Source organism: Shewanella glacialimarina (assembly GCF_020511155.1).
In the GTDB taxonomy this organism is placed as follows: Bacteria; Pseudomonadota; Gammaproteobacteria; order Enterobacterales; family Shewanellaceae; genus Shewanella; species Shewanella glacialimarina.
Window position 1 is genome coordinate 2133844 of record NZ_CP041216.1, and the last position, 57671, is coordinate 2191514.

55 protein-coding genes (2 of these 55 only partly in view) are annotated in these 57671 nt (G+C 39.5%); 25 read left to right on the top strand and 30 right to left on the bottom strand.

Annotated features, from left to right (window positions below):
- From FJ709_RS09255 to FJ709_RS09265, 3 genes are all read right to left on the bottom strand, one after another.
- Nucleotides 1–330, bottom strand: partial view of a LysE family translocator gene (locus tag FJ709_RS09255; RefSeq protein ID WP_226415666.1) — the 5' portion only. 288 nt of this gene lie to the left of the window's left edge; only the first 330 of its 618 coding nucleotides appear in the window; the start codon lies at nucleotides 328–330; its stop codon lies off the left edge, out of view.
- A gap of 102 nt (nucleotides 331–432) precedes the next feature.
- Nucleotides 433–1473, bottom strand: a complete 1041-nt coding sequence (gene hppD, locus FJ709_RS09260) for a 4-hydroxyphenylpyruvate dioxygenase (protein ID WP_226415668.1) — start codon at nucleotides 1471–1473, stop codon at nucleotides 433–435.
- 80 nt (nucleotides 1474–1553) lie between these two features.
- Complete coding sequence (locus tag FJ709_RS09265; protein ID WP_226415670.1) at nucleotides 1554–2714, bottom strand: homogentisate 1,2-dioxygenase; 1161 nt, start codon at nucleotides 2712–2714, stop codon at nucleotides 1554–1556.
- A gap of 234 nt (nucleotides 2715–2948) precedes the next feature.
- Here FJ709_RS09265 and FJ709_RS09270 point away from each other — a divergent pair, with 234 nt between their 5' ends.
- Both FJ709_RS09270 and FJ709_RS09275 read left to right on the top strand, forming a co-directional pair.
- Complete coding sequence (locus FJ709_RS09270; RefSeq protein ID WP_226415672.1) at nucleotides 2949–3878, top strand: LysR family transcriptional regulator; 930 nt, start codon at nucleotides 2949–2951, stop codon at nucleotides 3876–3878.
- A gap of 109 nt (nucleotides 3879–3987) precedes the next feature.
- On the top strand, nucleotides 3988–4743 hold the full coding sequence (locus FJ709_RS09275; protein ID WP_226415673.1) for a TIGR00266 family protein: 756 nt from the start codon (nucleotides 3988–3990) through the stop codon (nucleotides 4741–4743).
- A gap of 157 nt (nucleotides 4744–4900) precedes the next feature.
- Here the strand turns inward: FJ709_RS09275 and FJ709_RS09280 are convergent, their stop codons facing one another.
- Entirely contained in the window at nucleotides 4901–5368 is a 468-nt protein-coding gene (locus FJ709_RS09280) for an EVE domain-containing protein (protein ID WP_226415674.1), read from the bottom strand.
- A gap of 150 nt (nucleotides 5369–5518) precedes the next feature.
- Between FJ709_RS09280 and FJ709_RS09285 the strand changes: the two genes are divergently transcribed.
- On the top strand, nucleotides 5519–6274 hold the full coding sequence (locus tag FJ709_RS09285) for a substrate-binding periplasmic protein (RefSeq protein ID WP_226415675.1): 756 nt from the start codon (nucleotides 5519–5521) through the stop codon (nucleotides 6272–6274).
- Nucleotides 6275–6276: 2 nt separating this feature from the next.
- Here the strand turns inward: FJ709_RS09285 and FJ709_RS09290 are convergent, their stop codons facing one another.
- Nucleotides 6277–6690: a YccF domain-containing protein gene (locus FJ709_RS09290; RefSeq protein WP_226415676.1), complete on the bottom strand. Its 414-nt coding sequence runs from the start codon at nucleotides 6688–6690 to the stop codon at nucleotides 6277–6279.
- A 203-nt stretch (nucleotides 6691–6893) separates the two neighbouring features.
- On the opposite strand from FJ709_RS09290, the gene FJ709_RS09295 reads away from it, so the two are divergent.
- The gene (locus FJ709_RS09295) at nucleotides 6894–7871 is read left to right on the top strand and encodes a 1-aminocyclopropane-1-carboxylate deaminase/D-cysteine desulfhydrase (RefSeq protein ID WP_226415677.1); all 978 of its coding nucleotides are present in this window, start codon (nucleotides 6894–6896) and stop codon (nucleotides 7869–7871) included.
- A gap of 290 nt (nucleotides 7872–8161) precedes the next feature.
- Here FJ709_RS09295 and FJ709_RS09300 read toward each other — a convergent pair whose 3' ends face one another.
- The 4 genes from FJ709_RS09300 to FJ709_RS09315 form a co-directional block, all read right to left on the bottom strand.
- The gene (locus FJ709_RS09300; RefSeq protein WP_226415678.1) at nucleotides 8162–8335 is read right to left on the bottom strand and encodes a hypothetical protein; all 174 of its coding nucleotides are present in this window, start codon (nucleotides 8333–8335) and stop codon (nucleotides 8162–8164) included.
- A gap of 524 nt (nucleotides 8336–8859) precedes the next feature.
- Entirely contained in the window at nucleotides 8860–9537 is a 678-nt protein-coding gene (locus FJ709_RS09305; protein ID WP_226415679.1) for a ChrR family anti-sigma-E factor, read from the bottom strand.
- On the bottom strand, nucleotides 9530–10180 hold the full coding sequence (locus FJ709_RS09310; RefSeq protein ID WP_226415680.1) for a sigma-70 family RNA polymerase sigma factor: 651 nt from the start codon (nucleotides 10178–10180) through the stop codon (nucleotides 9530–9532). The genes FJ709_RS09305 and FJ709_RS09310 overlap by 8 nt, the downstream gene beginning before the upstream one ends.
- A gap of 196 nt (nucleotides 10181–10376) precedes the next feature.
- Nucleotides 10377–10964 carry an LON peptidase substrate-binding domain-containing protein gene (locus FJ709_RS09315; RefSeq protein ID WP_226415681.1) on the bottom strand — a complete coding sequence of 196 codons (588 nt, stop codon included), beginning with the start codon at nucleotides 10962–10964 and terminating at the stop codon, nucleotides 10377–10379.
- 442 nt (nucleotides 10965–11406) lie between these two features.
- Here FJ709_RS09315 and FJ709_RS09320 point away from each other — a divergent pair, with 442 nt between their 5' ends.
- The gene (locus tag FJ709_RS09320) at nucleotides 11407–12348 is read left to right on the top strand and encodes a chemotaxis protein CheV (protein ID WP_226415682.1); all 942 of its coding nucleotides are present in this window, start codon (nucleotides 11407–11409) and stop codon (nucleotides 12346–12348) included.
- Between the two features lie 40 nt (nucleotides 12349–12388).
- Here the strand turns inward: FJ709_RS09320 and FJ709_RS09325 are convergent, their stop codons facing one another.
- The 3 genes from FJ709_RS09325 to FJ709_RS09335 all read right to left on the bottom strand — a co-directional run bounded on the left by FJ709_RS09325 (nucleotide 12389) and on the right by FJ709_RS09335 (nucleotide 13857).
- On the bottom strand, nucleotides 12389–12571 hold the full coding sequence (locus FJ709_RS09325; RefSeq protein ID WP_226415683.1) for a DUF6435 family protein: 183 nt from the start codon (nucleotides 12569–12571) through the stop codon (nucleotides 12389–12391).
- Between the two features lie 193 nt (nucleotides 12572–12764).
- On the bottom strand, nucleotides 12765–13421 hold the full coding sequence (locus FJ709_RS09330; protein WP_226415684.1) for a hypothetical protein: 657 nt from the start codon (nucleotides 13419–13421) through the stop codon (nucleotides 12765–12767).
- A gap of 76 nt (nucleotides 13422–13497) precedes the next feature.
- Nucleotides 13498–13857, bottom strand: coding sequence for a DUF2750 domain-containing protein (locus FJ709_RS09335; RefSeq protein ID WP_226415686.1), 360 nt, complete (start codon nucleotides 13855–13857; stop codon nucleotides 13498–13500).
- Between the two features lie 221 nt (nucleotides 13858–14078).
- Here FJ709_RS09335 and FJ709_RS09340 point away from each other — a divergent pair, with 221 nt between their 5' ends.
- The 6 genes from FJ709_RS09340 to FJ709_RS09365 all read left to right on the top strand — a co-directional run bounded on the left by FJ709_RS09340 (nucleotide 14079) and on the right by FJ709_RS09365 (nucleotide 19605).
- A complete protein-coding gene (locus FJ709_RS09340) occupies nucleotides 14079–15287 on the top strand; it encodes a lytic murein transglycosylase (RefSeq protein WP_226415687.1) in 1209 nt (402 codons plus the stop codon).
- Between the two features lie 90 nt (nucleotides 15288–15377).
- The gene (locus FJ709_RS09345) at nucleotides 15378–15860 is read left to right on the top strand and encodes an FKBP-type peptidyl-prolyl cis-trans isomerase (protein ID WP_226415689.1); all 483 of its coding nucleotides are present in this window, start codon (nucleotides 15378–15380) and stop codon (nucleotides 15858–15860) included.
- Nucleotides 15861–15920: 60 nt separating this feature from the next.
- Nucleotides 15921–16148, top strand: coding sequence for a DUF3389 domain-containing protein (locus FJ709_RS09350; RefSeq protein WP_226415690.1), 228 nt, complete (start codon nucleotides 15921–15923; stop codon nucleotides 16146–16148).
- A 39-nt stretch (nucleotides 16149–16187) separates the two neighbouring features.
- Nucleotides 16188–16859, top strand: coding sequence for an alpha/beta hydrolase (locus FJ709_RS09355; protein ID WP_226415691.1), 672 nt, complete (start codon nucleotides 16188–16190; stop codon nucleotides 16857–16859).
- A gap of 333 nt (nucleotides 16860–17192) precedes the next feature.
- Nucleotides 17193–18896, top strand: coding sequence for a bifunctional UDP-sugar hydrolase/5'-nucleotidase UshA (ushA, locus tag FJ709_RS09360; RefSeq protein WP_226415692.1), 1704 nt, complete (start codon nucleotides 17193–17195; stop codon nucleotides 18894–18896).
- A 259-nt stretch (nucleotides 18897–19155) separates the two neighbouring features.
- On the top strand, nucleotides 19156–19605 hold the full coding sequence (locus FJ709_RS09365; protein WP_226415693.1) for an Hsp20 family protein: 450 nt from the start codon (nucleotides 19156–19158) through the stop codon (nucleotides 19603–19605).
- Nucleotides 19606–19751: 146 nt separating this feature from the next.
- Here the strand turns inward: FJ709_RS09365 and soxR are convergent, their stop codons facing one another.
- Nucleotides 19752–20198: a redox-sensitive transcriptional activator SoxR gene (soxR, locus tag FJ709_RS09370; protein WP_226415694.1), complete on the bottom strand. Its 447-nt coding sequence runs from the start codon at nucleotides 20196–20198 to the stop codon at nucleotides 19752–19754.
- Between the two features lie 121 nt (nucleotides 20199–20319).
- Between soxR and FJ709_RS09375 the strand changes: the two genes are divergently transcribed.
- The 4 genes from FJ709_RS09375 to FJ709_RS09390 all read left to right on the top strand — a co-directional run bounded on the left by FJ709_RS09375 (nucleotide 20320) and on the right by FJ709_RS09390 (nucleotide 23523).
- Nucleotides 20320–20739 (top strand): VOC family protein, encoded by a 420-nt coding sequence (locus tag FJ709_RS09375; RefSeq protein ID WP_226415916.1) that lies wholly within the window; start codon nucleotides 20320–20322, stop codon nucleotides 20737–20739.
- 12 nt (nucleotides 20740–20751) lie between these two features.
- Nucleotides 20752–21252, top strand: a complete 501-nt coding sequence (locus FJ709_RS09380; protein ID WP_226415695.1) for a flavodoxin family protein — start codon at nucleotides 20752–20754, stop codon at nucleotides 21250–21252.
- Nucleotides 21253–21681: 429 nt separating this feature from the next.
- On the top strand, nucleotides 21682–22179 hold the full coding sequence (locus tag FJ709_RS09385) for a fasciclin domain-containing protein (protein ID WP_226415696.1): 498 nt from the start codon (nucleotides 21682–21684) through the stop codon (nucleotides 22177–22179).
- A 187-nt stretch (nucleotides 22180–22366) separates the two neighbouring features.
- Nucleotides 22367–23523 (top strand): IS3 family transposase gene (locus FJ709_RS09390; protein ID WP_226410792.1). Its coding sequence is split into 2 segments (ribosomal slippage): nucleotides 22367–22613 and nucleotides 22613–23523, totalling 1158 coding nucleotides; the frame shifts between segments, so codons are not numbered across the junction.
- A gap of 46 nt (nucleotides 23524–23569) precedes the next feature.
- Here the strand turns inward: FJ709_RS09390 and FJ709_RS09395 are convergent.
- The 4 genes from FJ709_RS09395 to sppA all read right to left on the bottom strand — a co-directional run bounded on the left by FJ709_RS09395 (nucleotide 23570) and on the right by sppA (nucleotide 28226).
- Nucleotides 23570–24412, bottom strand: a complete 843-nt coding sequence (locus FJ709_RS09395; protein ID WP_226415697.1) for a hypothetical protein — start codon at nucleotides 24410–24412, stop codon at nucleotides 23570–23572.
- 292 nt (nucleotides 24413–24704) lie between these two features.
- Entirely contained in the window at nucleotides 24705–24956 is a 252-nt protein-coding gene (locus FJ709_RS09400) for a TIGR03643 family protein (RefSeq protein ID WP_226415698.1), read from the bottom strand.
- Between the two features lie 290 nt (nucleotides 24957–25246).
- Nucleotides 25247–26260 (bottom strand): asparaginase, encoded by a 1014-nt coding sequence (gene ansA / locus FJ709_RS09405; RefSeq protein ID WP_226415699.1) that lies wholly within the window; start codon nucleotides 26258–26260, stop codon nucleotides 25247–25249.
- A gap of 124 nt (nucleotides 26261–26384) precedes the next feature.
- Complete coding sequence (gene sppA, locus FJ709_RS09410) at nucleotides 26385–28226, bottom strand: signal peptide peptidase SppA (protein ID WP_226415700.1); 1842 nt, start codon at nucleotides 28224–28226, stop codon at nucleotides 26385–26387.
- Between the two features lie 163 nt (nucleotides 28227–28389).
- Here sppA and FJ709_RS09415 point away from each other — a divergent pair, with 163 nt between their 5' ends.
- On the top strand, nucleotides 28390–30405 hold the full coding sequence (locus FJ709_RS09415; RefSeq protein WP_226415701.1) for an NADPH-dependent 2,4-dienoyl-CoA reductase: 2016 nt from the start codon (nucleotides 28390–28392) through the stop codon (nucleotides 30403–30405).
- Between the two features lie 320 nt (nucleotides 30406–30725).
- Here FJ709_RS09415 and FJ709_RS09420 read toward each other — a convergent pair whose 3' ends face one another.
- On the bottom strand, nucleotides 30726–31064 hold the full coding sequence (locus tag FJ709_RS09420) for a cytosolic protein (protein WP_226415918.1): 339 nt from the start codon (nucleotides 31062–31064) through the stop codon (nucleotides 30726–30728).
- An 808-nt stretch (nucleotides 31065–31872) separates the two neighbouring features.
- Between FJ709_RS09420 and FJ709_RS09425 the strand changes: the two genes are divergently transcribed.
- The 7 genes from FJ709_RS09425 (at nucleotide 31873) to FJ709_RS09455 (ending at nucleotide 45825) form a co-directional block, all read left to right on the top strand.
- On the top strand, nucleotides 31873–32112 hold the full coding sequence (locus tag FJ709_RS09425; protein WP_226415703.1) for a hypothetical protein: 240 nt from the start codon (nucleotides 31873–31875) through the stop codon (nucleotides 32110–32112).
- A 1069-nt stretch (nucleotides 32113–33181) separates the two neighbouring features.
- On the top strand, nucleotides 33182–35545 hold the full coding sequence (gene malQ, locus FJ709_RS09430) for a 4-alpha-glucanotransferase (RefSeq protein ID WP_226415705.1): 2364 nt from the start codon (nucleotides 33182–33184) through the stop codon (nucleotides 35543–35545).
- A 60-nt stretch (nucleotides 35546–35605) separates the two neighbouring features.
- Nucleotides 35606–37924, top strand: a complete 2319-nt coding sequence (gene glgB / locus FJ709_RS09435) for a 1,4-alpha-glucan branching protein GlgB (protein ID WP_404830027.1) — start codon at nucleotides 35606–35608, stop codon at nucleotides 37922–37924.
- 154 nt (nucleotides 37925–38078) lie between these two features.
- Nucleotides 38079–40187, top strand: coding sequence for a glycogen debranching protein GlgX (gene glgX / locus FJ709_RS09440; RefSeq protein ID WP_226415920.1), 2109 nt, complete (start codon nucleotides 38079–38081; stop codon nucleotides 40185–40187).
- Nucleotides 40174–42753 (top strand): glycogen/starch/alpha-glucan phosphorylase, encoded by a 2580-nt coding sequence (locus FJ709_RS09445; RefSeq protein WP_226415706.1) that lies wholly within the window; start codon nucleotides 40174–40176, stop codon nucleotides 42751–42753. Before glgX ends, FJ709_RS09445 begins: the two co-directional genes overlap by 14 nt.
- Before the next feature lie 102 nt (nucleotides 42754–42855).
- On the top strand, nucleotides 42856–44121 hold the full coding sequence (glgC, locus tag FJ709_RS09450) for a glucose-1-phosphate adenylyltransferase (protein ID WP_226415708.1): 1266 nt from the start codon (nucleotides 42856–42858) through the stop codon (nucleotides 44119–44121).
- A gap of 9 nt (nucleotides 44122–44130) precedes the next feature.
- Nucleotides 44131–45825, top strand: coding sequence for a glycogen synthase (locus FJ709_RS09455; RefSeq protein ID WP_226415709.1), 1695 nt, complete (start codon nucleotides 44131–44133; stop codon nucleotides 45823–45825).
- Nucleotides 45826–45946: 121 nt separating this feature from the next.
- On the opposite strand, the gene FJ709_RS09460 is transcribed toward FJ709_RS09455, so the two are convergent.
- The 9 genes from FJ709_RS09460 to FJ709_RS09500 form a co-directional block, all read right to left on the bottom strand.
- Nucleotides 45947–47368, bottom strand: coding sequence for a TonB-dependent receptor (locus FJ709_RS09460; protein WP_226415711.1), 1422 nt, complete (start codon nucleotides 47366–47368; stop codon nucleotides 45947–45949).
- A 208-nt stretch (nucleotides 47369–47576) separates the two neighbouring features.
- Nucleotides 47577–48791, bottom strand: a complete 1215-nt coding sequence (locus FJ709_RS09465; protein ID WP_226415713.1) for a pyridoxal phosphate-dependent aminotransferase — start codon at nucleotides 48789–48791, stop codon at nucleotides 47577–47579.
- A 237-nt stretch (nucleotides 48792–49028) separates the two neighbouring features.
- Nucleotides 49029–49589 carry an elongation factor P gene (efp, locus tag FJ709_RS09470; protein ID WP_226415715.1) on the bottom strand — a complete coding sequence of 187 codons (561 nt, stop codon included), beginning with the start codon at nucleotides 49587–49589 and terminating at the stop codon, nucleotides 49029–49031.
- 46 nt (nucleotides 49590–49635) lie between these two features.
- On the bottom strand, nucleotides 49636–50853 hold the full coding sequence (gene earP / locus FJ709_RS09475; RefSeq protein WP_226415717.1) for an elongation factor P maturation arginine rhamnosyltransferase EarP: 1218 nt from the start codon (nucleotides 50851–50853) through the stop codon (nucleotides 49636–49638).
- A gap of 8 nt (nucleotides 50854–50861) precedes the next feature.
- Entirely contained in the window at nucleotides 50862–51770 is a 909-nt protein-coding gene (locus FJ709_RS09480; RefSeq protein WP_226415719.1) for a hypothetical protein, read from the bottom strand.
- Between the two features lie 123 nt (nucleotides 51771–51893).
- Nucleotides 51894–52421 carry a flavodoxin FldA gene (gene fldA / locus FJ709_RS09485; RefSeq protein WP_226415720.1) on the bottom strand — a complete coding sequence of 176 codons (528 nt, stop codon included), beginning with the start codon at nucleotides 52419–52421 and terminating at the stop codon, nucleotides 51894–51896.
- Between the two features lie 51 nt (nucleotides 52422–52472).
- On the bottom strand, nucleotides 52473–52745 hold the full coding sequence (ybfE, locus tag FJ709_RS09490) for a LexA regulated protein (RefSeq protein WP_226415722.1): 273 nt from the start codon (nucleotides 52743–52745) through the stop codon (nucleotides 52473–52475).
- 8 nt (nucleotides 52746–52753) lie between these two features.
- Nucleotides 52754–52975, bottom strand: a complete 222-nt coding sequence (locus FJ709_RS09495; RefSeq protein ID WP_226415723.1) for a DUF2788 domain-containing protein — start codon at nucleotides 52973–52975, stop codon at nucleotides 52754–52756.
- 111 nt (nucleotides 52976–53086) lie between these two features.
- Nucleotides 53087–53851, bottom strand: a complete 765-nt coding sequence (locus FJ709_RS09500; RefSeq protein WP_226415725.1) for an alpha/beta fold hydrolase — start codon at nucleotides 53849–53851, stop codon at nucleotides 53087–53089.
- Between the two features lie 306 nt (nucleotides 53852–54157).
- Here FJ709_RS09500 and seqA point away from each other — a divergent pair, with 306 nt between their 5' ends.
- Together seqA and pgm are read left to right on the top strand one after the other, a co-directional pair.
- Nucleotides 54158–54874, top strand: a complete 717-nt coding sequence (gene seqA / locus FJ709_RS09505; RefSeq protein ID WP_226415727.1) for a replication initiation negative regulator SeqA — start codon at nucleotides 54158–54160, stop codon at nucleotides 54872–54874.
- A gap of 21 nt (nucleotides 54875–54895) precedes the next feature.
- On the top strand, nucleotides 54896–56545 hold the full coding sequence (pgm, locus tag FJ709_RS09510) for a phosphoglucomutase (alpha-D-glucose-1,6-bisphosphate-dependent) (protein ID WP_226415729.1): 1650 nt from the start codon (nucleotides 54896–54898) through the stop codon (nucleotides 56543–56545).
- Nucleotides 56546–56635: 90 nt separating this feature from the next.
- Here pgm and FJ709_RS09515 read toward each other — a convergent pair whose 3' ends face one another.
- The 3 genes from FJ709_RS09515 to hypE all read right to left on the bottom strand — a co-directional run.
- Nucleotides 56636–56815: a hypothetical protein gene (locus FJ709_RS09515; RefSeq protein WP_226416074.1), complete on the bottom strand. Its 180-nt coding sequence runs from the start codon at nucleotides 56813–56815 to the stop codon at nucleotides 56636–56638.
- A gap of 68 nt (nucleotides 56816–56883) precedes the next feature.
- The gene (locus tag FJ709_RS09520) at nucleotides 56884–57228 is read right to left on the bottom strand and encodes a hydrogenase maturation nickel metallochaperone HypA/HybF (RefSeq protein WP_226415730.1); all 345 of its coding nucleotides are present in this window, start codon (nucleotides 57226–57228) and stop codon (nucleotides 56884–56886) included.
- A protein-coding gene (hypE, locus tag FJ709_RS09525; RefSeq protein ID WP_226415732.1) for a hydrogenase expression/formation protein HypE crosses the window boundary here: on the bottom strand, nucleotides 57228–57671 show its final stretch. The gene runs 570 nt beyond the window's last position; 444 of the gene's 1014 nt are visible here — the last part of the coding sequence; its start codon lies beyond the right edge, outside the window; its stop codon occupies nucleotides 57228–57230. Before hypE ends, FJ709_RS09520 begins: the two co-directional genes overlap by 1 nt.

Consider the following 57671-nt stretch of genomic DNA (forward strand, 5'->3'; position numbering starts at 1 on the left):
CCGGTTAGTATTCATTTGTTGGCCTTCAATAACAGCCATTTTACCTTTCGAGCGCCACATATTAATACCAATGTAGACAAGATAAGCTCCACCCAACCATTTTAATATTTCAAATATCTGTGGGTAGTTAAGCATGATGCTAGCAACTCCTAGTACAGCGGCTATTGCCACAATCGCTACACCAACGAGTTCACCTATCATCATCCACAAGGTACGTCTTACGCCGATGCTCATACCCAGGGTCATTGCCAAGGTCATACACATGCCTGGAGTGATAGATACAAAGAAGAAAGTCGGGATAAAAACAGCAAGTACAGCGTAATCAGGCATATAAAATATTCTTAGTGACAAAGTTAATTCGATTATAATGCTTAGATAAACAAAAACCAGCACTAGGCTGGTTTTGTTTAGTTTGAATCAGCTAAATAAACGTTACAGTACGCCACGTTTAATTTGGTCACGCTCTATAGATTCAAATAATGCTTTGAAATTACCTTCACCAAAACCTAAGTTATTTTTACGTTGAATGATTTCGATAAAAATAGGACCGAATAAATTCTTAGTGAAAATTTGCAATAAATAACCGTCTTCATCACCGTCGATCAAGATCTGATGATGCTTGATTTTTTCTCTGTCTTCAGTAACCTGTGGCAATTTATCAAAAATGGTTTCATAGTACTCAGGAATGATATCTAAGGTTTTGATTGCAGTTCCTTCCATTGCATCTAATGAGGCCACAATATCACGGCTTCTAAAAGCTAGATGCTGCACGCCAGGACCATTGTATTCACCTAAATATTCATCAATTTGGTTTTTATCGTTGCCTTTACCTTCATTGATTGGAATACAGAAGCTGCCATCGGGTGAGCGTAATGCATAGGATACTAACGCGGTTTGTGACCCTTTAATGTCAAAGTAGCGCACTTCGGTAAAACCAAAAATGTCTTTGTAAAAGTTTGCCCACTTCTCCATAGTGCCTTTGTAGACATTATTAGTTAAGTGGTCAACCTCCATAAAGCCTTTTTCAGGTGTATTGATTGGCTCATCTAAATCAACGAAATCAGTCGCATAAATATTATTATCAGCGCCGAAGGTGTCGATAAAATAAATTAAGCTGTCACCAATACCGTAAATAGCTGGATATGGCATATCTTTTTCAGCTTCTGCCGCAGCTTTTGCGCCACGTTCTACCGCAAGTTTGAACGCTAATTCTGCATCTTCAACACGCCAACCCATTGAACAAATTGCCGGTCCGTGTGATTTAGCAAACTCTGCTGAGAATCCTGCACGGCTTTTATTTAATAGAAAATTAATGTCATTTTGCTTGTAGTAGGTAATGTCATGATTTTTTGCTTTTTTCAGCATAGAAAAACCAAAATCAATAAATACTTGATGCATAAACTCAGTGTCTGGGCTGGCAAATTCAGTAAATTCTATGCCTAAAAGTCCCAGTGGATTTTGTTCGCTTGCCATGTTGTTATTCCTCGTTATATTCAACTCAGCATCACGTTAAAAGTGATGCAGTTAGAAGGTATTTTCTATCGACTTATGGTTTAGTCTTCTAACCAAGAGCGGTTGTAGTCTTCACTCATGCAATTTTTTACATGTGAAGTAAGATTCAGTGGGGCGAAAGTATCTACCATCACCGCATATTCATAGGTTTCTTTTTTACCAATTGACGCTTCTGTTCGTCCTGGTTGTGGCCCGTGTGGCACACCTTTTTGATGTAAGGTCATGTAACCCGCTTCAATACCGGTGCGACTCATAAAATCACCGTCGACATAATATAAAACTTCATCGCTATCAATGTTGTTATGGTAATAAGGTGCAGGGATTGACTTAGGATGGAAATCATATGGGCGCGGCACAAAGTTACATACGACAAAATTCTGTGCAGTAAACACTAAATGGTCAGATGGAGGTAAATGAATTTTACCTACCTTAGGTGCATACTCAGCAATATTGAACGCCCAAGGGTAAACGCAGCCATCCCAGCCGACTAAATCAAATGGATGCCATTCGAGTGTCATTTGTTGATACTTGTCACCAAATTTACATATTAATTGAAATTCACCTTTTTCAACGATCGCATCTGCAAGTTCTGGGATACGTAAGTCCCGCTCACAATAGGGAGCAGACTCTAATAATTGGCCGTACTCATTGCGAAAGTGTTTAGGTACTTCAACCATTGAAAACGATTCAATGACAAACAAACGAACATTGCTGTAATCATTAAAAGTTAATTGATAAGTGGTGCCGCGGGGGATAACCAGGTAATCCCACTTTTTAACGTCAATAACACCATATTCACTTAACAGCTGTCCTTCACCTTCATGAACAAACACAATTTCATCCGCATAAGCATTACGATAGAACTCGTTTGTGCTGTGGGTTACCTTAGCGGTATAAAGGGCAACATCGCTGTTATAGAAAATTTTATTGCGGCTGCTGAAAAAATTACCGTCACAATCTGCTTTACGCGAATCCAATTTGTAGTTTTGAATTAATGAGTCTTGCCATTCTTGACCATGTTCAACCGCGTATGGCACCACATTAATCGCCTTAGTCGGCATATTATGGTGATATTTATTAGAATAAATATTTGAAAAACCATGGGTTGAAAAAAGCTCTTCACGGTAAAGTTCGCCATTTTCTTTTTCAAATGCTATATGACGCTTTGTGGGGATTTCACCTTGTTTTACATAAAATGGCATATCAGCTTCCTTAACCGGGTATTTACAGCACTTAGTTTGTTCATCTAGCTCATTTTATCAATGAGTAGTGTGACCTGTGCCGCATAGATAGATTCAATTTAGTTGCTTAGATGAACAAAAAAAAGAATAATAAACAGCTAGACTCTATCTATTTTTTAGATTGTATTGTTATCGGTACATTTCTGGCAGCTAATCGATACAAAAGCACAAATTTACCTCACAAAGGAGTGATAAATGCGCATAGATGTTGATGCATTTAAGGTTTTACAAGTATTAGTCGAAGAGGGAAGTTTCGCTAAAGCATCTGAGCGTTTACATAAAGCGCAATCTGCGGTGAGTTACCAAGTCAAAAAGTTAGAGCAACATTTGGGGGTAAGTTTATTTAATCGCGATCAATACCGTGCAGAGCTAACCCCTGAAGGCCGAGTTATTTTGGCTGAGGGGCAACGTTTATTGCAACATTTGGCCAATATTGAGCATCTTGCTAGCCGTTTTAGTGAAGGCTGGGAGCCCAAACTTGAACTGGTGATCGACGGCGCGCTGCCGATGGAACCAATCATGACGGCGCTCAAACGTATGGCTGAACATAAAGTACCGACTAAAATTCAACTAAATATGGAATTTTTAGGCGGTGTGCAGCATAGGTTTGAGCGAGAGGGCGCCGATTTAATGTTAGTAAAAGACTATTTGACAGGGCCAAACTATCATCCTAAAGCCTTACCCACTATTACCAGTCTACTTGTTGCTAGTTGCCATCACCCCTTAGTTAAGCTAAGTCAGATAAGTTTAACTGAGCTACAACAGCATGTGGAATTGACCATTGAAGATTCGTCCCCACAGCGTTTAGTGCGTGATGAAATGCAATTTGGTGGCGATAAGGTGTTTTATCTATCAGGGTTTATCATGAAAAAAAATGCTTTACTGAAAGGCCTTGGCTTTGGTTGGATGCCAGCATTTTTGATCCATGAAGAGTTAAATTCAGGCGAATTAAAATCGGTCGATTTTGTTGGCGGTAATACATTCAGCTTTACGCCTCAATTAGTGTCAACCTTAGAAAGACCATTAGGGCGAGCTGGGCAACTATTTACCGAGTTGATTTTAGATGAGTTTACTCGTTTTGAATTGCACACTTCCAAAGAGATTAATACCACAGGGCTTGGATAATATTGTCTATAAACGATTAATGTGCCAACAGAGATTTGATAGAGTCGGTCATTACTTTTATGCTAAATTCATTGAGAATGAGATTAACTAACAGTCCAAGGAGTGACAAATGACCAAGCGATGCCACGAAGTAGATTATGAAATTATCGGCTCAAGTATGCAATTAGTCGAGGTGGAGCTCGATCCACATGAAACCGTGATAGCAGAAGCGGGCGCGATGAATTACATGGAACAAGATATCACTTTTGAGGCTAAAATGGGCGACGGCTCTGAACCTGAGTCTGGATTTTTCGGTAAGTTACTTGGCGCTGGTAAGCGGGCGTTTTCCGGTGAAAGTATTTTCATGACTCACTTTACTAATGATGGGCACAGTAAGCGGAAAGTGGCTTTTGCAGCTCCTTATCCAGGTAGTGTTTTAGCGGTCGATTTATCTCAGCATAATGGTGAGCTTATCTGTCAAAAAGACAGTTTTTTAGCTGCAGCACTGGGCACAAACGTTACCATGAAATTTAATCGTCGTTTAGGAGCAGGTTTTTTAGGCGGGGAAGGATTCATATTACAAAGTTTGAAAGGAGACGGTATGGTATTCATTCATGCAGGTGGCACCTTAATTAGAAAAGAGCTGCATGGAGAGTCATTGAGGGTTGATACTGGATGTATAGTCGCGTTCTCTCCTGGAATTGATTACGACATTCAACGAGCTGGTTCGCTTAAGTCTATGGTATTTGGCGGTGAAGGGTTGTTTTTAGCTACCCTACAGGGCCACGGAACCGTTTGGCTACAATCGTTACCATTCTCTCGTATGGCTGATCGTATTATTGCCCATGCACCTACTAAAGGTGGTACATCAAAAGGTGAAGATTAATAATCTATTATTTAATCAATTTTATACTGTTTAAAAATATCAATTATCCAAGATTATACGTAAATTCAAGTAAGAATGCTTACTCATTATAAGGTAAGCATTTTGATTTTTATAAAGGTAAAAATTTTATTAGTAATAATCTGAGTCTATTTACTCTTCAAGTCCTACTACAAAGTGATAATATGTATTCAAATTCAGATTCTTTGACTGGTTGAACACTTAATCTTGCACCTTTTGCCACTAACACCATATCCGCTAGTTTCATGTCAGCTTTAAGTTGTTTCAGGCTTATCTGATTAATAAACTTCTCAATAAATGATATTTCAACCTCAACCCAGCGAGGTTTCAAAGGATCAGATTTAGGATCGAAATACGGTGATGAGCTATTAAAAGCACTTAGATCAGGCTGTGAAGAGTGGCTTACTTGAACGAGTCCTACAATTGCGGGCTCTTTGCAGCTTGAATGATAAAAGAGCACTAAATCATTGACGCTAACTTGATCTCGTAGGAAATTCCTGGCTTGATAATTTCTAATTCCTTGCCAAGCTGATTTTTGTCCACTGCACCTTCGTAAGTCATCTATACTGAAGTCATCAGGTTCAGACTTCATTAACCAATATTTCATTTATCACACCAAGTAGTCATTTTGTACTATTATCAGAACAAGAATATATATAAATAAGACTTTGATGGTAGCTTTTTGATACCACTATCCACAAGGTTTTCCATATGATTTTTATCTAAAGAGTAACGTTATGGAGATGGAGTGATGTTAATGTTATCTAATAGCATAAAAAACCAGCATTTATGCTTATTTTTCTCGCTCTTTATGTCTAGTGCTGTTGTATCAGAAACTCTTGAACTATCAACGCTAGATTGGCCACCGTTTAGTGGTGCTGAGTTGACTGAAAAAGGTATTGCTACTCGTATAGTTAAACATGCTATTGCTTATGACAACCATCAATTAAAAGTCACAGTTGTTCCTTGGGTTCGTGCTATTAGAATGGCAAAAACTGGGGCTAAAATAGGCTATTTCCCTGAATACATTAATGTAACAAATGATTTTATTTTTTCTCAGTCTTTAGGTGCAAGTCCGATAGGTTTATTGGAGCTTAAAAGTAACCCGATTGTTTGGGATACAGTCACTGATTTAAATAAATATGTATTAGGCGTGGTAAAAGGGTATGTAAACACAGACGAGATAGACACTATGATTGCTAGTGGTGAGCAAAAATATGAAGAGGCCATGAATGAAAAGCAGAATATATTAAAATTAGCAGCTGGTCGTATTGACACAATTGTAATCGATTTTAATGTTTATCAATATTTAAAAAGTGATCCTAAAATTGAAAAAATATCACATCTACTGCAAATCAATAATAAAGTCCTTGATTCTAAGAGCTTGCATGTTGCGTTAGCAAATAATGAAGAGGGCGAAAGGTGGCTTAAAATAATTAACGATGGCTTATCAAAATTTGAGCCTCAAATAATGATGGATGCTTATTTACAAGAATCTCTTAAGCATCCCTAATATTAATATTGTTCGTTTGGTACCACAGTTTGGCCGATAGGGGTTAGACTTAATAATGCCAGTTTAAGGTGTTGAATGCCAAATGGAATACCAATAATAGTCACAAAACATGCTAGCGCATGAGCTAAATGACCTATCGCTAACCAAATCCCAAAAAACACAAACCAAACAACATTACCGATTAATCCTATGGTACCTGTTCCTAAATCTTCAACACCCGTTAAGTGTTTTCGATTAACACTTTGTTGTCCGAATGGCCAAAATGCCATTTCACCAATGACGAAACAAGCCCGTCCAAAGGGAATACCAATAATACTAATAAAACATAGTAGCCCTGCAAGCCACCAGGCTAGACCCATTATAAATCCACCTAAAATAAACCATGCAATATTAAAAATTAGTCTAAAAATAGCCATATCCTTTTCCTTTTATAACTGAAATATGTGATTAATATTGATAACTAAGCAGGGAATGTGCCAAGGTTTAAAGTATTGATCTAAATAGTTAAATTGATTTTTATTTTGATGAAGTAAAGTAAAAATTGAGATTTAGACTAAAAATGAGCGATTTTAACCAACTTTAGTTACAATGACCCTAATTAGTTTTAATGGTGTTATAAATGCTAAGTCATAGCCCAACAGATACAATAAATTTTGCAGGAAGACAAGTTTTCGTCAAGCGTGATGATAAATTACACCCTAATTTTAGTGGTAATAAAGCCAGAAAATTTTATCACTTCCTTATCAATGACTTTCCTAAAGTGACACGAATAGTGGGATCGGGTTCGGCTCAAGCAAATTCATTATATTCGCTATCGGTATTGGCAAAAATGAAAGGCTGGCAGCTAGATTATTATGTAAGCCATATTAGTGCTTATATACAGTCACAATTACAAACCTACCCAGTTATTGTGTCTAATTTTACTCAAGCCCATCATAACGGTGCCAATATTATTCAAGTTGATTGGGGTCAAGCTAAACTCAGTGGCTGTAAACATTTGGATGATGTCATAAACATACTTAAGCCTGAATACCTAAATCGATACTCTGAGCAACAAATACTGTTTATTCCTGAGGGGGGCAGATGTGAATATGCTAAAACTGGCATCTACCAGCTTGGTTGTGAAATTATAGATTGGGCTAAAGGACAAAATATATCCGCTCTTTCAGTATATCTTCCATCTGGTACAGGTACGACAGCAGTTTTTCTGCAACAGTATTTTATAAAAAAATGCCAAAAGGAAATAATTGATATTAAGGTGTTAACTTGCAGCACTGTTGGCGGTGATACATATTTAGCAAATCAATTTTGTGAATTAAACCCAGATAAAACCCAGCATCCCACTATTATTAATGATGGCAATAAGTATCACTTTGGTAAGTTGTATTTGCCCTTATTTGAGTTGTGGAACGATGTGCTAGAAACAAGTGGAATAGAGTTTGATTTATTATACGACCCTATTGGCTTGAGCGTGTTGAAGCGCTACATAGAAGCGAATCAATGCCCAGATAGGCAAGTTTTATATATTCATCAAGGCGGTTTGTTAGGGAATGCAACTATGCTACCCAGATATAAACGTAAGCTTGCTAATACATAACTGATTGCTATATGCAGTATGCAGAGGGTATTAATATTGAATATATATTTTATGGCATAACAGACTATCTACCACTGTATTGCAACATAATAATATCGTTTTACAGATATATAAAAGTTATTTTCTTTAACAGAAATTATTGATAAGAGTTTTTGAGTGTGTGGTAAAGCGGATTTATCAGTTTGCCCTGTTGTTAATAAACGCCCGGTAAATGAGAGGAGAATACCGTTAGCCAGGTTTATTAAATAACAGAGCAAATGATTTACGCCTAAGCGTAGGGGATGTACTTATTACTTATTCGAACTAATCAGCCATTTCATAAAGTTTACGGCTTCAATACGTTTTGAAAAAGTTGTTTTGTTTTTACCTTGTGAATCAGTAAAAGCAATTGAGTTTTTGTTTGATGAAATAGAATTAACAGGAAAGTTAACTGTAATTTCGTGTCCGTTAAATTGGTATGACATTATCATACTCCTTATAATTTTTGTTCACCCTTAGGTGATGTAAGTTTTAACAATATAATTCCCTTAATATTTTTCGTGTTTCGAAAGATTTAAGTTACTAGATTAAGTTACCTTATCAATCTTACACTAATCAAGTCTTTATGTGAGAAATATGTAAAAAATCTTAATTATTAATTAAAGGTTGTTTTACAATTAACTCAATTATTTAATGTGTAGATAATACATCAAATGCTTGACAGTGATAGTTGACCATAGGTTTATGACAAGCCCATTACAATGAGAATAAATATATTAATGGATACTAATTCTGTATCAACATAGATAAAATCAAAGGCGCTTGTGGTGGTTTACAAAGGAAGTTGAGCAGACTTACGATAGGTAAACAGATAAACAAAGTAATTAAACTTTAATGATAATATATGTAAAATATCTGTTTGGCAATAGATATTACTTATTTATTACCAAACAGCACAGTCACAAAAATTATCTGTAATAAGCATCACAGTTAAGCTCAACATCCAACCTTAATAAATCAACTCACCAATAGGGTTTAACAGTTTGCTAAATCCTTTAGTAAAATACAATGGTGCGTCAACTATGGTGTAGCATAAACAACCTGACATTGTTTTAGGAGAATGTTCATGGTTTTCATCAAGTAGCATGAAGTCTCCTGGCTTATAACTGTTGAACTTATCACTAAATTCACCTGCTAATAATAACGTTAGCTCAGAACCTTTATGGGTATGTTCAGGAATTTCACCGTCTGCAGCTATGTGTAATAAGCTGGCCCTTGCTTTTTCTTCACCTGTGTTTAAGCGTAGACGGCTGACTTTACCAATACCCTGCCACTGAGCGTTAATCTGATGTCTAAATGCTCTTGGTAAAGTATAAGACTCACCTTTAACTGATACTTCAAACGTACCCTTGTCTACTGGGTGATGTGGTGTTGAATCAAGTTCATCCAGTGTGCTATCCAACATTTTATCTAACAACAAATCCATGTCTATATCCGTTGTCGAATCGTTGCTGAAACTATCAATGTTAAACGCTTCAACGGATTGCTCTCTGGTTAATAGTGATAAAGATTTGTTGCAAATATCACAAAGTTCGGCATGGGCTGAAACCGCCAATGACATTGATAGCGGTAGTTCTCCCTTAATATGAAGTAGTAATAATTGTTCGTTAGGATGATAATTAATCATAATGTTTCTCCATAAAGCCTTTTAACTTCTCTAAACCTAAGCGTAATCTTGATTTAACTGTACCTATAGGTATCTCGAGTTTGTCTGCCAATTCTTGCTGAGTCATTTCTTGCATGTATATGCCTTGTACAACTTCACGTTGTAAAGGAGGTAATTCGTTAACGTGAAGTAACAGGGTGCCTGTTAGCTTGAAATCATCCTCGTTACTTTCAGCATCATCTGACTCGAAAAGTGGCCAAATGTCATCACCAAATGAATCTTCTCGGTTATGCTGCACTTTTCTGAGCATATCGAAGCATTGGTTGCGCATGATTGTAAAAATCCAGGTGCTAACTGCAGCTTTGTCGGGATTGTATAAATGCGCTTTAGTCCAGACTCTAGTCATAGTTTCTTGAACCAAATCCATTGCTAATCCCTGCTGATGTAATCGTTGATTACCAAAAGCATTAATTTTTGAGCCAAAGTGGCTGAATAATTTAGCAAATGATGCTTTACACCGCACGTTAGCCACTTTTAACATCAACGCTGCTAACTGTTCTGCATCGTGCTCTTTACTATTAGACAAATTTATTACACCGTTTCGTTTTGCAATACTTGCCTTATCATAACGATTTTGTGCACTTTGTGATTGAAAATTTTCCATTATCTTCACTCGCGTCTTTTTTGTGGGCCGATTATTCACTTTTATACGCTTGATAAATAAATTGGATCACTTTTAAACCAAATTAATAAAAAAATAGTTTTCTATGTGTAACATGCAATTACAACACATTTACAGTAACTCGAATTAATTTTTAACAGATTAAATAGTCTATTGTTCAATCCGAACAGTAATAAGGTTAACTGATTATATCTGCGAGAAATGTTTGTGCCATATGATGGTCGTGACTATTGATACAGCGGTACTTTTCTGCAGCACTTATGGGAATTATTTCTAACCATCGCTGACAGACCCATGATATGTCTTGAAAATTTTCTTGCTGATAGTGGGCTAAGTGAGCAGGGTATTCTCTGAGTATATCTTTAAGAGTGTCACTGAGTATCTTGTCACGCTGCTGAAGCTTATCTGGCTTATTTTTCGAATTTAATGCATTAATTTGTGACTCAGGCCAATCTTCAATGAGTGAAACCTCAGCGCGTTTCAATCCATCTTGTTCGACGCTAACATCTTTAATAATAAATTTTTGCTCACCGCGGATACTTATACCCAAAAGACCATCATTGAGTGTTTCAAAGTCAATGATTTTGCACAACGTGCCTATAGGAAGTATCTCCTTTTTATCATCACTGAGCATGCATAATCCAAATCCCACTCCTGTTTTGAGCGACTCGGTGACTAAACGTTTGTATCGAGCTTCAAAAATGCGCAACTGACTATACCCTTGAGGTAATATACAGATCGGCAAAGGAAAAATTGGAATTATCATAACCAGCCTTTATATGAACAATGTAAACTGACAATTTATACGAACTTAATAGGTAATTGATCACATTCGTTTTGCCGTTTTATTCAAATTTGATAGATGTTAACAGTGTGAATAGCCTCGTTGTGTGTCTGCAGCAGGTTTTCTTGATGAGCATCAGTCGTTTTCCAATTATCATGTTGGCATCTTTTAGCTTTAATGTTTTGTACGCTTGATGTTACACCTTTAAAACAGAGAGCTTTCTCCATCTGTTGATAATATTTTTGTTAAATTTTAATTAAACAGAATGAGCTATAATCTCATTATTAGGAAAAAAATAGCTTAGATACTAAATCTAGTCATCAGAGAGTCATCTTTTTGCTGATTTATGTTTATAATGATAAGTATGATGTTGTGCCTAGCATAATTAGTCACGACTTGTATTTATAGACTGGTGGTAGGTTTAATGAAGAAAGTGCTCGATAGTGTTGATCAACGTACTAATCTAGTGGGTGAGAACCGCTTGGAGTTATTGCTGTTTCGAATTAACTCAACTCAGCTATTTGCAATTAACGTATTTAAAGTCAAAGAAGTCGTCAAAGTGCCATCGTTAAGCGCTCTTCCTGGCAGTAATAATAGTATCGCTGGAGTTGCTAACATTAGAGGCACTTCTATACCTGTGATTAATTTACGTGGCGCTATTGGCTTTTCTCCCTTACCAATTACTGATGACTGTAATTTAATTATTACTGAGTATAATCGCAGTATACAAGGTTTCTTGGTTGGTAAAGTGGAACATATTGTTAACCTGACCTGGGGTGACATTATGCCACCGCCAAAAATGGCAGGTAAAAACAATTATCTAACTGCAATAACTCGGTTAGAGGACCAAGGTCAATCCCGCTTAGTATCGATTATTGATGTAGAGAAAGTCCTCGCTGAAATCATTAATTATGATATTCGGTTATCGGATGGTGTTTTGGATGAGGCTTTAGCCCCACAAATGCCTGGTCGTAAAATATTAATTGTTGATGATTCAAGTACTGCCAGAAGACAGGTCAGAGAAACACTCAGTCAGCTGGGTATTGAAATTATTGAAGCGTCAGACGGGTTGCAGGCGTTGAACTTACTTAAGTCTTGGGCGGATAATGGCCAAAATGTCGCTACTGAATTATTAATGATGATAACGGATGCCGAAATGCCAGAGATGGATGGCTACAAGCTCACTTCTGAAGTGCGTGCAGATCCTCGAATGGCTTCGTTATTTATCACATTAAATACGTCTTTGAGCGGCAGCTTTAATAATGCAATGGTTGAAAAGGTTGGCTGCGATGCTTTTATTTCGAAATTTCAGCCTGACTTATTAGTAACAGGTGTTCAAAATAGGTTAAGAGATATTCTGGGGTAAGCTTTCAAATGGCTCATTACGAGCCTATGAGTAATATAGTTTAAAGAGGCTTTTTCTGATTTTCTAATGCACTAATCTCAGCCTCTATCAGTGCAGCTTCTGCTGTAATCATAGAGTAAGATTTAATATCACCATTGCGCTGCGCGTGCATCGCTTTTTCAAGTTTTGACTCATAAAGTTTAGTGAGTTTTTTTATCGGATCTTGTCTGAATAATGAGAACATTTTAATCACTTGTATGTGGACGATACTAATTTATACGATAGAACATTGTTTTTGGTTTTGTTGGATTTAAGATTATTTCCCATAACGAGAAGCTTCGGCTATTTTACGGGAAATTATTAGTGCTAACTATTGGTTTTTCTCTTGAAACGACGTTTATAGTAAGTCAAATTCTGCGAAATTGTTAGTCTGTAATTTAGCGGTCTAAATCTTCAAGTAGTTCTTGTAGAATTTTTTGTTGCATACTTTTAGTCACGCCAATATTAAGTCTGGCGAGCTTGATTGCATGACCAAATTGATCTTTACCTAAATAAGTCACCAACTGCTTTAAAAACTCTTCATCTAACGCCAATACTTGACAGTAATGCTTAATGCCTTGATTTAGGTTGTTGAATTGTAAGCCATCAAATTCGAAGCCTAAGGTATTAGTTCCTGCAAACAAGGGGTCATCTTCAAAGTGATTATCATCAATACTTAGCGCCCAGCCTAAAGCATTGATTCTTTTTTGAGCAATCTTGAACATCATCCAAGCGCTCTTTTTAAAGCCCCCAAAAATTCTACAATCAAATTCAGATTCTGCTAATTCTTGTTCGGTCCAATTAATGCCAATTGCCAAATCCTTATGGTATCGCTTCATTAACTGATCTTTAACCGCTTCACGACAATCCCAGATAGAGGTTAATAAGTGCTTTTGTGCCAGCAACTTACATTCTTGACATGCTGGGACGGTTAATGATGGGTGAGGAGTATGCGCCATACGCCAATAAGGCAACTCTGCATGGCAGGGTTCATCACAAAACCAACACATGTGGCGTTTATCGAAAGGAATGTCGACCATAGAAGGGTTTGTCATATTGGATACTTAAGTAAGAGGTAGAAGAAAACGTGCAAATGCACTGAGATGAATATCCCAGTGCAAGTAACAATAATTAATCTTTTTCGATATCAACTAAACTTTTTGCTAATACAATTGGGTCTATTTCAAAACATTCTTGATCGCTTTCCCAGTTAACACCCACTAAAACGCCATCATCATTTAAGTCGCCAACCCAATACTCAAGAAAGTCGACCAAAGTGATACTAACCGCTGTGTATTCAGCCCATTCTTCGGTGCAATGACTTTTGGCAGTAGCTTCTGACGACCACAGTGGCATAACATCAGTTTCTTCAAACTCAGATGAATCACACACAACCCATCCTTCGCCTGTTTCGTCCTGAAGACCCCAAACGATTTGGTGTTTTTTTACACTTTCGATGAAGCTAGTTAACGTCGGGTTTTGTTCGGTCATGATCATTCTCATTAAGTGAAGTTAAAAACGGTTTCATTATACTGAATACCTACTTTAGCTCAAGTTGGTTATGCCTAATGCTGATGGCTATTTCAGCTAACACACTTTTTATATCGTAAATCGGTCTTTTTAAGGTTATTAAGCGCTTGTGAAGTTGATAGCAATCAGTCACGATATTCACACAATCTTATTTGTTATTATTTGGGTGCCACTTGAGTCTTATGCGCGTTAATTTATCCATTACAGCATTATTATTAAGCGTCAGTTTCTCTCATTCAGCTATAGCCAGTGCTGATTTTGCACAATGTGTGAGTCAATTACAGTTAAAAGCAAAGCAACAGGGTATTTCACAGCAAACAATTGATACTACGGTGGCTAACTTAAGCTTCATTCCTAGGGTGATTGAGCTCGATAATCAGCAGCCTGAGTTTACCACCACATTTAAAGATTATTATGACAAGCGTGTAACCGATTGGCGCATCAAAGAAGGACGCAAACTTTATCTGCAGCATAGTCAGTTATTAATGCAGTTAACCAATAAATATGGTGTTCCGGGTCAGTATATTGTTGCCTTTTGGGGGCTTGAAACTAACTACGGAAGCTATAAAGGGAATATGTCAGTGCTTAACTCATTAGCTACTTTGGCATGCGACCCTCGACGCAGCGAATATTTTACCCAGGAGTTGATGCAAGCTTTAACCTTAAAAGAGCGCTATCAATTTGCTGATAAAGATATGGTTGGATCATGGGCGGGGGCAATGGGGCATACCCAGTTTATGCCAACTAATTATCTTAAGTATGCAGTTGATGGCGATGGCGATGGCAGAGCAGATTTATGGAATAGTACCGCAGACGCATTAACCTCTGCGGCCAACTTTCTGCAACAATTAGGTTGGAAAGCCAATGAGCGTTGGGGACGGGAAGTACAGTTACCGAAAAATTATGATTTTGCCTATATGGGCAGTAAGGATACAAAATTATTGATTGATTGGGCTGGGCTAAACATAAAGCAATCAAGTGGCAAGCCGTTATCAACACCTGACATGCAAGCGGCATTGTATGTGCCTGCAGGCCATACAGGACCAGCTTTTTTAGGTTATGAAAACTTTAATGTGATAATGCGCTGGAATCGTTCTGAATTTTACGCTATTGCGGTGGGTAAACTAGCCGATCAAATTAATGGTGGCGCTGGTATTTCTCATCCTTTACCAAATCATCCCCGTTTAAACCGTGAAATGGTGCAACAGTTACAACAAAAACTGACTGATGAGGGTTTTGATGTGGGTAAACCAGATGGTATTTTAGGTCGAAACTCTGTAATAGGATTGCAAGCTTATCAGCGTAAACATGGTTTAATAGCGGATGGTTATCCAGATAATGCTACATTTGAGAAGTTAGGCATAAGCTTAAACAAATTGCCGACCCCATAAGCATTTGTTAAGCTCTTGCGACTTTTTTAATAGCCGTTAACTGTATAATCGACAGTTGACGCAAATACAGATTAATTTTAAGGATACGTAATGAGCATTAAAGACAATATGGTTGTGCAGTTTAATTACACGCTGCGCGATGAAAAAGGCGAAGTGCTTGAATCAAATGAAGGCCGCGATCCGATAGCTTACCTTCATGGTAACGACAACATGATGCCTGGTATTGAAGATGCTATTACCGGTAAAGCAATTGGTGACAAGTTTACTGTCACGCCTCCGGCAGCTGACACCTATGGTGAACGTCAAGAAGGAGCTGAGCAACGCGTCTCTGTTAAGCATTTATCAGGTGCTAAAGTATGGAAGCCAGGTATGGCTGCTATCGTTAATTCTGATCAAGGTCAACGTCAAGTGACCATAGTTAAAGTCGGTAAGTTTATGGCCACAGTGGATGTTAATCATCCATTAGCGGGCCGTGAATTAACCTTTGATATTGAAGTCGTTGGTGCACGCGATGCAACTGATGAAGAAATCGCCCATGGTCATGCCCATGGCGCCGGTGGTCATCAGCATTAATTAGCCGATTTTCTCCCAAGCCTTCAATAGACTTGGGAGAAACTTTTATTAAGTACCCATATGATCCTCGAATTCTCCCAAGGTAAGCTCATCATTACCCCTAATGAAATACAATGTCGTCTTTTTGAAAATCATATTATTCTCAGCGCAGTTGTCGATGATATAAGTTGTTTTCATCATGGATTAGTCATAGCGGCTGATGCTGGTACGGTGAAATGGACAATTAAACTGGATAATCCACAACAGTTTGAACAATTGTTACAAGAAACCGGTATTCACGCTCAATAATATTCAAAGTTCACCACATACAAATAGATAAGGAATCACATGACTCAATCATCTCTAGAAGCCATTGTCGTTGAACCTAGCAATAAGGCTTCATCTTGTGTTATATGGTTACATGGTTTAGGTGATTCAGGTGCCGGTTTTGCTCCTGTAGTACCTGTTTTAGGGTTACCTGGCGATCATGCTATTCGGTTTGTTTTCCCACATGCACCAGAACAAGCGGTAACCATTAATGGGGGTTATGTCATGCGCTCATGGTATGACATCAAAAGCATGGACTTACATGATCGTGCAGATATCGCAGGTGTGCAGGCATCAGAGCTACAAATAAAATGTCTCATTGAGCAACAGATTGCAGCGGGTATTCCAGCAAACAAAATAGTGTTGGCTGGTTTTAGCCAAGGTGGTGTGATGAGTTTGTTCACTGGGTTACGCTTTGAGCAATCTTTAGCCGGAATTATGGCTTTATCCTGTTATTTACCCGGTGGCGAGCATTTACCGGAACAACTTGCCCAGGCAAATAAACACACACCAATCTTGCAAAATCATGGTGAACAAGATGAAGTAGTGCCATTATTTGCTGGCAAAATGGCATACGATGCCTTGAATAATGCGGGTTATAATAGCGTTTGGAAAACCTATTCAATGGCGCACAGTGTTTTGCCTACACAGTTATCTGAAATAGGTCAATGGTTGAAAAAAGTATTGATTTAATCGTTAACACTCAACTGTTAACACTGTTCTCTATGTAGGACAATGGTGCGCCGTTGGGTTGTATATAAAATAATCTTTGTTTATAAAGGCTTAACCTCATTATTGGGTTAAGCCTTTATTGTTTACTGTATAGGTATAAATCCGATAGGGTTGCTCTGTTCTTTATTTGCAACAGTTTTTCATGTAACTCATTGTTAATATTGCACTAAATGTCATTGTTTTGTCATAAAGTTGTCACATGTATCCATCATTGTTTGCTATCATTTTAAGGTGAATTTAAAGTTCGCTTATCTATACAAATAAATACAAGATAAATAATAAATGGGGTTACATATGTCTAAAGTGTTGATAAAAGGGATGCTGGCATCAGCTGTGTTAGTTGCATTAGTGGGCTGTAATAGTGATGATGCTAAAATTCCTACGACCTGCGCAGAAGCTGGAGCAGATTGTAAAATATTTACCGTACTTCACACCAACGATAACCATGGTCGCTTCTGGGAAAACAGTAATGGCGAATATGGCATGGCAGCGCGTAAAGCGTTAATCGATCAAATTCGTGCCGAAGTTAGCGCGAATGGTGGAGAGAGTATTCTATTATCGGGCGGCGATATTAATACTGGTGTCCCAGAGTCAGACTTACAAGATGCCGTTCCTGATTTTATTGGCATGAACGAAATCCGTTATGACGCCATGGCAGTGGGTAATCATGAATTTGATAACCCATTAGCGGTATTAGATTCACAACGTTCTATCGCTAATTTCCCAATGCTAGCGGCCAATATCTATCATGCTGATGGCACTACACGTTATTTTGAACCCTACAAAATATTCGATGTTAATGGTGTGCGTATTGCAGTAATTGGTTTAACAACCAAAGATACTGAGAAATTAGGTAACCCAGAATACATTCAAGATATCAAGTTTACCGATCCAACCACAGAAGTGGCAAAAGTGATTGCTGAAATTAAAGCTAATGATAAAGCGGATTTAATTTTTGCTACTACCCACATGGGACATTACGCAGATGGCAAAAATGGCAGTAATGCACCTGGTGATGTGGCAATGGCAAGAGCGCTGACAGCAGGTGATTTACATGCGGTAATTGGTGGTCATTCTCAAAACCCAGTGTGTATGGAACCAGGCACAAATGAATACGCTGATTTCAAACCTGGCGATGATTGTGCACCTGACATGCAAAATGGCACTTATATCATGCAAGCCCATGAGTGGGGCAAGTATGTGGGACGTGCAGACTTTGAATATTTCAATGGTAAATTAAACCTTGCCAGCTATAAGTTGATCCCGGTTAACCTTAAGAAAACAGTAGAAGATGCTGAAGGTAAAAAGACCACGGTGCTTATCGGCGAAGAAATTATACCTGATGCAGATTTAAAGCAATTACTGTCTTATTATCAAGCAAAAGGTCAAGGTCAATTAGGCGAAGTGATTGCTGAAACTGACGCTAAACTTGAAGGCGATCGCGCTATTGTGCGTGGTGAGCAAACTAACCTAGGTCGCTTAATTGCAGAAGCACAGCGTACTAAAGTTAGTGCAGATTTTTCTGTAATGAATTCAGGTGGTGTACGTGCATCAATTGCAGCGGGTGATATCTCGTATCGCGACGTATTAACCGTACAGCCGTTTGGCAACATGGTTACCTTAAACACACTCACTGGCGCACAAGTGTCTGAATACTTAGCAACAGTGGCGACATTCCAACGTGGTTCAGGTGCTTATGCACAAATTACTGGCGTTAAAATGACTGTCGACTGTGCAGCAAGCAGTGTTGATATCAGTGAAATCAATGGTGAAACGTATGCTGCCGATGGTAGCTACACCTTCACTGTACCAAGCTACAATGCCGCAGGTGGTGATGGTTATCCAAAACTTGAGTCAGTACAAACAGGCTATGTTGATGCTGAGGTGCTTTATACTTACTTTAAAGATAAAGGCATGATTGTTGCTGCTGATTTCGCACCAGTAGGTGATATTGTTTACACTAACTCTAATAGTGTTTTAGGTTGTCAGTTAAACTAATTCTCAACAGACATTAACATTTGCAAGATGAAATTGTTAATGCATAAAAGACAGCTAAGTTAGCTGTCTTTTTTTTAGTATTTTTTATTTTCCCCTTGAATTAACAAATCCCATCCCTATATCTTATTTGTAACAAGATGAAAGTTAAAAACGCTCAACAGAGGTTTTGATATTTTGTTATCCATTGTGCCGAAAGGGCAATGAAAACTCGCCAATAATGGCTTAATTTTTACATATTGCTTTAGACAAGGATATGATTATGCGTAATTTTTCTATTTCTCCAGATTTAACCCCACTATACCGTAGCGCTATTGGCTTTGACCGTTTAGCCCAGCTTGCGGAACATGCCGCAGCGAACAATGGCAACAATGGCTATCCTCCATACAACATCGAATTGCTCGGTGAAAACCTTTATCGCATTACCATGGCTGTTGCTGGTTTCAACATGACTGAACTTGATATCACTAGTGAAGGTGAAAAGTTATTAGTCAAAGGTAATAAAGCTAACACAAAAGATGAACGTAAATATCTTCATCAGGGCATTGCTGAACGAGGTTTTGAACGGGTATTCCAGCTTGCAGATCATGTCAGAGTCGTCGGCGCTGAGTTAGAAAATGGATTGCTGAATATTGATTTGGAACGTGAGATCCCAGAAGCAATGAAAGCCCGTAAAATTGAAATTACTCGCTCTCGTATACTCGAAGAGTAACCCTTAATTCATAACACGTTTCATTGTTCTCAATTTTCTCCCAAATTAGATGAATAGTATCATCAGGGCTTAGTCGAAGTGACTAGGCCCTTTTTAGTTTTTATGGGGTGAGCAATATGGGTTAAATTGCTATCAATAAGCTTTTTTTAATTGGTTATATCCAATAATACAGCCCCATTACCTTTATTGGCCAAAGTATCGTTCGGGTTATAAATAGGGCAGCTAGTCATCGACAGGCAACCGCAACCAATACATCCTTCAAGTGAATCCCTTAAATCTTCTAGTGCTGTAATTTGTCTATTTAATTGCGTTTTCCACGTTTGCGATAGTTGGGTCCAATCATCTTTGTTTGGCGTTCTTTGATCAGGTAAATGGCTAAACGCGGTTTGAATATCCTGTAGGCTGATCCCAAACTGTTGAGCGGCTTTAATCACCGATACCCGTCGTAACACATCACGTTGGTAACGACGCTGATTACCTTGATTACGCAATGATTTAATTAAGCCTTTTTGCTCATAAAAATGCAATGTCGATACCTTAACACCACAACGCTTAGCCACTTGTCCCACAGACAGATCGTACTCGTTCAACATATTTAAGCCACACACGGAAAATTAAGATTATTAAAATAACGAAAAAAACGCTTTACCTCAAGTTAGCTTGAGGTTTTATGCTGTGTCTAGTTAATTTAATTGGGATTAAAAATGAGGACATATCATGCATTTAGAGCATATAAATATCGTTGTAAAAGATTTAGATCAAACATTAGCTTTTTATCGTGCTGCCATGCCTCATTGGCGGATAAGGGGAGGCGGCGAGTCAACGTGGTACGGCGTACCACGTAAATGGGTACATTTTGGTGATGACAAACAGTACTTATCTTTTAATGATTCTGGAACAGGCAAAGTACGAGAGCTAGCCTCTAATGAAATGGGTGTAGCCCACTTTGCTTATGTAGTTGCTGATTTAAACAGTTTAATAGCACGTTTAAACAATGCAGGGTTTGAAGTACGTATTTGGGGTGGAAATGATCCCCATGCTAAAAGTGTGTATTTTATTGACCCTAATGGTTTTGAAGTTGAGTTTGTTCAGTACCTAAGCGACTTGCCATCAGAACGTAATATTTATCAATAACAAGGAAGTAATATGAGCACTGCAATTATTCTTGGCAGTAGTCGAAGTAACGGAAATACGGCAAGACTTGTTAGACAATATCAGCAAGTCGCTACATCAAACGTCAGTGTGTATGACTTAAATACCTTTAGTATCGGAGAGTTTGATTATGCGTATCAAAACCAATCCGATGACTTCAACTCGCTATTTAAACAGCTACTGACATACCAGAAACTCGTTTTTGCGACGCCAGTTTATTGGTATTCACCCAGTGCAAGGATGAAAATATTTCTCGATAGAATTTCAGACCTACTCAGTCAAGACAAAGAGATGGGTAGAGCGCTACGGGGAAAGTCAGTAGCCTTGTTAGCAACGGGGGGCGATGTGGAAGTAAAGCATTGCTTTGAAGAGATATTCATTCACACTTTTCGCTACTTAGGTTGTCCTTATGAAGGAATGTTATATATTCCATTTGATGGTGATATGCCCAAAATACCCATGGACATATCAGTTAATAGGTTTGTTTTAAACTAAAAAGAATTATAGCCGCGACAAGATAAAAGGCGACTTAGTGTATATCTTATCTGCAATCAATGAGCCTGGAGCGCTGCCTAGCATATACCAGACTTACAACAAAAAATGATTAAACCAACTATTGTAGTGGCGTAGGTTTAGCGCTGTTGAAGTGGTAAAAATTTTAGCGTGCTTGTTATCATGAAAGTTATCAAACTGTTATCTATAGGAATTTGCATAGTTGTTAATAACCTATTGGTCGCTGTAAACAATTTATTAATTGATGATTAATAAGATGGCACTCTGTTGTTAGGTCTGATTTTTAATAGTGATGAACCCTTTAAAAGTAATTGATATGTAAATTGAGTGATCTTTATCCTTTAATGCTTCGTAAAATACAGCGACAACAAAACTTAACTCTCTACAAAAATCTCAAAAAAGGAAAATACAATGTTAAAGAAAGCAATTACAACACTATCGATTATCCTTGCCAGCTTTGCGTTTGTGACCACTTCTTATGCAGAACATCATGGCATGAAAAAAGACATTGTTGATGTCGCTGCTGAAAATGGATCTTTTAACACTTTAGTCGCTGCGGTAAAAGCGGCTGGGTTAGTTGAGACGCTTAAGGGAGAAGGTCCGTTTACAGTGTTTGCACCAACAGATGAAGCTTTTGCAAATCTTCCGGCCGGTACTGTTGAAATGTTACTAAAACCAGAAAACAAAGATAAGCTAGTCGCTGTATTAACATACCATGTAGTATCAGGAAAGGTATTGGCGGCAGATGTGGCTAAAATTGATAGTGCTGCAACCGTTCAAGGTGAAATGGTGATGGTAAAAGTTACTGACGGTAGCGTCATGATAAACAATGCTAAAGTTATTATGGCTGATGTTGCTGCAAGTAACGGTGTAATACATGTAATTGATACAGTATTACTGCCTAAGTAACACATTCGAAAGTCAATCCGTTATAAATATTCCTAATCTGGGCGTTGATGATAGATAACACCCAGATTAGTATTTCTTTTTGCAGTTACACAGAATCTTTTACAGGCTTGTTTTACAGGCATTGTTGTGGTTGAATTAGCCGGACACTTCAATAAAGGAATATAATAATGCCATTATTGAGGTGAATATGACTAAACGAATAAATAAACAATATCCAGATGATTTTAAACAAGAAGCTGTCGCTTTGGTTCTTGAACAAAATTACACGATAGTCCAAGCAGCAGCGTCTTTAGGTATTACAGATAAAATTCTTTATAACTGGGTGGCTAAACAAAAAAAGCTAACTCAAGGCGATGCATTATCTGTAGATGAACGCACTGAGCTCATGTTATTGCGTAAAGAGAATAAACGCTTATTGATGGAGCGCGAAATACTAAAAAAGGCCAGCGCCTTCTTTGCGAAAGAAATGAAGTAAGGTATTCATTTATCAATAATCTTGAGTCGAAATTTCCTATTTCGATGGCGTGTAAAGTGATGCAAGTCAGTTCGTCAGCGTATTACGTTTGGCTTAAAAGGCCTGGTGAGCTTATCACTGCTGACACTCTAGAATTATTTCGTCGAGCTAAAGCATTATTCAAGGCCAGTAGAAACAGCCTAGGTAGCAGAGAGTTAGCTAAAGCATTACGCAAAGAAGGGGTTAGCATTACACGTTATCGCACTATTAAGTTAATGGCGCGATTGAAACTGGTGGTAACGCAACGTCTGGCTTATAAAGTCACCACAAAGCGTAAACACAGTGATAGCGTGGCTGATAATTTGCTTAATATGAATTTTAATCCTGTTGGGCCAAACCAAGTATGGGCAGGTGATGTGAGCTATCTTAAAACAGGTGAAGGTTGGCTATATCTTGCCGTTGTAATGGATTTGTATTCTCGCAGAATCGTCGGCTGGCATATCTCTAAGCGTATGACGAGAAGCTTAGTGGAGAAAGCATTTTTGAAGGCTTACAACTTGCGAAAACCACCTAAAGGCTTAGTATTTCATAGCGATAGAGGTTCGCAGTATACGAGTAAAGGGTATCGACGTTTATTAAAACAATTGAACTGTCGAGCGAGTATGGGTGATGTCGGTGCGTGTTGGGACAATGCAGTTGTGGAGCGTTTCTTTGGTAGTTTAAAGCATGATTGGCTATTAAAAATACCACAGCCAACTCGTCACCATATGTGTGATGATGTAGCTAAATATATGAAATATTACAATCTAGAGCGACTGCACTCGGCAAATGCTGATCAGTCACCGATAGATTTTGAAATTTCTTTTAGAAAAGTGTCCGGTTGGAGTTGACCAGAACACATATACCGACGCTAATCAAACAGAGTGAAAATAGTATTTAACGCCAATCGCTGTCCAACCAATTAAACATCGTCAGGCTATAGTTAATTGAAACTAATAATTGTTTTATCTGATCTGGCAAATCATTTTTTAGCCATATTTTAGGCTTACCAACAAAAGATAAAGCACCAACTTGTTCTTTATTATCAAAAAACTCAAGTCCTGAGCTTAATGATCGCCATGGGGATGAATGTCTCAGCTCAATAATATCCCCCTTTTTTACTAAACTTACATTCTGTGAAATATCTTCGACTTGATAAGACCGATCATCGCTTTTCACTTGAACTATTGTTGTTTGATTTTGATAAGATTTTAATGTCAGCTGCCAAAGTTTTTGATTGTGTGTGATAGCACATACTAGGTATGTTTTTAACCGGGTATTATGACTAGAATGAGAACTTGGTCTAGAAAATTCAATATCATTTGCTTCTGTCTCTTTAGTCAAAGACTGCGAAAAAATTTCACATTTTGATGTAGAAACATTTTCATTATTTTGTTGAAGGGTAAAAGAAAACCTTTGTGTATCATCAACTTCATATTCTGCGCTAATGAATGAAAGAGCATCATGAAAAAGTATATAATTGATAAAACTTATATCTTTCTTTCTATCGACTAAGTTTTTTTGTGAGCTTTTCCAGGATGTTTCTGCGTTTACAACGGAATATATACCCAAATCATTGTTATAAACTGAATCAGGGATCCTAAAGCTAGGATTGTCCAGAATGATGACTGTCGAACTAGTCTGAAACTCATTAGACAGAGGAATTGTTTGATCTATTGTTTGTACACAGGATGTTAATAGTGGCAAGGATAGCGCTATTTTAAGCAAATTTTTAATCATATATTTATCTTTAAATGATCCTAAACTATCACTCAACAAGGAAGGGAAGTTGTTTTGAGTATTTAACTCAGATTGATGAATAGTATTAATAATTCAACACTCTGCCTTTTAAATACCCGTTTTGCAAAGCTTTAATCAGAGAAAGGATAAGTTTACTGCTAGGGTGGGAGACTTTGCATGGTTATGTTTTGGTGAGGCTGAGTGGACAATTATCGATTCTGGATTAAACCGACCTTATATTATGTAAACAGCAGGTCGGAATAGAAGATGAATCTAATTATAATTGCTCGCATTAACGTTGCTTATATTGGGTAGGGCAATAACCTCTGCTTATCTCAGGGTTTCTGAGTTTTAAATGCTTGGTCGCGCGGCCACTGACTCTTTCACGCCACAGTTTGAAGCTTTTAGGTTTAAGGCGACTGCGCATAAATTTAATCACTAAAGGCTCATTCATTCCGAACTGCAGCTCTATTGCTTCAAAAGGTGTTCTGTCTTCCCAAGCCATTTCTATAATTCTTGATTCTTCGCTTAATGAAAATGACATGGTATTACCTTGGATCAGTTAATTATTTCTATAAATACTGTAACGCCAAGGAAGAAGATCAATTTATACAGTAAATTGAGCAGAATTTTCTACTTTGTATACCTAAGTTGATGTGGTTGATAATTAACTTAGGCCGCAGAGGAGGATTGTCAGCTATCAATTTAATTGATGTGAAATATAAAAACTCGCTACAAAATTAAGATAATGACTTTAGTACACCTATTTCGGAAATCTGACTACTAATCCTGTAAGCGGGTTTTTATCAGTTTATCATCTGCTCTTAGCAGTGATTAGTCTGCTGACAGCTCACCAATCAAGTTCATTTGCATCGATTTCTTAATTTCTTCTGGTGTCAAATTTATTGAAAGCAAATAGTGCAATTTTGCTAATGCTGCTTCAATAGTCATATCCATACCACTTATTACGCCAGCCTTAGCTAATGAGTTACCTGTCGCATAACCGCGCATATTGACTTTGCCCTGAAAACATTGAGTCAGGTTGACTAGGACTATTCCACGCTCATCGGCCTGTTTTAATGCCTGTAAAAGCAGTGGGTCCTGTGGTGCATTTCCCACTCCAAAGGTAAGCATGATTAATGCTTTAACCGGTTGCTGTAAAATATTGTTAAATATTTGGGTTGAAATTCCGGGATATAAAGTCACTACCCCAATAGGCTGCGGTTTGATATTAATTACATTTAAAGGCGAGTTTGTCGGCTGAGTGATTTTGCCTTCTTTGATATTAATCTTAATACCCGCCTCAAGTAGTAGCGGGAAGTTAGGTGAGGCAAATGCATCAAAGCCATCGGCATGGGCCTTAGTTGAACGATTACCTCTAAACAATTTATTGTTAAAAAATAAACAGACTTCTGCTATTGGGTAATTGGCAGCGATATACAATGAGTTTAATAAGTTTGTTTGACCGTCAGAACGAAGCTGCGCTAAAGGAATTTGAGAGCCAGTGACAATGACAGGTTTTGATAGCCCTTGTAGCATAAATGACAATGCTGAAGCGGTATAAGCCATAGTGTCGGTGCCATGTAATATGACAAAACCATCGTATTTTTCATAATTAGCTTTTATGTCATTAGCGATGAGTTGCCAATCCGTAGGCGCCATATTTGAAGAGTCAATTAATGGGCTGTATTCCTGGATCACAAAGCTTGGCATTTCTTCGTGATAAAACTCAGGCATAGACTGAACGCAATCGGTTAAAAAGCCAGAAACAGGTGCAAAACCATTAGCGGTTTTTTGCATACCTATTGTTCCGCCCGTATAGGCAACGTAAATAGCGCGTTTAGTCATGGATTAGCTCAAATTAGATTAATTTTACATAATGTGTAAATTATACGAGTTATATTGTCGAATCGATATAAAAAAGCCTGCTAAGCAGGCTTTTTTTACATATTTAATATTTCTATGCTAAAAACTAGAAGTCACATTGCTCACAGTAAAGGTACACTCCCTGCGGGTCATCAAACTTAGCAAAGTCTTCAATCACGCCACTCCACTGGGTTAACATGGTTTCGAGTATGGATGATTTATGCGCAGATACTGGTATATAAGCCGCTGAGGCGCCTATTAACTGTTGAATAAACTGTTGTTCAGTAGTCAATTCCTGTTCAATTAATTTGGTATCAAACTTATCCATTTCAGCCAGTTCTGCAGCTTTTGCGATAGCTTGTTTCATGTCGCCAATTTCATCAACAAGACCTAATTCAAGTGCACGGTTACCGGTCCAAACACGGCCCTGGGCAATATTATCGACTTGTTCAAGTGTCATATTACGCTCGGAGGCAACAAGAGAAATAAACTCATGGTAACCACGTTCTATATGACGTTGAATAACGGCTTTTACATTGGGACTTAAACTGCGAGTAGGTGAGAGACCAGCCCAATCTGATGTTGCTACGCCGTCTGAATTAACACCCAAATGGCTTAGGGTATCTTCAAAGGTGGCAAACATGCCAAAAATACCAATTGAACCGGTAAGCGTCGTCGGAGTTGCATAAATATAATCAGCGCTTGCTGAAATCCAGTAACCGCCAGACGCGGCTAAACTTCCCATACTCACAACAACGGGTTTACCTGCATTTTTAAGTGCCAGCACTTCTTGGCGTATTTGCTCCGAAGCAAATGCACTGCCACCAGGGCTATCTACCCGTAACACCACAGCTTTTACTTTATCGTTTAAACGAGCTTTACGCAGGTATTCAGACGTGGTTTCACCGCCAATTTGTCCAGCGGGCTGGGCGCCATTAAGAATGTTACCTTTTGCGACAATAATGCCTACTGAATCATTTTCAATAAACTGAGGTAGCGGTGCGGTGAGTGATAGGTAATCATTGAAACCTATTTGACGGTATGAATTACCTTCTTTATTGCTACCGACAAGTTCTATCATGGCGAGGCGAAATTGCTCCGCAGAAACAAGCTCATCAACCCAACCCATATTCATTGCCATCAATGCACTGTCACCGTTTGCTTTATCTAACTGAGCTAAATAAGCATCGGTATCAAGCACTAATTGATCAGGGCTAATGCCGCGGTTTTTAGCAACACTAGTTGAATAGCTTTGCCAAATATCGCCCAGCAATTCATCACTAGCAGCTTTGTCAGCGTCAGACATGTCATCACGAATAAAAGGTTCTACCGCTGACTTGAAAGTACCAACACGAAAAACATGGGTGTTAATTTTAAGCTTTTCTAGTGCAGACTTATAGTAAAGGCGATAACGGCTTAATCCGTCAAGACTAACCATGCCTTTAGAGTTTAAAAATAAGGTGTCTGCATAGCTCGCAAGGAAGTACTGGTTTTGGCTGTAACCATCCTCCATTGCAATCACTTTTTTACCGGCAGCTTTAAACTCAGTTAACGCATCGCCAATATTAGTCATTTTGCTTACACCTGCCGAGCGTAAGTTACTTAAATTAAGTACTATGGTGCTAATTCGTGTATCTAGGGTGGCGTTGTTAATCACATAAAGCACATCAGCTAACAGAATTTCAGCATCGGGATTATCATTGCCCTGTGCTAACACAGCTTCAAAGGGATCAACAAAGCGTTTTTGATCGACTATATGACCCGATAAGTCCAGCACTAAGGCTGTTTGATTGTCGAGCACAATTTCATCTTCTGAAGTCATGACCGCAATAATGATGACTGCTAATATGCTGAAAAAAACAAAATTGATAATTAATTTTCTTATAGTGTTCACTGTATTCCATAATAAGGTGAACAACCTTTTTAAAAACGGGGGTTTAGTGGACATTTACCACTCCTATAACATTCTAATAATGTCATCCTAACTGAAAATGGATTTAAATGGTAAATTCAATTGTAAACGTTTTTGACAATCCGCTGTGTCAATGATTGAGCTTTATCAAAGTTAAGGTTATGCTGGTTTCAATCACTTGTTTAAAAAGGATGTTTGAATGTCGTTTCCACACATACTAGAACCTTTAGATTTAGGCTTCACGCAGTTGAAAAACCGCGTGTTAATGGGCTCTATGCACACAGGCTTAGAAGAAGAAAAAGGCGGATTTGAGAAACTGGCAGCGTTTTATAAAGAACGAGCCGCTGGCGGAGTAGGATTAATTGTTACTGGCGGTATCGCGCCTAATATGCGTGGACGTCTTGCGCCTCATGCATGCCAATTAAGCTTTCCTTGGCAAGTCAGTAAACACAAAATTGTTACCGATGCAGTGCATGACGCTGGCGGTAAAATCTGTATGCAAATTTTGCATGCGGGTCGTTACAGCTATCATCCTTTTAGCTTGGCGCCGAGTAAAGTGAAATCACCGATCACGCCTTTTACCCCTTCGGCTATGTCATCAAGACAAGTTAATAATACCATTAAAGATTATGCCAGCAGCGCTAAATTAGCCCGTAAAGCAGGTTACGATGGTGTTGAAGTGATGGGATCAGAAGGGTACTTGATTAATCAATTTATCAGTTCTCGTACCAATAAAAGAACCGATGAATGGGGCGGCAGTTATCAAAACCGGGTTAAGTTTCCTTTAGAAATAGTCAAAGCTATCCGTGACAAAGTCGGTAAAGATTTCATTATCATTTTCCGTTTATCTATGTTGGACTTAGTCGATAATGGATCAACTTGGGATGAGGTTGTTGAACTGGCAAAATCATTAGAAGCCGTCGGCGTGAGTATTATCAATACTGGTATTGGTTGGCATGAAGCGCGAGTACCGACAATTGCTACCAGTGTCCCAAGGGGCGGCTTTGCATGGGTGACAGAAAGATTAAAATCGGAAGTTAGCATACCTTTAGTGGCTACAAACCGTATTAATACCCCCGAAATTGCCGAACATATTATTGCCTCTGGCCAAGCGGATATGGTGTCTATGGCACGGCCATTTTTAGCTGATGCTGAATTTGTTAATAAAGCAGCGGCTAATCAAAGCGAGTTAATTAATACCTGTATTGGCTGTAATCAGGCTTGCCTTGATCATACCTTCTCGATGAAGCGCGCCACTTGTTTAGTGAATCCGCGTGCGTGTTATGAAACAGAAATTAACTTTACCCCAACCCAGGCGAAGAAACGCATAGCAGTTATGGGCGCAGGTCCTGCTGGAATGGCGTTTTCTGTTTATGCAGCAACTCGCGGCCATGACGTGGTGTTGTTTGAAGCGAAAAGTGAAGTGGGCGGCCAGTTCAACTTGGCGCGTAAAATCCCTGGTAAGGAAGAGTTTAATGAAACCATTCGCTACTTTACCAATCAGATTAAACTGCTTAAGGTCGATTTACGTTTAAATACTAAGTTAGATGCCCAAGTATTGAAGCAAGAGCATTTTGATGAAGTGGTGATTTCTTCGGGTGTGGTACCGCGTAATCTTAAGTTAGAAGGTTTTGATGATCCCCGTGTGGTTGATTATCAAAAGGTGCTTAATGGCGAAGTTGAAATTGGTCAAAAAGTCGCATTAATCGGTGCCGGTGGTATTGGTTTTGATATGGCGCATTTTTTATGTGAAAAAGAGTCTTCTACATTGCAACCCGATAAATGGTTAAAGCAGTGGGGCATTGATAAAGAGTATCAGAATCGTGGTGGACTGACAGAAGAAGCGGAGCATCACCCAAGCCGTGAAATCTATTTGCTACAACGCAAAACCACTAAAATGGGCAAAGGCCTAGGCAAAACGACTGGTTGGATCCATCGCTCAGTGCTTAAACAGCATGAAGTTAATATGATGACCGGAGTCAGTTATGAAAAATTTGACTCACAAGGGCTACATATTAAAGTCGGTGATGTATCTCAAATTCTTGCGGTTGATAATGTCGTGCTATGTGCGGGACAAGAATCAAATCGCACCTTAGTGGATGAAATGAAAGCGACAGGGCTACCGGTTCACCTTATTGGTGGTGTTGATGTTGCCGCTGAGTTAGATGCTAAACGTGCGATAAGACAAGGTGCTGAATTGGCTATGTCAATTTAGCTCTTGGATGAGGCAAGTCGCTATTTTTAAAAGCCTAACATTCTGTGTTAGGCTTTTTTATTTATCCTTAAACACAGTTTCTGGTACTAAAGGCAGTGGCCACGGGTATAGCTTAATTCAACTAGCAATATACAGTTTTTCGTCTGGCCTTAAACCTATATATAGGTTTATTCAATTACATCGAAAGTCTACCAAAAAAGAGACTATAAGCGGGCGTTTACGTCATACCTCCCATCATAATAGACTAAAGCTCCAGCACATTTTTGCGCCATTCCTTGTTAGAGATGCCAATTCGCCGATTTCAACTTAATGAATAATTTTCAGTCTATTCGGGTAATAAAGGTTTGCTCGTCATCCACAAAAGCTACAAAGCCGCCGTGATAGATAAATACCCGACCACGCCCCTCAACTAAGCAGGCAAGCTGTGGGTACAAATCTTCTTCGTTACCCTGTCTTTGATATGTGCCGATATCGGTGATTACGCCGCTGAGAGTAGGCAAATATCTATAAGTTCGCTTTGCTTGGTCAACCAGGTTCAATTCGCTGGCGGTAGAGAAGCAAGAGGGTATCGTACCGGCTTCTTCGATAAACATAGTTTTCAGTTCTTCAAAAGCTGTGATCACTAGCCAGTCGATGCTGTTAACATGATGGATAAACATTGAGTTTCTCGGTAATTCTGATGCGGAGATTTTAACATTATCAGGGGCAGAACGTAGTAGATATTTATTAATTCTGTGCAATTTACGGTCATTCACTAGGCCACCTTGCTGACACGTCTTTGCCCCAGAGTGTGTTTGCCATTTTGAAAAAAAGTAAACGTCGTGGCGCTTCGCCCACACCAGACCAAAGGGGCAAAACGCTTGCGCCCCTTTGGAAACCCTCAGCGCCCCAGACGAAAAATGCTGTAAAGCGCATAATTTCGATGGGGATCGATCCAGCTTTAAACTTCATCTGTAACCGGCTTCGGCCATTATCAAAAAGCCCTAACGCTTCCGATGAGCCGTCCCTGGCCCAACGAAAGCTAGCGTGGCACCCATGCCAAGCTCACGGCCTTTTCTCGATGACCTCAATTCAAATTTAGTCTGGAAGGTTTTGTGTCTACTAGTTATGAACATAGTTAAATCGAAGAAGCGAAAATATCATCTGCATAATAACCTGCTGCAGGCAATAGATGAGATTGAAGTCACGGACTGACTTAATCTATCCAATGTAATGTGCATTAAAACATTGAATTAAAGCTATAAAGTAGATTAAAGTATGGAAACTTAAGGACAAAGTAGGGCAACCTCGAACGTAATCATCGAGCGCGCCATTTAGGGAAGAAAAAGCCATTCAATAGCATGTGCCCATCAGCTCCCTTTTTAAAGTTTACTCTGACCCCCTAATTTTAAACAACCTGGTTTTAACCTCGGCTTAGGTAAGAGGGTAATATTGCTCTTAATGCCGCTTTACAAATAGGAAAATGTTTTGAGAATAATTGTATTACTTCTACCCATAATATTTATATGTTCATGTTCATCAGTAGATGAACATTCTGCTTGTGCATTTGTTATTGGTGCAAATGATAGCAATCAAAGAATAGAAGAAGAAAATTCAAGACCAAATGCTCGAGAAAATAGCAAAGCTGGCATAACAAATGTTATCAATGGGGTTTTAAGTGTTTTTTCTGAATTAATAAATAAGTCTGAAAAAGAATGTGAGTTTTAAACCAGGGCGGGAAGTCACTTAATTAATTACATATTTCCCCAAAAAAGAAGGTATAAAGCAAGAGAAAGCTGAAAGCATCTACTTTCTTGATCTTATGAGAAATATATTAATTTCTTATAGGGAAATGCATCGAATGCATCAGTTGATTAAGTGCCTGTTTAATTATTACTATTTAATTCATCAAAAAGCCGCTTAATCGGGTAGCCGGAGGTGTCTAGCCTCCAGTCCCCACACCACCCTGCATGCGGCTCCGCACAGGGACGTTCATTTAGACGCCTAACCTAAACTTACTGGTTAACTATTTATTACAATAGTTAACTGCGATCCATCTCTTAGTGAACATAAGCCCGCTTCTTAAGATAGTCATTACAAATGATAATGCAAATCGTAAACTTTAGAGCCTAAGCACTAACAAGCTTTTGTCCAAAAACGAGTTAACTCTTGTTCTGATTTAGCTTTTACTACAATCACAAATGAAGCTAAATCGAAGAGATAAAAATGCAGGTGCAGATGAGCCAGCGAGTATCCAAAACAGGGCGAAGTTTCACTAAGTGAAACTTTTCTGAGCGAGAGGCATGGATGCCGAACTGGCTGTTTAACATGGATGTTATTTGTTTTGGTTAAGCCCACATGGATGCTGATTTTAAAACCAAGAGCCGGCGTCTAGCTCAATCATTTGTACATGGAGTCACATTTTGAGCCCATTCTGTCCAGAAGTGAGCTTGAAGCTCATCAAGCTTTATCATTATCGCTCGGCGATGAACGTCGCATGTATATTATCGATGCCAATTAACCTCTTAGGTATTTTGTGCGGCTTGTTTTGTTACTTGCGCTACTACCTTCTTTGCAACCTCATCTATTATTTGCTCTGTTATCGAACATTTATCGCCCCACTTTTGTGCATTTAAACAACTGTTTTAATGGGTGCTAAATAAGCCAAATATTCTTATTTATTCATAACGCACTGTAATTAAATAATATTGTCTGTCTTATTATTGTCATTAATCTGTCTTCTTACTGTTACTTAACACTGGCATGGTAGCTGCTATTACTTGTTATGGTGCAGAGCATGGAGACAAATATGGGGCTAGAGAAGTTACTGTATTTGCAGGGCGTTGGGGCAGAGTTTATTGACTGCTTTGGCAGGCATGTAAAAATTGATCAACACGATAGGCTAGGGATAGTAAAAGCGATGTTGGCACCAAATGGCCATGAGCCATTATCAGCATCCTTAAGTAAGCATCTGCCAGTTAATAGCAGTATTAATAAAAGCATTAACAATAGTATCAGTCACGATGAACCTTTGAGTGTGTCTATCGTTGAGGAGACTGTTTATACGTTAGATGCAAAGCCATGGTTATCGATATTACCTTCTTTTCAATACAGTTATGTATCAATGGCCGCTGCACACATTCATTTACCTGAACAAGATGCTGTGGTTAGGGTTGAAATCATTTTTGATCAAATGAGTCGCCGCCCTATAGATTCACCTAGCAGCGCTGTATTTACTTGTCGTACGAGTGACATGGCCATTATTGGTGAGTATTACTACCAAGGTGTTCGTTATTGCCGCTATCAATTTACCCTCAATCAATTTACTGAATTTGCTATTCCTGATGGTTATCATCATATATCGGTAGAAATTGAGTCTGCAGCGAATATAAACACGGTTTCTTCTGCCTCAGCAACTTTACTTATTGCCCCTAATCATTGTTTTGATGCTGGGCTGGTTAAGCAAACCCAACAAAAATTGTGGGGAATAAGCGTCCAACTTTATAGTTTAAAAAAGGGCGGCGAGGGTTTTGATGCAATAGGGGACTTTAGCAGCTTAAAAAAAATGATTGAATATAGTGCCTCTATGGGGGCTGATTTTGTCATGCTTAATCCTTTACATGCACTTGATATTACTAATCCAGACAATTGTAGTCCCTATAGTCCAACAGACAGAAGACGACTGAATCCACTCTATATCGATCTTGATGAGATGCACAATCTGTTAACTAAAGACAGTAATACTTATGTTGATATGAAACATAATGATTTTTATGTGAAAATAAATCATTTAAAAAATATCAGTTACAAAAAGGTTTTTGACTATAAATATCGCTCATTTGTAATTATGTATGAATTATTTTCTGCTAATAGTAAGGCTGTAAATTCAAGTTATTATCAACAGTTTCGCCAATTTGTTGAGCAAGAAGGTCAGTCACTGCAGCAGTTTTGTGCAGATCAGGTATGTCAATCTCCCCAATGGCTAACTATGCCAGAAGAGTTTTATGCCTATTTGCAGTTTATCGCGGTAGAGCAACTTAAGGCATGCCAAGCATATTGCACATCCCTTGATATGAAAATCGGCCTGATTGGTGATTTAGCCATAGGCGCCTTACTTAGTGGCAATGAAGTACAAAGCAATATTGGTCAGTTTTGTACACAAGCCAGTATTGGTGCGCCGCCAGATCCTTTTTCGGCAAGTGGCCAAAATTGGGGGTTAACGCCATTAGATCCCGTTAAGCTGAAACAGGCTGACTATCAACATTTTATTGATTTGCTTCATACTAATATGCGCTTTTATGGTGCAATTAGAATTGATCATGTTATGGGATTACTCAGACTCTGGTGGTGGCCTGTCAATAAACACTGGGGCAACGGCGCCTATGTTTACTACCCATTAGAGACTCTACTCGCCATTGTTTGTATTGAGAGCCATCGCGCTAATTGCGTTGTTATTGGTGAAGACTTAGGCACGGTTCCGCCTGAAATTATCGATGCTATGGCTCAGCGTAATATTTTATCGAATCAATTATTTTATTTTACTACACAACAACATCAGTTCTGTCCGCCTGATTCACACAAAACCAATAGTTTAATGATGTTGGCTAATCACGATGTCGCACCATTAAAAGCCTGGTGGCAAGGTGAAGATTTATTGATCCGTCAGCGCTTAGCGCAATATGAGTCAGAACAGGATTTTATCACCGAAGCTGAGCAACGTGACGTTGATAAATGGCACCTTATTGATTGGCTAGTTATCGGGCTTGGCCAAGTTAAATCTGGTGGCCTGCACTTGCCTGTTGACGTCAGTTTGTTACTTGCAGAATTACAAAACTTGTTAAGCCAATATCATCAGATACCTGTCGACAAACGTGCACCTCACATGGGCTTAAAAAAAGCTTTATCTGAATTAGTTTTCAATCGGTTACTTAATGCTTGGCTGATTGTGGCGTCAACAAGTAACTCGACATTATTTTGTGTCCAGCTTGCTGATTTGATGGCTGATAACCACTGCGTCAATATTCCGGGAACCTGGAAAGAGTTTCCTAATTGGCAACGCCGATTACCGATGACCTTGACGCAACTGTTTCAAGATAAGGCCATTCAGCAACGATGCCAATTAGTCTTGGCGAGCAGAAATCACCACAACCAAAATGAATAGCCAGAACAACTTAATACCGTTAGGCCAGCAAACGACAAAAATTACCTTATGGAAGCCATTATGATGATAACAAGTGCCACCAATATTCATGCTTCAGTGCTTAGTCAGATAAGTGTGGGTCAATTTAACGATGTGTTCTCGCAACTTGGAATGCATTATGTTGAAGAGATTAAATCACTTGTTATAAATTGCTTTTTACCAGAGGCAAGTCAGGTTGAGGTGATTGATTTAAAAAGTGGTCGTAAAGTGGCAACACTGACTGCGGTTGATGCTGGTTTTTTTAGTGGCAAAATTCCCCGTCGTAAAAATAAGTTTCAATATCTATTGCGAGTCAGTTACCCGCTTAGTGTGGTTGAGATTATTGACCCTTACCAATTTGATAGCCTACTTGATGATAAAGATGTTTATTTATTCAACGAGGGCTCACAGTTACAAGCTTATTTATTTCAAGGCGCTAATTGGCAAACCCACCAAGGTATTAAAGGGGTTCACTTTTGCGTGTGGGCGCCTAATGCACAAAATGTTGCGCTTGTTGGCGATATGAACCATTGGGATCCGCGCCGTCATATATTAAGACGACATCCAGCAAGTGGCTTGTGGGACATCTTTATCGCTGATGTTGATGCCGGCATGCATTATAAGTTTAGTATTGAAGATGCGCAGGGCAATAGGCATGAAAAGTCAGATCCCTACGCCAAAATGATGCAGGCTGCACCGGGGAATGCATCTATTGTGACTGATGTTGATGCTTATCAATGGCAAGATACTAACTGGAAGACACAAAGGATAGCTAACGCACAACAATCTAGTCGTCAAAGTTGCAATCAACCGATGGCAATATATGAGGTGCAACTAGCCTCATGGCGCCGCAAAGGGGACACAGGTGAATGCTTTTATGACTATCAGCAATTAATCGATGAACTTATTCCCTATGTCAAAAAAATGGGTTTTACACATCTGCAATTAATGCCGATCAGTGAATATCCATTTGATGGTTCGTGGGGTTATCAACCCGTAGGCTTGTATGCACCGACCTATCGTTTTGGCAAACCAGAAGGCTTAAAAGCCTTTATCGACAGTTGTCACCAACATGACCTAGCAGTGTTGCTTGATTGGGTACCGGCACATTTTCCTAAAGACCCACACGGCCTGGCTCGTTTTGATGGTTCATGTCTTTATGAACATGCCGATCCACGCCAGGGAGAGCACCCAGATTGGGATACCCTTATTTATAACTATGGCCGAGCGGAAGTTAACAGTTTCTTGTTAAGTAATGCTTATTACTGGTTAAGTGAGTTTCATTTTGACGGCCTTAGATTAGATGCCGTGTCGTCAATGTTGTATTTAGATTATTCAAGAGAACAAGACCAATGGTTACCCAATGAACACGGGGGCCGTGAGAATTTAGCTGCGATAAGTTTTCTAAAACGACTGAATATCGAAATGTATCAAGCTTTTCCGGGCATAGATATGGTCGCTGAAGAATCTACCGCTTGGGGCGGAGTGACTCAAAGTACCGAGCATCAAGGTTTAGGTTTTGGTTATAAGTGGAATATGGGCTGGATGAATGACTCGCTTAGTTATTTAAAGCGCGATCCGCTTTATCGCTCTCACCACCACAATGAACTGACATTTGGTTTAGTGTATGCCTATACAGAGCAATTCATACTGTCGGTTAGTCACGATGAAGTGGTGCACGGTAAGGGTTCGCTCATTAATAAGATCCCCGGAGATGACTGGCAAAAATTTGCTACTTTACGGGCCTACTTTGGTTTTATGTGGGCTCATCCAGGCAAGAAGCTGTTATTTATGGGGTGCGAATTTGCACAGCGAAACGAATGGAATCATAACCTAAGTTTAGATTGGCATTTACTAGAGTATCAAGCTCATCAGCAAATACAGCACTGGATCCAAGATCTTAATGCACTTTACCTGCACACCCCGGCATTATATGCACTTGATACTCATCCGGCGGGTTTCAGTTGGCTTGATTGCCATAACGAGGCCAATAGTATTTTAGTGTTTGCTCGATTTGGCAAACAGTCTAATGAGCATGTAGTGATTGTGATCAATATGACACCAACAGTGCACCATGATTTTCGCATCGGTTTACCTCAACATACAGCTTATCAGCAAGCGTTAAACAGTGATTATGCCCGCTATGGCGGATCGAACCTGATTAATGAGCATGCTATCGATGCTGAAGTTCAAGCATGGCAAGGGCAAGATTACAGTGCGCTGATAACAGTGCCGCCATTGTCCTGTGTGATTTTTACGCCAGTCATTAAACCGTCTGTAAAATCACTCTCGCAACCTAAAACAAAAGCAAAGTCTGAGCCTAAAGCTAAATCAAAGCCGAAGACGTCATCTAAAACCTAAGGGTAATCGATAAAAACTGGTTAAGTCCGTTTATTGTTTTTGTGCGTGTTGTAAAGGAGTGGTGAGTATGGTTAATCGAACTGAAAGTAATGATAAGGTTGAGTATAAACCGTCAATTGTCGCAGGCGTTAATCACCTAATACTCGATGAAGGTATGCCTTATCCTTTAGGGGCAAATCTAACCGAGAATGGGGTGAATTTTTCACTGTTTTCAGCCAATGCCACCAAAGTCATATTGTGTATATTTGATCCCATTTCACAGCTTGAAATTGCCCAATACATATTGACCCATAAAACCCATCATATTTGGCATGGTGAGTTAACCGGCGCTAAAGCTGGCTTGCTTTATGGTTATCGAGTGTTTGGACCATATCAGCCTGAACTCGGACATCGATTTAATCATCACAAGCTTCATCTTGACCCCTATGCACGAAAACTGGTTGGTGAATTGCAGCATAGTAATGCCCTTTATGGATACGATGTTGATGACGCCAGTGCAGATCTGTCGTTTAGTCAGCAAGATAATGCCGCCTTTATGCCCAAATGTGTAGTGGTTGATATTGAACGCATTAAGGCGATACCTATAGCGCCGATAAGGCGCGAGCTTAACCACAGTATCATTTACGAAACCCATGTTAAGGGATTTACCAAACTGCATCCAGATTTACCACGTGAGATGTGCGGTACATTCGCAGGCCTGTCTCATCCCGCAGTTGTAGAGTATTTAACTCAACTTGGGATCACGGCAATTGAGTTACTCCCTGTACATGCATTTTTTGACGAACCTTTTTTGGTAGAGAAAAAACTCAATAATTATTGGGGTTATAACACAGCAGGATTTTTTGCACCGCATCCACAATATCTGGCATCAGATGATATTGCTGAGTTTAGGCACATGGTGTCAAAGATGCACCAGGCCGGTGTCGAGGTTATTTTAGATGTGGTTTATAACCATACTGCAGAAGGTAATCATTTAGGCCCAAGTTATCATTTTAAAGGCATAGATAACGCAAGCTATTACCGTTTAATGCCTAATGAACCTCGCTTTTATATTAATGATACTGGCTGTGGTAATACCCTTAATGTTAACCATCCTCAGGTTTTAATGTTAATCATGGACTCATTACGGTACTGGGTTGAAGTGATGGGAGTAGATGGTTTTCGCTTTGACCTTGCTAGCTGTTTAGGCCGTGAAAATTATGGCTTTGACCCAGGCAGTGGATTTTTTGATGCGTTAATGCAAGACCCAACATTGTGCCGGGTTAAATTAATTGTTGAGCCATGGGATATTGGCCCCGGTGGATATCAATTAGGTAATTATCCTGTGGTATTCAGTGAATGGAATGACAGATACCGTGACACCATGCGCCGATTTTGGCGTGGAGATAATGGCATATTGTCTGAGTTTGCCAAGCGGTTCCATGGCTCAAGTGATTTCTTTGAACACAATGGCCGCGGCCCCGCGGCAAGTATTAACTTTATTACCAGTCATGATGGTTACACTCTGCATGATTTGGTGTCTTATCAAGCTAAGCACAACTTGGCTAATAACGAAGATAATAGAGATGGTCATCAAGAAAACTTCAGTTGCCATTATGGGGTAGAAGGCGAAACAGAAAGCAGCAAGATTAATACTGTGCGCAGCCGTCAAAAACGTAATTTTTTAGCGACTTTATTGCTATCTCAAGGCGTACCTATGTTGTTAAGTGGCGATGAAGCTGGCCACACCCAACAAGGAAACAATAATGCCTACTGCCAAGATACGCCTGATAATTGGTTCAACTGGCAAGCCATTGACTGGGATTTGGTTCATTTCACCCAAGAATTGATCAAATTGCGCAAGCATTACCCTTTGCTATGTCATAAAGAGTTTATCCACCAGCCTGAAGCCTTATTTGATAATGGCATTGCCTGGTTCAATAAACTAGGTGAGCCAATGACCAAAACGCTGTGGAGTGAACATCACTGCCGCACATTAACCGTTATTGTTACTGGCAATTTGCTTGAAGCTGAAGTCGGCGCCATTCCCGAAAATACCCAAGCGTTAATGCTATTTATTAACGCTGATGAACAACAGCAAACCTTCCACCAACCTAACTTAATCCATTTTGGACATTGGTCCTGTGTGTTGCATACCCAAAGCGATACCCAGATAGATGTTGCACAAACTCAAGCTAATCTTGATGGTAAATTTTACCTTCAACCCCGTAGTTTGATGATATTTCATAGCCATTTTCAAGGAGTGGAACATGACCGCAGCTAAAACTGTTAGTGCGAATAAATCGACAAACAAAAAGCCAGCTAAGCCCAAGAGTCACACTAAATCAGAGTCTGAGTCAGAATCTAGCGCAAAGAGTACATCCTTAGCCAGTAATGCGTTAACTGATCAAGTGTTAACCAAATCTGAACCTTGCGATCCCTGTGATTCATTGGCAGCAAGTGTTGCAAGGCAAATTCGTTATGGGTTATGCCACAGTGAGCACCAAGACTCATCGCTGTTTGAGGCTTTAGCATTAGGTGTCAAAGAGCAAATGCTCGATAAGTGGCGATCTACACGTATTAAAGATAATCAATTTGATCAAAAACAAATTGCCTATTTGTCACTTGAGTTTTTAATGGGACGTGCTTTAGGTAATGCTTTACTGAGCTTAGAGTTAACTGACGAGACCCGTAAACTGCTCACTGACTATGCCATTCAGCTAGAAGTCATTGAAGAATATGAGCATGACGCAGGCCTTGGCAATGGTGGACTGGGGCGACTCGCTGCATGTTTTTTAGATAGCTGTGCCAGCCTTGACTTAGCCGTGACGGGCTATGGTATTCGTTATCAATATGGCATGTTTGCCCAAAAAATAGTCAATGGATATCAAGTAGAAAAGCCCGATCGCTGGTTACGCCAAGGTAACCCCTGGGAAGTGAGAATGCCCCACAGGATTGTGTCAGTACCCTTTTTTGGCCACTGCACAACCTATCAAGATAAGGCCGGTAATACTCAGCATGTTTGGCAAGATTGTCGCTCAGTGCTGGCTGTGCCCTACGACATGCCAGTACCAGGTTACCGTAATGGCCGTATAAATACCCTAAGGCTTTGGAAAGCAGAAGCCAATGATGATTTCGATTTAGCAGAATTTAATGATGGCGATTATGCCGAAGCGGTGGCCGATAAAAACTTAGCAGAACAAATTACTATGGTGTTGTACCCCAATGATGCCAGCGAGAATGGTAAAGAATTACGCTTAAGACAACAGTACTTTTTAAGTTCAGCAAGTTTACAGGACTTATTGGCCCGATATGTGGCGATATACGGTGAAGACTTTAGCCAGTTCAGTGCTAAAAATGCAATTCAGCTTAACGATACTCACCCAAGTATTGCCGCGCCAGAATTAATGCGCCTATTGATGGATGAACATGGCTTAGGTTGGGATAGCGCTTGGTCAATCACCTCACAAACCTTAGCTTACACTAACCACACTTTATTGCCGGAAGCGCTTGAGCGCTGGCCGGTACCATTAATGCAGCATATGTTGCCACGCATTATGCAAATTATATTTGAAATCAACGCTCGATTCCTTGAACAGGTTGCCCATCAATGGCCGGGGGATATCAAAAAGTTAGCTGCGATGTCGATTATTGAAGAAGGGCCAGTGCAACATGTTCGTATGGCTTACTTAGCCATTGTGGCCAGTTTTTCGGTCAACGGTGTAGCAGGTTTACATACGCAGTTATTAAAAGCAGGCTTATTTAATGATTTTTATCAATTATGGCCAACTAAATTCAATAACCGTACTAACGGTGTCACACCAAGACGTTGGTTAGTGAATTGTAATCCTTTATTAACCGATTTGATCAATAGCAAACTTGGAGATGCCTGGATTAACGATCTGTCGCATTTAACTGCGCTAAATGCGTTTACCTCTGATAAAAAGTTCGTCAAACAGTGGGCCGAAGTGAAAAATGCCAATAAGCAAGTGTTGGCAACGTTTGTGTTGGCAGAAAGTGGTGTGCAGTTTGATACAAGTATGATGTTTGATGTGCAGGTAAAGCGTATCCATGAGTACAAACGCCAGTTGCTTAATATCATGCACGTTATTCACCTGTACCAGAGAATACTAGCTGGCGATACTCAAGACATGGTTCCGCGCTGTGTGTTGATTGGTGGTAAAGCTGCGCCTGGTTATGCGATGGCTAAACAAATTATCAAGTTAATCAATAATGTGGCGCATATGGTTAACAATGACCCAGCTGTTACGCCGTATTTACGGCTTGCTTTTTTGCCTAATTATAATGTCAGTGCAATGGAGAAAATCTGCCCAGGTACCGATTTATCAGAACAAATATCAACCGCAGGTAAAGAAGCCTCTGGTACCGGCAATATGAAGTTTATGATGAATGGCGCGCTAACAATTGGCACCTTAGATGGCGCGAATGTTGAAATGTTAGCGGAGGTCGGCCAGGAAAACTTTTTCTTGTTCGGCTTAACCGCAGAGCAAGTCCAATCACTCAAACCCTATTATCAGCCACAAAAGTATATTAACGCCTCCCCAGCGCTACAAGGAGTACTTGATATGTTAGCTGGTGGCCATTTCAATTTAGTTGAACCCGGCATATTCGACAGCATCATCAATGCCATTAAAGATCCCCACGATCAATGGATGCTAGCAGCAGACTTTGATGAGTACTGCGGTGCGCAATCAGCCGTGGCCAAACTTTATAGCGATCAAACCTTGTGGCAGCAAACCAGTATTCGTAACACTGCTGCCAGTGGCCGATTTTCAAGTGATAAAACCATCGCCGGCTATCGTGATGATATTTGGCTCAAACATGTGTGATGTCTAGGTTTTGAAAGTAATCAAAGTAATGTCAGTTAAATAGTAACAACAGGGATGTTAACGCCCATTTAAACCTAATCGTTTTGTCTATGGAGTGAATGTATGAATAAAAGTGTACGGTATATTAGTAATTTAACGCGTGATACTTATGCGATTATTCTCGCTGGTGGTCGTGGTTCTCGCTTGCATGAGCTGACCGACTGGCGTGCAAAGCCTGCGTTGTATTTTGGGGGTAAGTATAGAATTATCGATTTTCCTTTATCAAATTGCATTAACTCTGGCATTAGACGGGTTGGGGTGGTGACACAGTATAAATCCCATTCGTTGATCCGACATGTTACAAGGGGCTGGGGCCATTTTAAGAAGGAACTGGGTGAATCAGTTGAAATATTACCGGCATCACAGCAGACCTCAGGTAATTGGTATGAAGGCACCGCTGATGCTGTGTTTCAAAATATTGATATTATCCGCCATGAAACGACTAAGTATGTGATGATTTTATCTGGCGATCATATTTATCGCATGGATTATGCCGGTCTGTTGGCGGATCACGCTGAGTCTAATGCCGATATGACGGTTTGTTGTTTAGAAGTACCTTTAGAAGAGGCCGCTGGTGCATTCGGGGTTGTTGAGGTTGATGAAAATAATCGTATTATTGGCTTTGAAGAAAAGCCAGCACACCCAAAGCCTATTCCTGGCAAACCAGATAAATGCTTAGCATCTATGGGCAACTATGTCTTTAATACCAAGTTTTTATTTGATCAATTGAAAAAAGATTCGGTCAATGAACACTCTGAGCGCGATTTTGGTAAAGACATCATTCCCAATATTATTAAAGAGCATAAGGTGTATGCCTTTCCGTTTATCAGTGCCATTGAAGATGAGCCCGCTTATTGGCGCGATGTGGGGACATTAGAATCGTTTTTTCAGGCCAACATGGAGTTGTTGTCACCGACACCGGCGCTTAATCTTTACGATGCAAAATGGCCTATTTGGACTTATCAAGAGCAACTCCCTCCGGCTAAGTTTGTCTTTGACGATGATAATCGACGTGGAATGGCGGTAGATTCAATTATTTCTGGCGGTTGTATTATTTCCGGTGCAAAAGTAAAACGCAGCGTGTTGTTTGACGAAGTCAGAGTGTGTTCCTATTCATTAGTTAAAGACTCTGTGCTGTTACCCGATGTTGTGGTACTTAAAAACTGTAAAATCAAAAACTCTATTTTGGATCGCGGTTGTATTATTCCTGAGGGCATGGAAATTGGTTATAACCATGATCACGATAGAGCTCGCGGCTTTAGAGTATCAGAAAAAGGCATCACCTTAGTCACGCGTAAAATGCTCGGGCTCGCGGTTGGTTTTGAATAAGGAATGTTAATGAATAAAGTGCTATTAGTCGCCGCTGAAAACGATGCCTTGATTAAAGCCAAAGTCGGCGGCATGGGGGATGTTATTCGCGATCTCCCCAAGGCATTAAGTGATTGTGGAATATCTGCCGATGTCGCCATGCCTGAGTATGGCTTCTTAAAGGATTATTATTGCGCCGATAAAGTCACTGACATTGAAGTGTCTTTTGGTGGGGCAATGGAAAAGATAAGCATCTATAGGATCCCACGGCCAGAGAGTAAAGCACAGGTTTGCACAGCCAAAGGGTCTAGTGAGCAACATAGTTGGGTATATTTATTTGCCCATCCTATGTTTAATCAAGCCGACGGCAGTATTTATACTCAAGGTTCCGCTGACAGACCTTTTGCTGATGATGCAGATAAGTTTGCCTTGTTTTGTTTAGCGGTTGCCAGTGCATTAGTGCAAGGTAAACTCGGACATTATGATGTGATGCATCTACATGACTGGCATACCGCAATGATTGCGATGCTCAGGGAATGTGTGGATGATTTTGCATCATTGAAACAGATCAAGTGCATTTATACTATTCACAACCTAGCGCTGCAGGGCATAAGACCTTTAACTGGCGATAAATCGTCATTATGTCATTGGTATCCGCAATGGTTTTTTGCCAATCAACTTGATAACTTGCCCAACGGCATTGTTGACCCTAGGTATCCTAATTGTGCAAACCCGATGCGCATGGGGATTGTGTTTAGTAACAAGGTGCATGTGGTATCACCGACTTATGCTAAAGAAATATTATTAGCATCTCATCCTGAAAAAGGCTTTTATGGTGGCGAGGGGCTAGAGCAAGATTTACAGTTGAAAGCTACAAATCAGCAGCTTGTTGGCATTATTAATGGCTGTGATTATACAATTGATGATAATCATACCCAAAATACAGCCGATAGCGCTCGTTCTGAAACGCAGCAAGTATCGAAGTCTCAATCCGAAAATCTCACATTTGAAAGACTGGATTTGTTGAGCACTGCTCAGGAGGCATTGATTCAGTGGCAAAAATATAAATCAGTGGTTTCATCAACCGACTTTATCGCTAATATACGAGTCGATCAGCATATTCGTCGGTATACAAATATTGACAGCAGTTATCCGGGATTACTGGTGACCTCTGTAGGGCGATTAACGACACAAAAGGTGATGCTTTTTTTAACCAAAATAGCCAATGGTAAAACGGTATTAGATCAATTACTGATTAATCTAAAACAGCAGCAACCAGATGCTTTGTTTATGCTACTTGGCAGTGGTGATGAGCATTTATCAAATCAGCTTAAAACGATATGTGCCCAATATGCTAATAGTATCTTTTTAAATGGTTACGACGAGCAATTATCACAGCTACTGTATCAACAGGGTGAGTTATTCTTAATGCCTAGCTCATTCGAGCCCTGTGGTATTAGCCAAATGTTAGCCATGAAGCACGGTCAACCTTGTTTAGTCCATGGCGTCGGCGGGTTAAAAGATACGGTTAAACATGATGAAAATGGTTGGGTGTTTAATGGTGATGGAATTGAAATGCAGGCTAATAATTTTATCTCGCAATTTAATCAATGCTTACAAAGTTACGGCACACTTCCATGGCAACAGATTAAACAGCAAGCCAGTATGGCAAGATTTGATTGGAAAACGGTGGCTCAGGCTTATAAAGAACATTTGTATAATTGATTAATAGTTTTGCTATTAAAGCGACAAAAAAGCCATTAACACAATGTTAATGGCTTTTTTATAGACTTTGTTTTGAGAAACGTTAATGACTAAATTTAAGATTGTCATCAAGTAATATTGTTTACTTTCTCGCGCCTCTATAACCGAATAACTTATGCTTAATCACTTCTTCAGCAACAACATCCGGCAGGGCTTGTTTCCATTCATCTGATCCACGTGCCAGTTGTTTGAGGATCTCACGGGAATAAATACTAAATAGCTCAATATTACTGGTCTCTATGCCTTTGATAAAACCATTATCAACTAAATGGCGATACAGGTAACGAAGATTAGCCGGCACAGTCACATTGGATAAATCGTTTAATGCCCCTTTATCATCCAATTCTGGATAAACGAATAAACGGGTATTGTCTGGAAATAATTTACCAAAACCTTCTAAAATACCGCCCTCAAGGCCGCGATAGAATTCAACATCAAAAATTTGTTTAATGTTAATCATGCCAACAACAATGCCAATTTGTAGGTTGGTAAATTGGCGGAAGTAGGCTCTTAATGAAAAGTAACGGGTATAATCTGATACCAGCACGTTATAACCCAATAAATTTAATAGGCGAACCCGTTCAAGAATGTCTTTCTCAGACATATTCGCATCGTTACCTTGTAAATCATTTAATGATATTTCAGCGATCAAAATGGTGTTGTCTTTGTCAACGCCCTCTAATTCAGCAAAAGCCTTTTGACCTTGTTGAATCATATCAACATTAAGCTTAGTGACCGGCTTAAATGATCCGCGAATCGTCAGCACGTTTTTCTTGTAAAGCATCTCAGCGGGTACGCCAATGGTGCCATCAGGCTTAAACATCACTGCACGGGTTTTCCAACTGCGAATTAGATGGATATTTTTAGCTTTATTGTCGATGTCTTCAAAGTAAGGGCCTTGAAATTCAATCGAGTCTATTTCAACACGATTTGCTTTCATATTATCGGTTAACGAATCAATTAATTTCTTTGGATCTTCGAAGTAATAGTAGCTGCCATAAATTAAATTCACACCAATAATGCCCAGTGCATGCTGCTGGTCTTCTGCATTATCATCAAACATGCGCACATGGACCACAATATTTGATGGCTCAGCACCTGGGTACATTTGCACTCTAACACCACACCATGCATGGCATTCATTGTCTTTATTGAAGCTTTTAGCTGCCACAGTGGCGGCATAACTGAAGTAACGTGATGAGCGTGAGCGTACATCGGCAACACGTTCAACCACTAAGTCATACTCTTGCTCCATCATGGCAAGTACACGGCTTTTACTGACATAGCGGCCATTTTGCTGTACGCCATAAATCGCATCGGAAAACTTCATGTCATAGGCAGACATGGTTTTAGCAATAGTGCCTGCCGCGGCTCCAGCAACGAAAAAATTACGCGCCACCTCTTGGCCTGCGCCAATTTCAACTATGGTGCCGTATTTCTTATCATCCAAATTAAGTCTAAGGGCTTTTTCTTTGGTACTGCGAGAACTGACTTTCTTGTCCATATTACTTCCGAACTGAATAATAAATTTGCTGACTAATCATAGTGTAAATCACACATTTTTTAAATGCTTTGAATACGTGTTCATACAATTAAAGTTAATTCAATAATGATACTACAGCAGGCTATAGTTGAATCTAGGCTTGGCAAAACAACAAGGGCCGAATTAATCAGCCCCTGTAGTTTGTACTTTAATATGTATTGCTAATGATTTATTGGCGATAATCTTCTAAAAAGTGGCCAAACTCCTGCAATGCTTTGGTGAGATCTTCTTTATGAGGTAAAAAAACCACCCGTAAATGATCAGGTTCTGGCCAATTAAATGCGGTACCTTGCACCAGTAAAATCTTCTTTCGCTTGAGTAATTCAAGCACTAAACGCTCATCATCGCGTAAATTAAACTTTTTCATATCTAATTTGGGAAAAGCGTACAGAGCACCTTTAGGTTTTTTACAACTGACACCCGGTATTGAATTTAATAATTCATAACAAGCATCACGCTGCACTGTTAGCCGACCCTTAGGCAAAATAAGTTCATTGATAGATTGATATCCCCCTAATGCCGTTTGAATTGCATGTTGATTCGGCACGTTAGAGCATAACCGCATTGAAGCTAGCATTTCTAAGCCTTCAATATAGCTTTTAGCCGCTTTTAAATTACCGGTTAGCATCATCCAGCCCACTCGAAACCCAGCGGCTCGATACGCTTTTGATAGGCCATTAAAGGTCACAGTTAAAATATCATCTGATAATGAAGCCGCGTGAACATGTTGCGCTTCATCATAGAGAATTTTGTCGTAAATCTCATCGGAAAACAAAATCAAATCGTGTTGACGACAAAGTTCAATAACTTGTTGTATCAATTCGCGCGAATACACAGCACCAGTTGGATTATTAGGATTGATTAACACAATACCGCGGGTGCGAGGACTGATCTTACTTTTCATATCCTCAATATCAGGAAACCAATCTGCTTCTTCATCACATCGATAATGTACCGCTTTACCGCCAGACAAGTGAGTTGCCGCCGTCCATAATGGATAATCCGGTGACGGGATCAACATTTCATCACCTGGGTTGAGTAAACCTTGCATCGCCATCACAATCAGTTCCGATGCGCCATTACCGATATAGATATCTTCAATATCAACGCCAAAAATACCCTGAGATTGATAATGTTGAACGATAGCTTTACGGGCAGAGAATAATCCTTTTGATTCACAGTAACCTTGAGCACTGGGCAGGTTTAAAATCACATCACGAACAATTTCTTCAGGCGCTTCAAATCCGAATGGTGCAGGGTTGCCAATATTCAGTTTTAATATCCGGTGTCCTTCATCTTCTAAACGGCGGGCTTCTTTGTGTACAGGTCCACGAATGTCGTAACACACAGTATCTAATTTATTCGATTTGATGATTGGACGCATACTACTCTCTATAAAATACTACTAAGTAAGCGAACCATAACGAATTTATAAAGAGAGTGGAAGTGTCAAAATGAGATTTTAATAAAGATTTTTAGTGAATAATTCTAATTGACTGGCTAAAATTAGCGTTTATATCTTATTTTATGGGGCAGGGAATAAGTATTTTAGTTTTTTATGCTACTTCAAAACAAAAAAGCCAGCAATTAAGCTGGCTTTTAGACAATTTACAAGATGTGATTAAACACGTTTCTTGAATTCGCCTGTACGGGTATCAATCTCAATTTTATCGCCAACTTTTACGAAATCAGCAACAGTAACCGTACCACCACCAGTAATGGTAGCTGGCTTCATTACTTTACCTGAAGTATCACCGCGAGCAGATGGCTCGGTGTAAGTGACTTCACGTACTATATGAACAGGTAATTCAACAGAGATAGCTTTGTCGTTATAGAAAGTCACTTGACACTGATCTTCCATACCGTCAACGATGTATGCAGCTGCATCACCTAAATTATCAGCTTCAACGTCGTACTGATTGAATTCTTCATCCATAAATACATACATAGGATCAGCAAAGTAAGAATAAGTACAATCTAGACGCTCTAAAATAATATCGTCTAACTTATCTTCACCTTTAAAGGTTTGTTCAGTACCAGACTCAAGCAACAAGTTTTTCAGTTTTAGCTTAACAATTGCAGCGTTACGGCCAGAACGAGTTGTCTCAGTTTTTTGAACAACCCATGGGCTGCCATCTAACATGATCACGTTGCCAGGACGGATTTCATGAGCAGTTTTCATTACATTATTTCCTATAATTTATCGATTTCTTATTTCGAGCAGTATCTTAGCGACTTTTCACGAATTGAACTAGTCGCGAAGCAAGATCTGCATCATTTAATGCTGTCATTGGCCATTTTTTAGCATGCTGTAATAAAGGCAAATGATTAAATTCGAGTTTTTGCCAATGATTGACGGTGTCAATTTGATCGCCTTGGTTGAACGACAAGTTCAATTCACACCAAGACTTGGCTAAATCAGGCGCTAGATTATCGCAGTAAACTTGCATAAAAGCTTGTAATTTTATCAGGTGATAATCATCTTCTTGTGGATATATATGCCAAATAAATGGTTTTGAAGCCCATTGCGCCCTTAAAAAGGAGTCTTCTCCACGGACAATGTTAAAATCACAGCTCCATAACAGTTGATCATAACCTTGTTGATCTGTCATCGGTAAAATGTGCAGCGTCACCGAATCAAGCAGAATTTGCTGACCTGCGACTAACTCATTTACATGACAAGGTAATAAAGCACTGAGACTATTTAAGCTTCTGCCTTTTGGAATAAGTAAGTGAATTGGCGTCGTCGATGCCTGCCAATGCTTAATAAGTGCGGGGAGGGCGTTTGTTTCATAACTAAATACTGAAATGACAATATGGTGCGCTTCAATGCCACTGAGGCCGAGTTTGTCGAATAATGCCAGTTTATTGCTATTATCATTTTGCCAGTTATCGCGCTGAACAAATAAATCTTGTTCGCATATTAATCCGCCGGTTTTGACACTAAAACCGGGGAAATAAAAATGCTTGATTAAACCGGATAGTTGAGTCGAGGGTAAACCATGGCAACCTTCAACCCAGTCTTCAGCGGATAAATATTCTAAATTCAGCCAAACAGGGATTTGGTCTAAATGTGTGTGTTTTAGTTGGGTAAGCGTATTTGTAACTGATGAAGGTAATTCACAGGCAAAAGCTTCGATTAACACTGAGCCTGCAATAAAGCTTATTTCCGTGGCTTTATTCCAATGAATAATATTAACGCCAGCAAACTGTTGTTGGTTAAGTTGAGGATTTAATGCCGGTAAAATATGTGAGAAACTGTTTAAATCATCCACCCATAAATTGACCTGAATACTGTATTCAGCAGCAAGCTGTTTGGCTAATCGCCAAGTGACGCCTATATCCCCATAGTTATCTACCACTACACAGAAAATATCCCAGTGTTTAGCATAGGTTGTGTTTGTTAAGTGAGCAGGGGTGACTTGAGTGTTCAATGTAGTTTTCATCCAAATTGCTAACGAGAGATGAATTGATCTAGTTTAACTTTAATTTTAAGCATGCGCTTGTGACAACTAGCCGCTATTCGTTCAATTACTTTATTGGGCTCAAATTTAAAGTGAGTGATTTTTTGCTTAGCTTTATGCCAGTAAATAATCGCCACGCGTCTGTTAGTGTAGCTTTTATTTGGTTTTTTAAAGGCATCCCTAAAGTAATAACTTAAGGATCGTCTGCCCCTGATCCCTGCATAGAAGTAATCTTGATCAATTGTGCCCAGTCTGAATTGCAGAATAACCTCTGACAGCATATTTAAATGCTGTAATGCTCGTGGAACACGGTGACCTACTGCGTATATTTTCAAAACAGTTAATGCTTGTTCAAACCTTTGTACATGCAATTTATCGGCAATAGACAGTGGATCATATATTACCGTTAGCGGGGTTTTACAGCCTTTACCGTCCAGTGTTTTCATATCACTTATGCGACTATCTTGGGCATTGGTTACAATAGGGTCCCAAGGGGCAATTGATTTGCAATAAGTACTTTGCGGCATCATCAATAAGGCTTTATCCAAGTCTAATCTGTCTGCATGTAAGCTAAGGGCAAACCCGCCTAAACTTGTGCCATAACCTACTTTACTTGGAAACATGGCAATGGCGTGTTTAAGCTTATCTAAGTATGAGATAAACATTTCACTGTCAAAGTAATTGCCTTCACCGATATGATTAAAGGCAATAATATTCAGTTTACGATTAGCGAAGTAATCAAAGCTCCACACTGGCGCATCAGTAGCGACATCGATATTGGGTATGCTTTGACAGACAGGAGGAAACGTAATCATTATAGGTTGATTAACATCGAATATATGGTATTTCACCACCACGTTATCAATAATTTCCCGCGTCTCAATATTCAGCTTTAGCATAAAGTACCGCTTTAGTGTACATAGTAAAAAAGCGGCTAAGGCCGCTTTTTAGTGAAGATTTATTCTAGACTTTATAATAGAGGCTGTTTATCAATAAGCTGCTATTTAATGGTCTTTAAGGATTTAGTCTTCTAATTCAGCTAAACACATTTCTTCATAGATTTGTTTAACCCATGCATCAACACGTTCTTCCGTTAATTCTGGCTGACGGTCTTCATCAATGCCTAAACCGACAAAGTGATCATCATCTGCTAAACCTTTAGATGCTTCAAAGTTATAACTTGCAGTAGGCCAGTTGCCAATAATAATGCCGCCACGGGCTTCTACTATGTCTCGAACCATGCCCATAGCATCTAAGAAATACTCAGCATAATCTTCTTGGTCGCCACAACCAAAAATAGCGATTAACTTATCGTTAAAGTCAATTTGCTCAAGTTCAGGGAAAAAATCATCCCAGTCACATTGTGCTTCACCGTAGTACCAGGTTGGAATGCCGAATAGTAATAAATCATATTCTGCAATTTGCTCTTTGGTGCTTTTGGCGATGTCTTTAACATCGATCATTTGCTTGCCCAGTTTTTTCTGGATCATTTTGGCGACAGCTTCGGTATTACCTGTGTCGCTACCGAAAAATAGACCTACAGTTGCCATGGGGTATCCTTTCAATATCAATTTCGCTTAGTGCGATGTTCAAATAACGAATCAGTTGTCGATTTGCTGTTGCAGAATATGTTCGATTAACTGGCTACGACTAATGTTACTGGCCAAAGCTTGTTGGTTCAAGGCGTCATATAAATCTTGTGACACCTTTAACTCTATCCGCTTTAAACCGTTAGCGCGATCACGCTGAATTTGGTTACGCTTGTTGATCTTCAGTTGCTGTTCACGATTTAATGGATTACTTCTAGGTCTTCCACGCCGTCTTTCGCTGTCAAAAAGATCAATGGTTGTTCTGTCTGCTGTTTCTTTTGCCATGTCTCTTATTAACCAATACCTGAGCCTTCCCAGGTCATTTGAATAATGCCTTTTGCCACAAAACCTGCACAGCCTAAAAATAATACGCTCCATACAACATAACGTCCAAATTTTGGTACGTTGCCTTGCTTTAGCACATCGCTTATAGCCATGCCGATAAAAAAGAAAATTGCTGCAAAAAAGAAATTTAAGCCAAAGGTTTCAATTTGTTCCATATATTGATTGAGCATACTTTACCTTTACTAACTTCTTTAGATTGCAAAAAAGAGGCGCGAATATATCACATCAGAGTCACAACGGCTATCTGTCACAGTGTAAATGGTGTAAAAATAGCCATGATTTTAACGTAAAAAATTTGCCACTATCCGATTAAATATTTCAGGCTTTTGCGCATGCAACCAATGACCTGCGCCATTGATTGTTTTTGCACTCACCTGTGGAAATTGCGCAACGATAGCATCGCGATGTTCCGCCATGACATAGTTAGACTCATCACCACGAATAAACAAACAAGGTTTATCGTAATGCAGTGGACGATGATCATCGGTTAACTGCCAGCCAATAATACGGTCGTAACAGTTAATTAGCCCAGTTAAGTTCATCTTCCATTCAAAGCCGTCATCTGTTCTTTGTAAATTTTTCAGTAAAAACTGGGCAGTGCCTTCATCAATGCCGGAATTGATTAAATGCACCAATGCGGTTTTGCGATTGGTATCTTTATCTAACACTAATGAACTTAGGCCAGCAAACACCGTTTGATGGCGAGGTTGATATGTCACTGGGGCAATATCAGCGACCACAAGACTGTTAACGCGCTCTGGATACAATAGGGCAGTCGCCATAGCGATTTTTCCGCCCATGGAATGACCCACTATTTTAACTGAGTTAAATCCTAACTCATCTATCAATGCAATGATTGCCTTAGCTAGGCTGGGGTAATCCATTGTCGACCAATGCTCACTTAGGCCATGATTAGGCAAGTCAACTCGAACGACTTGAAAATCATTTTCAAGTGACGTGCCTAAAGACTTTAAGTTATCTAAATTTCCAAACAAACCGTGAATTAAAATGACCGGCTCACCAGCGCCTGAGATGACGTAATGCATGTTGTTACCTAAGGTGTGACTTTAATTGCGGCAAATTTTGCGCGATACCCGTGTTCAAATCAAGTATTGTTGCTCAGCAAAACGGTAAGTTGGAAGACATTTTTAGTTAAAGGAGTGTTTTAAGGTGAATTTATATCAATTATTTGATTTTGGGCTTTATTCTTAGCAGAGCCTTAGCTTAAACTGGGACGATAAGCGATCGCATTTGATCAAAAATAATAATTAAATAAGCTCAGTATTGCCAAACGTGGATATCGCAGTCCAGATGTTTTGGTTATACCTTCAACATGCAAAAGGATGATTGAAATGAAATACATTGAAATTGATGAAGAACTTTATCGTTTTATTGCCAGTAAAACTGAAAGAATTGGCGAAAGCGCTTCTGAAATTTTGCGTCGTTTATTGGATCTTCCAGTCGAGTCTGTCACAGATCAGCGCCCAGAATCAATTAGTCAGCCAGGCTTAGATGCGCTTGATGCCAATACAAGAGATGCGTTATTTAATAAAGCCAAAACAATCGTTGAGCAATTAGTTAACCATCGTGCACAAACTCGCACAGAACCTGCTTTAGCAGTTGCACCTACTGCTATTGAATCTCATCAGGTAAAAGCTGAAAATCCTGCCACCGCAGACATTCCTCTTGCAATTGCTGAAACCCAGACTCATTCGAGTAGAAACGCACAAAAAATTGATTTTAATACCGTGGTTAATGAGCACTTAATTGCACAACAAAAGGGCGCTGTGGGACGGTTCATGTTTTTGCTCGACGCATTAGCGGTTCAAGCGGGTAAAGACTTTGAGCAAGTATTACAAATCCAAGGAAAAGGGCGTTTATATTTTGCTCAATCTAAACAAGCGTTATTAGATGCCAGCCAATCCGCTAACCCAAAAGAAATTGGCCAAAGTGGCTATTGGGTTACAACCAATAATAATACTGCAAAGAAACAAACTATTTTATCAGAAGTGTTAGTTCATTTAGGGTGTGACGCCATTAAAGCATCGACCATAGCGCAATATATTTAACCTCAATCAAAGGAGAATGACGTGGCCATACATGAGCGTGCAGGGACGTTAGCATTGCAATCGGATTTAGTGAATATTCCTAAATTAATGAGTTATTACTACCGGATGATCCCCAATGTTGCCGATGTGCAACAAAAGGTGACTTTTGGTACGTCTGGCCATAGAGGCAGTGCATTCAATTGCAGTTTTAATCAAATTCATATTTGGGCGATTACACAAGCTGTGATTGATTATCGACAGTCGGCTAATATTACCGGCCCTATGATTGTGGGTTATGACACTCATGCGTTATCTTATGCAGCGTTTATGTCGGTTGTAGAAGTGTTAACCGCCAACCAGGTTAAAGTACTTATCCAAGCTAATGATGGTTTTACGCCTACACCTGTTGTTTCACAGGCAATAATTTGTGCTAATGCTTCAGCTAAAGGCTCTGCTCACTTAACTGACGGATTAATCATTACCCCTTCGCATAATCCGCCACAGGATGGTGGGATTAAATATAATCCGCCCCATGGTGGGCCTGCCGAAGGCGCAATTACTAAAATTATTGAAGATAAAGCCAATGCTTATTTAACCCAACAACTCAGTGGCGTTAAAAAAGTAAATTTTGGGGCAGCGTTAGCATCGGGTTGGCTACAAGAGGTTGATTTTATTGCACCCTATGTTGACTCTTTAGCTGATGTAATTGATTTTGATGCTATTAGAAAAGCAAATTTGCGTTTGGGCGTAGATCCTTTAGGCGGCTCTGGCATTTATTACTGGCAACATATTGCTAGAAAGTATGATTTAGATATCACCTTGGTCAATGAAAAGGTCGATCCTACATTCAGCTTTATGACATTAGATAAAGACGGCAAAATTCGTATGGACTGCTCATCGCCTTACGCCATGGCTGGGTTACTTGCACACAGTGAAAACTATGATTTATGTGTAGGAAACGATCCAGATTATGATCGTCATGGCATTGTTTGCCCAGGCTTTGGCTTGATGAACCCAAACCACTATTTAGCCGTTGCCATTGATTATTTAATTAGCCACCGTCCGCAGTGGTCTGAAAAACTGTCTATTGGTAAAACACTAGTGTCCAGTGCCATGATAGACCGCGTATGTGCAAGTTTGAACCGAACTTGCTTAGAAGTGCCGGTTGGATTTAAATGGTTTGTCGATGGCTTAGCCAATAACACCATCGCCTTTGGTGGTGAAGAAAGTGCCGGTGCAGCATTCTTAAAGCGTGACGGCAGCACTTGGTGTACTGACAAAGATGGCTTTATCTTAGCGCTACTGGCCCTTGAAATTACTGCTGTGACGGGCAAAACACCCGCACAACGTTATCAGGAATTAACGGCTCAATTTGGTGAAAGTTTTTACACTCGAATAGATAGCCCAATTAGTCTCAAGAAAAAAGTAAAGTTTGAATTGTTAAACAGTGACAGCTTTACCGATACTGTATTAGCCGGTGAGCCGATAACGGCAATACTGTCCCATGCACCAGGTAATAATGCGGCAATCGGCGGTATTAAAGTGACCACAGAAAATGGTTGGTTTGCGGCGCGTCCATCAGGCACTGAGGCGTTATTCAAAATATATGCTGAAAGTTTTATCAGTCAGCAGCATTTGGACAATATCATTACTCAAGCGCAACAAATGATTGATAACGCCCTAAAAGGCTAACCCCTTCAGCATCATAATAGTTAAATAAAATGACATCACTAAACGCACTCTGAAGAGTGCGTTTTTATTTACACATTTTATGCAATGAATTTATTTTTTCATTTTCCATAAAATACCTGCCACGATAGCCACTAACAAAATTGCTGGCGCCATTTGCTCAAAGTGATGGAATAAGCCCGGTGCACTATGGCCTTCATGAGCAAAGGCTGCCCCAGAAAACACCATCAGAGACATTGCTGCGCTCAATACTACAGAGTTAAATTTTATCATTGCCAATTCCTTATACTACTTGTGTGAGTGTTTTTTATTTTTATCAATTTTAGTCAGAAAATCAGTGTTTAAGTGTCCATCTCTAATTGCATCAACATCATGTCTTCACCATCAATAATTTGCGTATCTGCTGAGCCACAATGTGGACATAAAACCGTTCGCTGCGATTGTTCTGACTGTTTTTCGCACTGATGGCACTGTATGATCAGTGGTTGGATCTGCATGTTCAATAGCGCATTTGCGCACAGGCTATCCAGTTTAAAGGTCATAAAAGCTTGTTCTAATAAGCAAGGTTCCACGCCACTTAATATGCCAACTTTAATGTCAACTCGCACAATTGAGTTGGCTTTGTGCTGTTTTGCCAATGCTTCACATTGTTCAATCAATGCCATCACAATCGAATATTCGTGCATCAGCAAATCCTTGGCAGAAGTTCCCCATGGGGCAAATCTAAATAACGATGGCTACCCCAAGGTGTTGTTAATACAACTCTGGTTGGGTGCGCTTCTACCACATGGCCAATAATACAAGCCTGCTCACAGTGCCCGTAACGTTGCAGTATTTCTACCGCACCTAAAGCAATATCTTGTGGTAGGGCAATCACAAAGGTGCCTTCGTTAGCTAAGTCATAGGGTTCAAAACCAAATAACTCACACAGTCCTTTCACTTCATCTGCAACAGGGATGTCCTTTTCTATTAAATCAATTCCGACATTAGAAGCTTTAGCCCATTCATTTAATACCGCGGCAATACCGCCACGGGTAGCATCCCGCATGGCATGAAGAGTGACATTTGCTGCAATTAATTGTTCAACCACTGGCCACAGAGTGGCGCAATCACTGGTTAAGTCAGACTC

Excerpts from the sequence above, each read along its gene's own strand:
- hppD (WP_226415668.1), bottom strand. The coding sequence starts at position 1,473 with ATGGCAAGCGAACAAAATCCACTGGGACTTTTAGGCATAGAATTTACT.
- FJ709_RS09265 (WP_226415670.1), bottom strand. The coding sequence starts at position 2,714 with ATGCCATTTTATGTAAAACAAGGTGAAATCCCCACAAAGCGTCATATA.
- FJ709_RS09270 (WP_226415672.1), top strand. The coding sequence starts at position 2,949 with ATGCGCATAGATGTTGATGCATTTAAGGTTTTACAAGTATTAGTCGAA.
- FJ709_RS09275 (WP_226415673.1), top strand. The coding sequence starts at position 3,988 with ATGACCAAGCGATGCCACGAAGTAGATTATGAAATTATCGGCTCAAGT.
- FJ709_RS09280 (WP_226415674.1), bottom strand. The coding sequence starts at position 5,368 with ATGAAATATTGGTTAATGAAGTCTGAACCTGATGACTTCAGTATAGAT.
- FJ709_RS09285 (WP_226415675.1), top strand. The coding sequence starts at position 5,519 with ATGTTATCTAATAGCATAAAAAACCAGCATTTATGCTTATTTTTCTCG.
- FJ709_RS09290 (WP_226415676.1), bottom strand. The coding sequence starts at position 6,690 with ATGGCTATTTTTAGACTAATTTTTAATATTGCATGGTTTATTTTAGGT.
- FJ709_RS09295 (WP_226415677.1), top strand. The coding sequence starts at position 6,894 with ATGCTAAGTCATAGCCCAACAGATACAATAAATTTTGCAGGAAGACAA.
- FJ709_RS09300 (WP_226415678.1), bottom strand. The coding sequence starts at position 8,335 with ATGTCATACCAATTTAACGGACACGAAATTACAGTTAACTTTCCTGTT.
- FJ709_RS09305 (WP_226415679.1), bottom strand. The coding sequence starts at position 9,537 with ATGATTAATTATCATCCTAACGAACAATTATTACTACTTCATATTAAG.
- FJ709_RS09310 (WP_226415680.1), bottom strand. The coding sequence starts at position 10,180 with ATGGAAAATTTTCAATCACAAAGTGCACAAAATCGTTATGATAAGGCA.
- FJ709_RS09315 (WP_226415681.1), bottom strand. The coding sequence starts at position 10,964 with ATGATAATTCCAATTTTTCCTTTGCCGATCTGTATATTACCTCAAGGG.
- FJ709_RS09320 (WP_226415682.1), top strand. The coding sequence starts at position 11,407 with ATGAAGAAAGTGCTCGATAGTGTTGATCAACGTACTAATCTAGTGGGT.
- FJ709_RS09325 (WP_226415683.1), bottom strand. The coding sequence starts at position 12,571 with ATGTTCTCATTATTCAGACAAGATCCGATAAAAAAACTCACTAAACTT.
- FJ709_RS09330 (WP_226415684.1), bottom strand. The coding sequence starts at position 13,421 with ATGACAAACCCTTCTATGGTCGACATTCCTTTCGATAAACGCCACATG.
- FJ709_RS09335 (WP_226415686.1), bottom strand. The coding sequence starts at position 13,857 with ATGACCGAACAAAACCCGACGTTAACTAGCTTCATCGAAAGTGTAAAA.
- FJ709_RS09340 (WP_226415687.1), top strand. The coding sequence starts at position 14,079 with ATGCGCGTTAATTTATCCATTACAGCATTATTATTAAGCGTCAGTTTC.
- FJ709_RS09345 (WP_226415689.1), top strand. The coding sequence starts at position 15,378 with ATGAGCATTAAAGACAATATGGTTGTGCAGTTTAATTACACGCTGCGC.
- FJ709_RS09350 (WP_226415690.1), top strand. The coding sequence starts at position 15,921 with ATGATCCTCGAATTCTCCCAAGGTAAGCTCATCATTACCCCTAATGAA.
- FJ709_RS09355 (WP_226415691.1), top strand. The coding sequence starts at position 16,188 with ATGACTCAATCATCTCTAGAAGCCATTGTCGTTGAACCTAGCAATAAG.
- ushA (WP_226415692.1), top strand. The coding sequence starts at position 17,193 with ATGTCTAAAGTGTTGATAAAAGGGATGCTGGCATCAGCTGTGTTAGTT.
- FJ709_RS09365 (WP_226415693.1), top strand. The coding sequence starts at position 19,156 with ATGCGTAATTTTTCTATTTCTCCAGATTTAACCCCACTATACCGTAGC.
- soxR (WP_226415694.1), bottom strand. The coding sequence starts at position 20,198 with ATGTTGAACGAGTACGATCTGTCTGTGGGACAAGTGGCTAAGCGTTGT.
- FJ709_RS09380 (WP_226415695.1), top strand. The coding sequence starts at position 20,752 with ATGAGCACTGCAATTATTCTTGGCAGTAGTCGAAGTAACGGAAATACG.
- FJ709_RS09385 (WP_226415696.1), top strand. The coding sequence starts at position 21,682 with ATGTTAAAGAAAGCAATTACAACACTATCGATTATCCTTGCCAGCTTT.
- FJ709_RS09395 (WP_226415697.1), bottom strand. The coding sequence starts at position 24,412 with ATGATTAAAAATTTGCTTAAAATAGCGCTATCCTTGCCACTATTAACA.
- FJ709_RS09400 (WP_226415698.1), bottom strand. The coding sequence starts at position 24,956 with ATGTCATTTTCATTAAGCGAAGAATCAAGAATTATAGAAATGGCTTGG.
- ansA (WP_226415699.1), bottom strand. The coding sequence starts at position 26,260 with ATGACTAAACGCGCTATTTACGTTGCCTATACGGGCGGAACAATAGGT.
- sppA (WP_226415700.1), bottom strand. The coding sequence starts at position 28,226 with ATGTCCACTAAACCCCCGTTTTTAAAAAGGTTGTTCACCTTATTATGG.
- FJ709_RS09415 (WP_226415701.1), top strand. The coding sequence starts at position 28,390 with ATGTCGTTTCCACACATACTAGAACCTTTAGATTTAGGCTTCACGCAG.
- FJ709_RS09420 (WP_226415918.1), bottom strand. The coding sequence starts at position 31,064 with ATGTTTATCCATCATGTTAACAGCATCGACTGGCTAGTGATCACAGCT.
- malQ (WP_226415705.1), top strand. The coding sequence starts at position 33,182 with ATGGAGACAAATATGGGGCTAGAGAAGTTACTGTATTTGCAGGGCGTT.
- glgB (WP_404830027.1), top strand. The coding sequence starts at position 35,606 with ATGATGATAACAAGTGCCACCAATATTCATGCTTCAGTGCTTAGTCAG.
- glgX (WP_226415920.1), top strand. The coding sequence starts at position 38,079 with ATGCCTTATCCTTTAGGGGCAAATCTAACCGAGAATGGGGTGAATTTT.
- FJ709_RS09445 (WP_226415706.1), top strand. The coding sequence starts at position 40,174 with ATGACCGCAGCTAAAACTGTTAGTGCGAATAAATCGACAAACAAAAAG.
- glgC (WP_226415708.1), top strand. The coding sequence starts at position 42,856 with ATGAATAAAAGTGTACGGTATATTAGTAATTTAACGCGTGATACTTAT.
- FJ709_RS09455 (WP_226415709.1), top strand. The coding sequence starts at position 44,131 with ATGAATAAAGTGCTATTAGTCGCCGCTGAAAACGATGCCTTGATTAAA.
- FJ709_RS09460 (WP_226415711.1), bottom strand. The coding sequence starts at position 47,368 with ATGGACAAGAAAGTCAGTTCTCGCAGTACCAAAGAAAAAGCCCTTAGA.
- FJ709_RS09465 (WP_226415713.1), bottom strand. The coding sequence starts at position 48,791 with ATGCGTCCAATCATCAAATCGAATAAATTAGATACTGTGTGTTACGAC.
- efp (WP_226415715.1), bottom strand. The coding sequence starts at position 49,589 with ATGAAAACTGCTCATGAAATCCGTCCTGGCAACGTGATCATGTTAGAT.
- earP (WP_226415717.1), bottom strand. The coding sequence starts at position 50,853 with ATGAAAACTACATTGAACACTCAAGTCACCCCTGCTCACTTAACAAAC.
- FJ709_RS09480 (WP_226415719.1), bottom strand. The coding sequence starts at position 51,770 with ATGCTAAAGCTGAATATTGAGACGCGGGAAATTATTGATAACGTGGTG.
- fldA (WP_226415720.1), bottom strand. The coding sequence starts at position 52,421 with ATGGCAACTGTAGGTCTATTTTTCGGTAGCGACACAGGTAATACCGAA.
- ybfE (WP_226415722.1), bottom strand. The coding sequence starts at position 52,745 with ATGGCAAAAGAAACAGCAGACAGAACAACCATTGATCTTTTTGACAGC.
- FJ709_RS09495 (WP_226415723.1), bottom strand. The coding sequence starts at position 52,975 with ATGCTCAATCAATATATGGAACAAATTGAAACCTTTGGCTTAAATTTC.
- FJ709_RS09500 (WP_226415725.1), bottom strand. The coding sequence starts at position 53,851 with ATGCATTACGTCATCTCAGGCGCTGGTGAGCCGGTCATTTTAATTCAC.
- seqA (WP_226415727.1), top strand. The coding sequence starts at position 54,158 with ATGAAATACATTGAAATTGATGAAGAACTTTATCGTTTTATTGCCAGT.
- FJ709_RS09515 (WP_226416074.1), bottom strand. The coding sequence starts at position 56,815 with ATGATAAAATTTAACTCTGTAGTATTGAGCGCAGCAATGTCTCTGATG.
- FJ709_RS09520 (WP_226415730.1), bottom strand. The coding sequence starts at position 57,228 with ATGCACGAATATTCGATTGTGATGGCATTGATTGAACAATGTGAAGCA.